Origin of the sequence: Hungatella sp. SL.1.14 (genome assembly GCF_024460495.1) — a bacterium.
GTDB classification, from domain to species: domain Bacteria; phylum Bacillota; class Clostridia; order Lachnospirales; family Lachnospiraceae; genus Hungatella; species Hungatella hathewayi.
This window is the reverse complement of record NZ_JANFYJ010000007.1, coordinates 173,014-230,684: the sequence shown is the minus strand read 5'-3', so window position 1 is coordinate 230,684 and position 57,671 is coordinate 173,014. Positions and strand designations below refer to the sequence as shown.

Annotated in this window: 45 protein-coding genes (1 of these 45 running past the window's edge); 14 read left to right on the top strand and 31 right to left on the bottom strand. The window is 49.3% G+C overall.

Annotated elements, in window-relative coordinates:
• The first annotated feature begins 44 nt into the window (after positions 1-44).
• From NE473_RS10240 to NE473_RS10215, 6 genes are all read left to right on the top strand, one after another.
• Positions 45-1,151: an ABC transporter substrate-binding protein gene (locus tag NE473_RS10240; RefSeq protein WP_022032175.1), complete on the top strand. Its 1,107-nt coding sequence runs from the start codon at positions 45-47 to the stop codon at positions 1,149-1,151.
• A 27-nt stretch (positions 1,152-1,178) separates the two neighbouring features.
• Entirely contained in the window at positions 1,179-2,267 is a 1,089-nt protein-coding gene (locus NE473_RS10235) for an ABC transporter ATP-binding protein (RefSeq protein ID WP_055650558.1), read from the top strand.
• Positions 2,257-3,912, top strand: a complete 1,656-nt coding sequence (locus tag NE473_RS10230) for an ABC transporter permease (protein WP_006772205.1) — start codon at positions 2,257-2,259, stop codon at positions 3,910-3,912. Before NE473_RS10235 ends, NE473_RS10230 begins: the two co-directional genes overlap by 11 nt.
• Before the next feature lie 260 nt (positions 3,913-4,172).
• Entirely contained in the window at positions 4,173-4,532 is a 360-nt protein-coding gene (locus tag NE473_RS10225) for a GntR family transcriptional regulator (protein ID WP_055650557.1), read from the top strand.
• Positions 4,529-5,227, top strand: coding sequence for an ATP-binding cassette domain-containing protein (locus NE473_RS10220; RefSeq protein WP_055650556.1), 699 nt, complete (start codon positions 4,529-4,531; stop codon positions 5,225-5,227). The genes NE473_RS10225 and NE473_RS10220 overlap by 4 nt, the downstream gene beginning before the upstream one ends.
• Positions 5,220-5,891, top strand: a complete 672-nt coding sequence (locus NE473_RS10215; RefSeq protein WP_055650555.1) for a hypothetical protein — start codon at positions 5,220-5,222, stop codon at positions 5,889-5,891. The genes NE473_RS10220 and NE473_RS10215 overlap by 8 nt, the downstream gene beginning before the upstream one ends.
• Positions 5,892-5,954: 63 nt before the next feature.
• Here NE473_RS10215 and NE473_RS10210 read toward each other — a convergent pair whose 3' ends face one another.
• From NE473_RS10210 to NE473_RS10195, 4 genes are all read right to left on the bottom strand, one after another.
• The gene (locus tag NE473_RS10210) at positions 5,955-6,959 is read right to left on the bottom strand and encodes an AraC family transcriptional regulator (protein ID WP_022032170.1); all 1,005 of its coding nucleotides are present in this window, start codon (positions 6,957-6,959) and stop codon (positions 5,955-5,957) included.
• A 57-nt stretch (positions 6,960-7,016) separates the two neighbouring features.
• Entirely contained in the window at positions 7,017-7,934 is a 918-nt protein-coding gene (locus NE473_RS10205; protein ID WP_055650554.1) for an MORN repeat-containing protein, read from the bottom strand.
• A 2-nt stretch (positions 7,935-7,936) separates the two neighbouring features.
• Positions 7,937-9,397, bottom strand: a complete 1,461-nt coding sequence (pdxR, locus tag NE473_RS10200; protein WP_022032169.1) for a MocR-like pyridoxine biosynthesis transcription factor PdxR — start codon at positions 9,395-9,397, stop codon at positions 7,937-7,939.
• Positions 9,398-9,666: 269 nt separating this feature from the next.
• Complete coding sequence (locus NE473_RS10195) at positions 9,667-11,364, bottom strand: glutamine--tRNA ligase/YqeY domain fusion protein (protein WP_006772197.1); 1,698 nt, start codon at positions 11,362-11,364, stop codon at positions 9,667-9,669.
• Positions 11,365-11,534: 170 nt separating this feature from the next.
• On the opposite strand from NE473_RS10195, the gene NE473_RS10190 reads away from it, so the two are divergent.
• The 4 genes from NE473_RS10190 to NE473_RS10175 all read left to right on the top strand — a co-directional run bounded on the left by NE473_RS10190 (position 11,535) and on the right by NE473_RS10175 (position 18,709).
• On the top strand, positions 11,535-14,003 hold the full coding sequence (locus tag NE473_RS10190) for a GH39 family glycosyl hydrolase (protein ID WP_055650553.1): 2,469 nt from the start codon (positions 11,535-11,537) through the stop codon (positions 14,001-14,003).
• Positions 14,004-14,244: 241 nt separating this feature from the next.
• Positions 14,245-15,651, top strand: coding sequence for an MATE family efflux transporter (locus NE473_RS10185; RefSeq protein WP_055650552.1), 1,407 nt, complete (start codon positions 14,245-14,247; stop codon positions 15,649-15,651).
• A complete protein-coding gene (locus NE473_RS10180; protein WP_055650551.1) occupies positions 15,651-17,051 on the top strand; it encodes an MFS transporter in 1,401 nt (466 codons plus the stop codon). The genes NE473_RS10185 and NE473_RS10180 overlap by 1 nt, the downstream gene beginning before the upstream one ends.
• 29 nt (positions 17,052-17,080) lie before the next feature.
• On the top strand, positions 17,081-18,709 hold the full coding sequence (locus NE473_RS10175) for a carboxylesterase/lipase family protein (protein WP_055650550.1): 1,629 nt from the start codon (positions 17,081-17,083) through the stop codon (positions 18,707-18,709).
• Between the two features lie 84 nt (positions 18,710-18,793).
• Here the strand turns inward: NE473_RS10175 and NE473_RS10170 are convergent, their stop codons facing one another.
• From NE473_RS10170 to NE473_RS10155, 4 genes are all read right to left on the bottom strand, one after another.
• The gene (locus tag NE473_RS10170) at positions 18,794-19,075 is read right to left on the bottom strand and encodes a hypothetical protein (RefSeq protein ID WP_055650549.1); all 282 of its coding nucleotides are present in this window, start codon (positions 19,073-19,075) and stop codon (positions 18,794-18,796) included.
• Between the two features lie 68 nt (positions 19,076-19,143).
• The gene (locus NE473_RS10165) at positions 19,144-19,599 is read right to left on the bottom strand and encodes a MarR family winged helix-turn-helix transcriptional regulator (RefSeq protein WP_022032949.1); all 456 of its coding nucleotides are present in this window, start codon (positions 19,597-19,599) and stop codon (positions 19,144-19,146) included.
• A gap of 81 nt (positions 19,600-19,680) precedes the next feature.
• Positions 19,681-21,543 (bottom strand): ABC transporter ATP-binding protein, encoded by a 1,863-nt coding sequence (locus NE473_RS10160; RefSeq protein ID WP_055650548.1) that lies wholly within the window; start codon positions 21,541-21,543, stop codon positions 19,681-19,683.
• Entirely contained in the window at positions 21,543-23,306 is a 1,764-nt protein-coding gene (locus NE473_RS10155; protein WP_055650547.1) for an ABC transporter ATP-binding protein, read from the bottom strand. The genes NE473_RS10160 and NE473_RS10155 overlap by 1 nt, the downstream gene beginning before the upstream one ends.
• Before the next feature lie 217 nt (positions 23,307-23,523).
• Here NE473_RS10155 and guaA point away from each other — a divergent pair, with 217 nt between their 5' ends.
• Positions 23,524-24,831, top strand: a complete 1,308-nt coding sequence (gene guaA / locus NE473_RS10150) for a glutamine-hydrolyzing GMP synthase (protein WP_022032952.1) — start codon at positions 23,524-23,526, stop codon at positions 24,829-24,831.
• A gap of 103 nt (positions 24,832-24,934) precedes the next feature.
• Here the strand turns inward: guaA and NE473_RS10145 are convergent, their stop codons facing one another.
• The 5 genes from NE473_RS10145 to NE473_RS10125 all read right to left on the bottom strand — a co-directional run bounded on the left by NE473_RS10145 (position 24,935) and on the right by NE473_RS10125 (position 32,771).
• The gene (locus NE473_RS10145; protein WP_055650546.1) at positions 24,935-26,671 is read right to left on the bottom strand and encodes a L,D-transpeptidase family protein; all 1,737 of its coding nucleotides are present in this window, start codon (positions 26,669-26,671) and stop codon (positions 24,935-24,937) included.
• A gap of 432 nt (positions 26,672-27,103) precedes the next feature.
• Positions 27,104-29,623 carry an HD domain-containing phosphohydrolase gene (locus NE473_RS10140; RefSeq protein WP_055650545.1) on the bottom strand — a complete coding sequence of 840 codons (2,520 nt, stop codon included), beginning with the start codon at positions 29,621-29,623 and terminating at the stop codon, positions 27,104-27,106.
• Positions 29,616-31,274 (bottom strand): GH3 family acyl-acid amido synthetase, encoded by a 1,659-nt coding sequence (locus tag NE473_RS10135; RefSeq protein ID WP_055650544.1) that lies wholly within the window; start codon positions 31,272-31,274, stop codon positions 29,616-29,618. Before NE473_RS10135 ends, NE473_RS10140 begins: the two co-directional genes overlap by 8 nt.
• Positions 31,264-31,854, bottom strand: a complete 591-nt coding sequence (locus NE473_RS10130; RefSeq protein WP_055650543.1) for a hypothetical protein — start codon at positions 31,852-31,854, stop codon at positions 31,264-31,266. Before NE473_RS10130 ends, NE473_RS10135 begins: the two co-directional genes overlap by 11 nt.
• Complete coding sequence (locus NE473_RS10125) at positions 31,851-32,771, bottom strand: DegV family protein (RefSeq protein WP_006772328.1); 921 nt, start codon at positions 32,769-32,771, stop codon at positions 31,851-31,853. The genes NE473_RS10130 and NE473_RS10125 overlap by 4 nt, the downstream gene beginning before the upstream one ends.
• A gap of 269 nt (positions 32,772-33,040) precedes the next feature.
• On the opposite strand from NE473_RS10125, the gene NE473_RS10120 reads away from it, so the two are divergent.
• Positions 33,041-33,538: a hypothetical protein gene (locus NE473_RS10120; RefSeq protein WP_022032957.1), complete on the top strand. Its 498-nt coding sequence runs from the start codon at positions 33,041-33,043 to the stop codon at positions 33,536-33,538.
• Between the two features lie 41 nt (positions 33,539-33,579).
• On the opposite strand, the gene NE473_RS10115 is transcribed toward NE473_RS10120, so the two are convergent.
• From NE473_RS10115 to NE473_RS10060, 12 genes are all read right to left on the bottom strand, one after another.
• The gene (locus tag NE473_RS10115; protein ID WP_055650542.1) at positions 33,580-34,107 is read right to left on the bottom strand and encodes a transcription repressor NadR; all 528 of its coding nucleotides are present in this window, start codon (positions 34,105-34,107) and stop codon (positions 33,580-33,582) included.
• A gap of 8 nt (positions 34,108-34,115) precedes the next feature.
• On the bottom strand, positions 34,116-35,840 hold the full coding sequence (locus tag NE473_RS10110) for an ABC transporter ATP-binding protein (RefSeq protein ID WP_055650541.1): 1,725 nt from the start codon (positions 35,838-35,840) through the stop codon (positions 34,116-34,118).
• The gene (locus NE473_RS10105) at positions 35,831-36,604 is read right to left on the bottom strand and encodes an energy-coupling factor transporter transmembrane component T family protein (RefSeq protein WP_055650575.1); all 774 of its coding nucleotides are present in this window, start codon (positions 36,602-36,604) and stop codon (positions 35,831-35,833) included. The genes NE473_RS10110 and NE473_RS10105 overlap by 10 nt, the downstream gene beginning before the upstream one ends.
• 34 nt (positions 36,605-36,638) lie before the next feature.
• Positions 36,639-37,241, bottom strand: coding sequence for a hypothetical protein (locus NE473_RS10100; RefSeq protein ID WP_006772333.1), 603 nt, complete (start codon positions 37,239-37,241; stop codon positions 36,639-36,641).
• Positions 37,234-37,998 (bottom strand): nucleoside phosphorylase, encoded by a 765-nt coding sequence (locus NE473_RS10095; protein ID WP_006772334.1) that lies wholly within the window; start codon positions 37,996-37,998, stop codon positions 37,234-37,236. The genes NE473_RS10100 and NE473_RS10095 overlap by 8 nt, the downstream gene beginning before the upstream one ends.
• 277 nt (positions 37,999-38,275) lie before the next feature.
• Positions 38,276-39,688, bottom strand: a complete 1,413-nt coding sequence (locus tag NE473_RS10090; RefSeq protein ID WP_055650540.1) for a L,D-transpeptidase — start codon at positions 39,686-39,688, stop codon at positions 38,276-38,278.
• Positions 39,689-39,824: 136 nt separating this feature from the next.
• Complete coding sequence (locus NE473_RS10085) at positions 39,825-41,372, bottom strand: helix-turn-helix domain-containing protein (protein WP_256265222.1); 1,548 nt, start codon at positions 41,370-41,372, stop codon at positions 39,825-39,827.
• A 281-nt stretch (positions 41,373-41,653) separates the two neighbouring features.
• Positions 41,654-42,313 (bottom strand): peptidylprolyl isomerase, encoded by a 660-nt coding sequence (locus NE473_RS10080; RefSeq protein ID WP_022032964.1) that lies wholly within the window; start codon positions 42,311-42,313, stop codon positions 41,654-41,656.
• 92 nt (positions 42,314-42,405) lie between these two features.
• Positions 42,406-43,428, bottom strand: coding sequence for an aldo/keto reductase (locus NE473_RS10075; RefSeq protein ID WP_006772337.1), 1,023 nt, complete (start codon positions 43,426-43,428; stop codon positions 42,406-42,408).
• A 236-nt stretch (positions 43,429-43,664) separates the two neighbouring features.
• Positions 43,665-44,162 (bottom strand): 4Fe-4S binding protein, encoded by a 498-nt coding sequence (locus NE473_RS10070; RefSeq protein ID WP_055650538.1) that lies wholly within the window; start codon positions 44,160-44,162, stop codon positions 43,665-43,667.
• A gap of 4 nt (positions 44,163-44,166) precedes the next feature.
• Complete coding sequence (locus NE473_RS10065; RefSeq protein WP_055650537.1) at positions 44,167-44,844, bottom strand: rubredoxin; 678 nt, start codon at positions 44,842-44,844, stop codon at positions 44,167-44,169.
• Positions 44,845-44,998: 154 nt separating this feature from the next.
• Entirely contained in the window at positions 44,999-45,763 is a 765-nt protein-coding gene (locus NE473_RS10060; RefSeq protein WP_055650536.1) for a Crp/Fnr family transcriptional regulator, read from the bottom strand.
• A gap of 305 nt (positions 45,764-46,068) precedes the next feature.
• Between NE473_RS10060 and NE473_RS10055 the strand changes: the two genes are divergently transcribed.
• Together NE473_RS10055 and NE473_RS10050 are read left to right on the top strand one after the other, a co-directional pair.
• Complete coding sequence (locus tag NE473_RS10055) at positions 46,069-47,427, top strand: MFS transporter (RefSeq protein WP_055650535.1); 1,359 nt, start codon at positions 46,069-46,071, stop codon at positions 47,425-47,427.
• Positions 47,428-47,446: 19 nt separating this feature from the next.
• Entirely contained in the window at positions 47,447-49,015 is a 1,569-nt protein-coding gene (locus NE473_RS10050) for a sulfatase family protein (RefSeq protein WP_242866153.1), read from the top strand.
• Between the two features lie 85 nt (positions 49,016-49,100).
• Here NE473_RS10050 and NE473_RS10045 read toward each other — a convergent pair whose 3' ends face one another.
• The 6 genes from NE473_RS10045 to NE473_RS10020 all read right to left on the bottom strand — a co-directional run.
• Positions 49,101-51,662, bottom strand: a complete 2,562-nt coding sequence (locus NE473_RS10045; protein WP_055650533.1) for an FAD-dependent oxidoreductase — start codon at positions 51,660-51,662, stop codon at positions 49,101-49,103.
• Between the two features lie 98 nt (positions 51,663-51,760).
• Positions 51,761-52,648: a DMT family transporter gene (locus tag NE473_RS10040; RefSeq protein ID WP_055650532.1), complete on the bottom strand. Its 888-nt coding sequence runs from the start codon at positions 52,646-52,648 to the stop codon at positions 51,761-51,763.
• 191 nt (positions 52,649-52,839) lie between these two features.
• The gene (locus NE473_RS10035; RefSeq protein WP_055650531.1) at positions 52,840-53,880 is read right to left on the bottom strand and encodes an NAD(P)H-dependent amine dehydrogenase family protein; all 1,041 of its coding nucleotides are present in this window, start codon (positions 53,878-53,880) and stop codon (positions 52,840-52,842) included.
• 198 nt (positions 53,881-54,078) lie between these two features.
• The gene (locus NE473_RS10030; protein WP_039891150.1) at positions 54,079-54,930 is read right to left on the bottom strand and encodes a MerR family transcriptional regulator; all 852 of its coding nucleotides are present in this window, start codon (positions 54,928-54,930) and stop codon (positions 54,079-54,081) included.
• 407 nt (positions 54,931-55,337) lie between these two features.
• Positions 55,338-56,765 (bottom strand): deoxyguanosinetriphosphate triphosphohydrolase, encoded by a 1,428-nt coding sequence (locus NE473_RS10025; protein ID WP_055650530.1) that lies wholly within the window; start codon positions 56,763-56,765, stop codon positions 55,338-55,340.
• 303 nt (positions 56,766-57,068) lie between these two features.
• A protein-coding gene (locus NE473_RS10020; RefSeq protein WP_055650529.1) for a sensor domain-containing diguanylate cyclase crosses the window boundary here: on the bottom strand, positions 57,069-57,671 show its 3' end. It continues 1,089 nt past the right edge of the window; 603 of the gene's 1,692 nt are visible here — the last part of the coding sequence; its start codon lies off the right edge, out of view — the gene reads right to left on this strand; it ends in the stop codon at positions 57,069-57,071.

The window sequence follows — 57,671 nt, the reverse complement described above, 5'->3', positions numbered from 1 at the left end:
TTACTAAGATAGTGGTATCAACATCAATCAAAGGAGGATTTACTATGAAAAAAACAATTGCAGTGACAATGGCACTCACCATGACGGCAGCCGCTCTGGCCGGCTGTTCTTCTTCCTCTTCCGCACCGGCAACAACAGCGGCACCGAAGACGGAAGCCGGCAGCGAGGCGTCAGGGGATACCCAGGCAGCCGGGTCTGAGGAAAAAAAGGGCGGCGGAAAGTTAGTGGTTTACTCTCCCAACTCTGAAGGACTGATGAACGCGACGATCCCGCTGTTTGAAGAAAAATACGGCGTTGACGTGGAAGTGATCCAGGCCGGCACCGGAGAACTGGTCAAACGAATCCAGTCTGAGAAAAATGATCCGTATGCCGACGTACTCTTCGGCGGTTCCTGGTCTCTGGCCTTTGACAATGAAGACCTCTGGGAACCATACGTATCTCCCAACGACGCCGGTGTGCTGGATGCCTATAAGAACACCTGCGGTTTCATCACCGGCAACGTCCTCGACGGCAGCTGCTTAATCGTTAACACCGATTTAATCGGCGATATCAAGATCGAAGGCTATGCCGATCTGCTGAATCCGGAATTAAAAGGCAAAATCGCTACGGCCGATCCGGCCAACTCCTCTTCCGCCTTTGCGCAGCTGACCAACATTCTGCTGGCTATGGGCGGATATGAAGATGACGCGGCATGGAAATATGTAGAAGATTTATTTACCAACATCGACGGCAAGATCATCGAGAGCTCTTCAGGCGTTTACAAGGGAGTCGCTGACGGCGAGTATCTGGTAGGCCTTTCCTACGAGGATCCCTGTGCACAGCTTGTAAAAGACGGCGCTCCCGTGAAGATCATCTATCCGAAGGAAGGCAGCGTTTATCTTCCGGCTTCCGCAACCATCGTAAAGGGTGCCAAGAACATGGATAATGCAAAGCTGTTCATCGACTTCATCATCAGCGAGGAAGTTCAGAATATCTGGGGAACGACCCTGACCAACCGTCCGGTATTAAAAGACGCAAAAACCAGTGATTTCATGACGCCAATGTCTGACATCTACGTAATTGAAGAAGATATTCCATACGTAAGTTCTCATAAAAAAGAACTGGTAAACAAGTATACCGATATCTTCACAAGCATTGAATCAGCCAAATAAAGAGAATGAGAGGGCCGGAGGATAAAGATGAGTAAGATAATGATTAAGGACGCAGTTAAGAAGTATGGAAATAACACAGTCATCCCGGACTTAAATGCTACCATCAGGGACGGGGAACTCTTTACCCTCCTTGGGCCTTCGGGCTGCGGCAAGACCACACTTCTTCGTATGATCGCGGGATTCAATTCCATTGAGGGCGGCGATATCTATTTCAACGACACCCGCATCAATGATATGGACCCCAGCAGGCGGAATATCGGCATGGTTTTTCAGAACTATGCCATATTCCCCAACATGACGGTACGTGACAACGTTGCTTTTGGGTTGAAAAACAGGAAGATCGAAAAAGAAAAGATTAAGACTGAGACAGATAAATACTTAAATCTGATGCAGATTATGCAGTACGCGGAGCGCATGCCCAACCAGCTCTCCGGCGGCCAGCAGCAGCGTGTTGCGCTGGCCAGGGCGTTAGTCATCACGCCGGATGTTCTGCTGATGGATGAACCGTTATCGAATCTGGACGCCAAGCTCCGTCTGGAGATGAGAAGCGTGATCCGCCACACCCAGAAGGATGTGGGGATCACCACCGTCTACGTTACCCATGATCAGGAAGAGGCGATGGCCATCAGCGATACCATCGCAGTCATGAAGGACGGCGTCATTCAGCACGTCGGCACTCCCAAGGATATTTACCAGAGACCAAAGAATGTCTTTGTAGCCACCTTTATCGGCAGAACCAACATCATCCCCGCCCGTGTAGAAAACGGCGCCATCATTTTCAGCAGCGGGTACCGGGTGGAACTGGAGTGCTTAAAACAGGCGGGAAGCCAGGAGGTCCTATGTTCCGTACGTCCGGAGGAATTTGTCATCTCGCCGGAGGGAACGGAAGGAATCGCCGGTGTCGTAAAAGAATATACGTATCTCGGTTTAAATACCCACTACTTTGTGGAGACGGACGACGGACACGGAGTCGTGGAAATTGTGGAGGAATCTTCCATCGAAGATGAGCTGAAGCCGGGTCAGAGGGTACTTCTTCAGGTGAAGAAGCATAAGATCAATGTCTTTAACAAAGAAGGCAGCTTAAATCTTGTAAGGAGTGAGGCATATGAAGGATAATAGCAAATTCCGGCTGGACATATGGGGAATCATCACGCTGTGTACAATTGCAGTCTACGCCCTGTTTCTGATTTATCCTATGGCCCACTTAATCCAGCAGTCCGTCATAGACGGTGAGACAGGCCAGTTCTCCATGGCCAACTTTACCAAGTTTTTTTCTAAAAGTTACTATTTTAATACCCTGTTCAACAGCTTTAAGGTCTCCATCGCGGCAACGGTGCTGTCTATCGCAATCGGAACCCCTCTGGCCTATATCTTTTCCGTTTATAAGATTAAAGGAAAATCCCTGCTGAACATATTAATCATCGTGGCATCCATGTCCGCTCCGTTTATCGGTGCCTACTCCTGGATCCTTCTGTTAGGCAGAAGCGGCGTAATTACTACATTTTTCAGGAATATTGGAATCAACATACCGGATATCTACGGCTTCGGCGGCATCGTACTTGTCATGACGCTGCAGCTGTTCCCGCTGGTATTTCTGTACGCGAAGGGTGCTCTCAAAAACATCGATAATTCACTGGTGGAGGCGGCTAACAACCTGGGCTGTTCCGGATTAAAATGCTTTTTCAAGGTTGTAATTCCGTTGATCATGCCGACGCTTCTGGCCGCGGCCCTGCTGGTATTCATGCGTTCCTTCGCAGACTTCGGAACCCCCATGTTAATCGGCGAAGGCTACCGTACGTTCCCGGTCGTCCTCTATACGGAATTCATCAACGAGGTGGGAGGCAACGACGGATTTGCTGCTGCGATTGCGGTGATCGCCATCGTCGTCACGACCGTGGTCTTCCTGGCACAGAAATACGTATCCAATAAAAATGCATTTTCCTTAAATGCCCTGCATCCCATTGAGGAGAAGACGCCGAAAGGTCTTACCGGATTTCTGGCTCACGCTGCCTCCTACCTCATCGTGGGAATCGCAATACTGCCCCAGGTATACGTCAGCTATACGTCCTTTAAGAAGACGGAAGGAAAGATTTTCGTTTCCGGGTACTCTCTGGAAAGTTATGCCTCCGCGTTTGGAAAGCTGGGACGCAGCATTCAGAACACCATCATAATCCCCCTCTGCGCCCTCGTCATCATTGTACTTCTGGCGATCATGATCGCCTACCTGGTGGTCCGCAGAAAGAACGCGCTCACCAGCACGGTGGATATCATCTCCATGATCCCCTATATCGTGCCAGGCACCGTTCTCGGTATCGCACTGCTTACCGGCTTTAACAAAAAGCCTGTTATGTTAAGCGGAACCATGCTGATTATGGTGGTTGCCCTCGTAATCCGGCGTCTGCCCTACACCATCCGCTCCTCGGTGGCCATCCTGCAGCAGATCCCCATGAGTATCGAGGAAGCAGCCATCTCCCTCGGAGCCTCAAAAATGAAGTCATTTTTCAAAGTCACCGTACCCATGATGACGGCCGGAATCGTCTCCGGCGCAATCTTAAGCTGGGTTACCATGATCAGCGAACTGTCAACTGCCATCATCCTGTATACAGGCAGGACAAAGACCCTGACGGTCGCCGTTTACACGGAGGTCGTACGAGGCAACTACGGCATAGCAGCGGCGCTGTCCACCATACTGACTGTCCTGACGGTCATTTCACTCTTGATCTTCAACAGGGTAAATGGAGGGAAGGATCTGAGTCTGTAGCTAATAAAATCGTCTGCAGGATGTTATGCCAGATATGAGAAATCTTCTTATGCCCGGTCCGTTCATGTGAAAATCATGATAAGGCCGGGCATGATTTATGCTTTGCGGCAGCTTTTATCGTTGTTTTTCTGTTTTATTTCTGTTTTACTTCTGCTTTTCCTCGTTTCCTGCCTCCCTGTCTGTTCTCTCCACTTGACAATCCCGGCATTTTTCGTTATACTGTTATACATATATATAACAGTATAACAGGAGGCCTCTCCATGGATTTTCAGAATGACCAGCCGATCTATATCCAGATCGGAACCTTCATAAAAGAGCAAATCATAATCGGAACCATACGTCCCGGAGAGAAGCTGCCTTCCGTGAGGGAATACGCGGTCTTTTTCGAGGTCTCCCCGCTTACGATTCACCGGACCGTCCAGTATCTGGAGTCGGAGGGAATCATTGAGACCAGAAAAGGCATCGGCAGCTTTGTCCGAACCGAGATACAGGAAAGACTTTCGGAAGACATGGTAACAGGAATCATTCAGGACTTTATAGTCCGGATGCATCACTGCGGGCTGACAGATGCCCAGATCAAAGCCGCAGTTTCACAGGAACTGGAAGGAGGTCTGAAATGAGAATGGAACAGATGACAGCAGATACCGTTCTGCTGAAGCTGCAGAATGTCACCAAAACGCGAAATGGCTGGAAGGTCTTAAACCACGTTACTGCCGAGGTCCGCGAAAACCGGATCATTGGAGTCATAGGCGACAACGGAATTGGAAAGTCCACGCTTTTAAAACTGATGGCCGGGCTGCTGAAGCCGGACGAAGGCCGGATTATCCGTGGAGAGGCGGCCATCTCCTATATTCTTTCAGGAAGCCACTTTTACGACTGGATGAACGCAGACGACTGTGTAAGATTCTATGAGGATTTTTACTCCGACTTTGACCGGGAACACGCCCTGATGCTTCTGGAGCAGTCGAAGATCGACCGCAGGACGCGGCTCTGCCGTCTTTCCAGGGGGAAGCAGGAACGGCTCTGCATGATTCTTGGACTGTGCAGATACAGCCGCCTCTATCTTTTCGACGAACCCTTCGACGGAATTGATCCCTATTTTAAAAAGGATATGAAACGCTTTCTTCTGGAAAATATGGCAGACAACAGTTCCATCGTTATGGCGACTCACCTTTTGAAAGATTTGGAGTCCCTGTTTGACGAGGTCATATTTCTCGCTGACGGACGAGTCTGGCAGATGGAGACAGAAGAAATCAGAACGAAGCACCACAAATCCGTAGAACAGTATTATCTGGAGGAGATATGCCATGATTAGAGTATGGAAAGCCATAAAATGGCAGATTCAGGCGGTATTTCATGAGATTCGGACAGCGGCGGCATTTTTCCTGGTCCTGAATGCAGTGTTATTGCTTCTTCCGCTTTCCGTCTGCCAAATCATCGATAACATGGCAGGATTCGCCGTCGTGTTCATAAGTGTCTGTTATGCCGCCTCCCTGCTTATGGCGCTCTTTTACGGAATGAACTGCATGCCGGAAAAACCGGATGCCCGCCAGAATGAGCTCTGGCGCCTGGCTGAGCCCAATCCGTGGCTGCGTATCTTCTCTCGGCTGACCGCAGTCGCCGTTTTGATGGCTGTCTCCTTTTTGAATGGTCAGGCCGGTACCATCCTGATGCAAAAATTTGCGGACGCCAACCACTCCTACTTTAGAATGGAGATGAATGGCAGCATCCCCCGCGCGTTCCTGCAGTTCGCTGTTTTCCTTCCGCTGCTGTATCTTTTTTTGACGCTGTTTTCCCGCCGAAGACAGAACGGTCATGGTACGGCCCTTACACTGATCGCGGCACTGATCCTTGGACAGATAGTATACGACATGTTAAAAAGCCTTTCCCTCATAGCCGCCATTCCGGCAGGGATCCTGCTTGTTATCTTCCTGTTCTGGCAGACCGGTAAACTGGAGGCTCAGAGAGATGTCATTTAGCTTTATTGATAAAAAACTGCCTCCAGGTCCTGGTACCTGGTTTTTCAACGATCCGCCTTTTCGCTACAGCGCCCGGTTATTCTTCCGGTACTCCTTCGGCGACATCTGATACCGCTCCTTAAAGATCCGATAAAAATAACTCGTGTTGTCGTATCCCACTGCCAGCGCCACATCCGCCACTGCCAGCCGCGTATTTAAAAGAAGAAACGCGGCCTGATTCAGCCGTTTGATCTGGAGAAGTTCCTTATACGTTCTTCCTGTCAGCCGCTTTACCATCCGGCTCAGCCAGTAGATGTCGTATCCCAGCATCGAGGACAGCTCGGTCAGTTCACCATCCCGGTAATTCTCGTCGATATATCCCAGCACCTGAAAAATCAGCCTCTGGTCGAAGCCCTCCGAGGTGTGACTGATCTTATCGGTATAGTGCATCAGCTGAAGGAACAGGAGCCCCATGGTAATCTGATTGATGCTCCGCTTGTTGGGCTGGTCGTTGAGCAGCGTCCATACCATATTTTCCACCAGATTCTGCACCGGAAGCACATCCGCCACCTTAAAATGCAGAAAACTGGCATACCGGGTGTCGTTGCACAAGCATCCCACCAGAAAATCCCGCAGCAGATTTTCTTCCTCCCCCATCATCTCAAAGGCAGTATCGAAAAATTCCGGCAATATAATGAAGTTCACGGCAACATCGCCCTCACCGGCAGGCAGAATCTCCTGGGTGGCGTGCTGATTTAAAAAGAGCAGCTCGCCGGTACGGAGAACGACAGTCTCCCCGTCGATCACATGGGTGGTTTCCCCTTTGCACATATAGATCACTTCGATATAGTTGTGTTTATGTTTTGGAAAATGAACAAACCGGGTGTGCGGCCGGATGCGGATCAGTTTTCCGTGCTCCAGCATCTTCCCGCTGTCAATATGAAAAGCACCTCTCACTTCCATTTGGCGGGATGTAACGAGTTCGTCTCCCTTTGTGTACCGTGTCCTGTCAATCTCCGTGCGACCGTTTAAAATCTCCCGCTCTTCTTCCGTAATCACACTGAGCCGCTCCAGCATTTCCTGATTCACTGCACCGCCCCCTCTTCTCTGCCGATTCTCAACGCCTCATCTCCGGCTGCTCTTCCGTTACTCTCCCCACTCAATCATGTTCTTCCAGCGCGCTTCCTTCATGGCATCGGCCTCCACCACATAGGCATGGCCATCATCCGTATCAGCCATCAGCCGAAAGACGGGAGTTCCGTCGTCGGACGTATCGGAAATCCACCTTGCATCCGGAACAATCACTCCTTTTTCCACCGTCATAGTCCAGGTAGTCGATTCTCCGCTCCCGCTGTCATCAGGGAAAGTCCCTCTCTCCGGTGTCTGGCGGGAAGAGGTATAGGTGATCTCCCCCTCCATCAGATCGTTTGAAAAGGTCCCTTTCTTCACCGTTTTTTTTGCCCCGTCCCCGGTTACACCCTCATAATAATCGTAACCGCACTCTCCGGGGCCTTCCATGACGCCATCCACCCATGTTCCGTCGGAGTAATCGTAACGGACTCCTTCATCCAGTGTAATCGCCTGAAGGGCCACACACTGCCCCGACGGCTTTCCGTCTTTAAACGTACCGTAGAAGACAGTTCCCGCACGCTGGAACACGAGGCCGAAGCCATCCGCCTCGTCCTTCATCACACTTCCATCATACAGACAAATCTCATCCGCCAGTTTTCCAAAAAATAAATCCTGAAATGCAGACTCATTCTCGTTCAGCACTCTCGCTGCTCCCTCTAAGTCATTGGCGCGCAGTTTTTCCTCCAGCAGCTTCAAAAGCTGTTCTTCCGTATAAGTAAGCGCAATCTCATGTACCGCGGTCTCTTCTATTTTTGACTCCTCGATGGATTCCTGCACCTCTTTACTGGCAATCTCCCTCTCGACCTGATGAATGGATTCCTCCATGCTGGCCCTTAAATATCCCGATATCCGAACGTTTCCAAGAATACCTACAACAAGCAGTAAAACCACAATTACAGCGGCTGCTCCGGCAGCCCTTAACGGAATCTTCACTATTACTCCTCCTGTTCTCCATCCGATGACCAGGCCGCACGAAGCAGCCGGATTCCCTCTTTAATCGCATCTTCACTGAGCATCGCATACCCCAGGATTACAGTAGGCGCCACCACCGCCTTCCCCTCCCGGATCAAATAGGAAGACAGACCGTAAACCTTTACCCCCGCACGTTTCGCAGACTCCACCAGCCACTTCTCCGTTCTGTTCTTCTTATCGGTCAGAAGCAGATGGAGGCCCGCATACTCTCCTTTTACTGCAAATTGATGTTCAAACGGCTTTAAAGCTCCGATCAGCGCGTCGTGTTTTGCCTTATACACGGCCCGCATCCGGTTTAAATGGCGCTCATAGCAGCCGCTCACCATAAACTGGTACAGGATATTCTGATCGATCCTGGACACCGTAGATGTATAAAAATTCACCCGCTCCTTATAGACCGCCAGAAGCGGCTTCGGAAGCACCAGGTAGCTTACCCGGATCGCCGGCGCTATGGATTTTGAAAATGTTCCGCTGTAGATAACCCGTTCCCTTCCATCCATTCCCTGAAGCGCAGGGATTGGTTTTCCTTTATACCGGAACTCACTGTCATAGTCATCCTCGATCAGATAGCGTCCCTCTTTTTTATAGGCCCAGGAAAGCAGTTCCTGCCGCCTTTTGACCGGCATCACAATTCCTGTCGGATACTGATGGGACGGCATCACATAGGCGATATCCGCCCCGCTTCCCTCAAGCAGGGAAGTCTCCAGACCGGAGCCGTCCATCTCCACAGGCACCACCGGGTATCCCAGACTCTCGAAGACGCGGTACGCCTGTTTGTAGGTGGGATTTTCCATGGCTATGGTATGATCCGGCCCCAGAATACGGGAAAGCAGCATCAGTAAGTATTCTGTTCCTGCGCCGACTACAATCTGCTCCGCTGTGCAGTTCACACCTCTGGCTGAATGGAGGTATCCCCGGATCGCCTCACGAAATGCGGGTTCCCCCTGTGGATCCCCTGTGGCAAACATCTCCTTGTTGTCGTCCACCAGCGTAATCTTCGTGATCTTTCTCCACGTATTAAAGGGAAAACTGTCCAGATCAACGCCGCGCGGCGAAAAATCCACCCGGTATTCCCCCTCTCCGGCTGCTGCCGGCTGGCTGTCTCCCGGCACTTCCCACGGATACATTCCAAAAAACGGGCTTTCTCCCCCGTTCTCCTGCCCCGTGTCCACCAGTTCCTCGATACGCGACACAAAGTATCCTTTACACGGCACCGATTCAATATATCCTTCCGACAGCAGCTGTTCGTACGCCATCTGCGTCGTGCTCCTGCTGACCTTCAAATGCTCCGCGAGCAGACGGGTCGACGGAAGACGGGTGGGGGACTTTAAATTTCCCTTCTTAATCTCTTCTCTGATATATTCGTAAATCTGTTCATAATAAGGCATCCCTGAATGACTGTCCAGAGGGATCATAAGTTCCACTGCTCCACCTCCTTAAGACTGAAGTGTAAACGCACGTTGCCGCCGCAGCCTCCACGGTGTATCACAGTACCTGCCGCCTGCATGTATAAAAAGTGCCGCGGGATCAGTCCTTCCGGCCCGTCACCGCAGTACGGTCCGGCCAGGTCAACAACATATCCCCCGCGGCATCTTTCATTGCCTGTTTATCAATTCAGTATCGTCTTTTCAAACATTCTGTTCTATCTTATTCGCTTCTCTGCCGCATAATTCCGCAGCTTCGGGCGAAACTTCTATTTCGTAATCTTAAAGGAGCTCTTTAAGGACACGATCCGGTTAAATACCAGATGCTCCGGCGTGCTGTCCTTACAGTCGGCGCAGAAAAAGCCATTTCTCACAAACTGGTAGCTGTCATACGGCTTCGCCTCGGCAAGCGCCGGTTCCACATAGCAATTCTTGATAATGGTAAGGGAATTCGGATTTAAATTCAGGCTTCCATCCTCATTTAACTTACCCTTCTCCTCATCCACAATGTTCTCATAAAGGCGGCATTCTACGGATACCGCAGTCTTAGCGGCTACCCAATGGATGGTTCCCTTTACCTTTCTGGCCGTAAATCCGGAACCGCTCTTCGTCTCCGGGTCGTACGTACAGTGAACCACAGTTACATTGCCGTTCTCGTCCTTCTCGCATCCGGTACAGGTCACGAAATAGGCATTCATCAGGCGGACCTCATTACCCGGGAAGAGACGGAAATACTTCTTAACCGGTTCTTCCATAAAATCTTCCCGCTCGATGTAGAGTTCCTTTCCAAAGGGAAGTTTTCTCTCTCCCAGCTCCGGATTCTCCAAATTATTAGGAGCGTCTAAATATTCAATCGTATCTTCCGGATAGTTGTCAATCACCAGCTTCACCGGATCTAAAACAGCCATCATTCTCGGCTTCTTTAACTTTAAGTCCTCGCGGATACAGTACTCCAGCATGGCGTAATCCACGGAGCTGTTCGCCTTGGACACACCTACCAGATCCACAAACATGCGGATGGCTTCCGGCGTATAGCCTCTTCTTCTCAGCGCTGCGATGGATACGAGACGCGGATCATCCCAGCCGTCCACAATTCCGTCTTCCACCAGCTTCTTGATATAACGCTTTCCGGTTACCACGTTCGTTAAGTACAGCTTGGCGAACTCGATCTGACGCGGCGGGTTCTCAAATTCACATTCTCTCACCACCCAGTCATACAGCGGCCTGTGATCCTCGAACTCCAGAGTACAGATTGAATGCGTGATATGCTCCACAGCATCCTCAATCGGATGGGCAAAGTCATACATCGGATAGATGCACCACTTGTCTCCGGTATTGTGATGGCTCATGCGGGCCACACGGTAAATGACCGGATCGCGCATGTTGATATTCGGGGAGGCCATATCGATCTTGGCGCGGAGCACTTTTTCTCCGTCCTGATACTTTCCTTCCTTCATCTCCTCGAAAAGCCTTAAGTTCTCTTCGATGCTCCGGTTCCGGTACGGACTCTCTTTTCCGGGAGTCTTAAAATCGCCGCGGTACTCGCGGATCTCCTCCGCGGATAAATCACAGACAAATGCTTTGCCCTTCTTGATTAAGAAGACCGCGCACTCATACATCTGCTCAAAGTAATTGGACGCAAAAAACAGCCTGTCCTCAAAATCGGCGCCCAGCCACTTTACATCCTCTATAATGGATTCTACAAATTCCGTCTTCTCTTTTGTCGGATTCGTATCATCAAAACGAAGGTTAAACTGTCCGCCGTACTTCTTAGCCAGTCCGTAGTTTAACAAAATGGACTTAGCATGTCCAATGTGTAAATATCCGTTGGGTTCCGGCGGGAATCTGGTCTGCACGTGGGAATAAACCCCTTCTGCCAGATCCTTATCTATCTCCTGCTCGATAAAGTTTTTAGAAACAACCTCTTCTTTTTCCGCAGTTTCTAATACTTCTCTGTTTTCTTCCATCCTGTTTCCTCCATATAAATAGTCCCAATAATATGGTATCATATCATATTTGGGAGAAATAGGAAAGGGGGAATGAGAATTTCTCGCGGAAACAATGATACTTGCATTCCTATGATCCTTGCAATAAAATAGTGATATTAGAGTACATGGACTATCAGAGAGGAAAAGTTATGAAAAATTACGGAGAAGAGAATAAGGATTTTTGGTTTACAATACTGAGGGCTGAAGATCCAGGGGCATTCTGGCATCTGGAACTGGAAATTATTTTTATTCTGAAGGGAACCGGACGGGTCTGTTTTGAAAACACCCAATCGGCTTATGAGTTAAACGAAGGGGATATTTTCACAGTCAACAGTTTTCAGCTGCGTATACTGGAACTGGATAAGGAAGCGCAGGCCATCTCTCTGATGATTTCTCCGCACCTTCTGTTCTCTATAAGCTCAGAAACCATGCAGGGGTACATTGACTGCCGGTCTTTTCTCTACGGGGATGACAGACAGGAAAACTTTGATATTTTAAGAAGAGACTTTGCGAATGTTTTCAGTCAGCAGAATAAAAGTGAATATGGCCGTTCCATATATTTAAAAAGTAAGATTGCCGTTCTTCTGGAAAACTTAACACGTCTCTTTCTGGATGATTCAAAATCCTCCTTTAATGGAAGCGGAAGGGAACGGCTCAAGTCAGCTGTTGATTATATTCAGCACCATTATAAAGAAAATATTAAATTATCTGATCTGGAAGATCAGACTTATTTAAGCAGTTCTTATATTTCTCACAGCTTTCAGAAGTATCTGGGTATGTCTTTCAAAACGTATCTCACTCAGATACGTCTTGCTCAGGCGACACTGCTGCTGCATGGAGACCGTACAATTACGGAGGTTGCTTCAGAAAGCGGGTTTTCCACAATAAACTCACTGATTAAGGCGTTCAACCAATACAAGGGCATGTCCCCTGGCGAATACAGGAGGCGTTTAAAAAAAGAAGGGCGGGGAGATATTCATTTTGACAACGGAGCGGAATATGGTATTTCTGATGTATTTTCAACGTTGATGAGGTATGCAGATGACAGTGATACACATACCGGAGAGAACTCCCCACAGGAAACAGTATTGGCGGTTTCTGTTGATATGAACAGCAAAAAACAGCGGCTTTCCATGCACTGGAAACGTTTAATTAACGCCGGATATTCTAAAAATCTTGTTAACGGGACCCTTCAGGAGGAAATCCGCAGAATACAACTGGATATAGGATTTGAATATATCCGATGTAAGGGGATCCTGGATGATGACATGTGCCTGTATCGTAAGGACTTAATTGGAAATCCTGTCGTTAATTATCATTATATTGATGAGGTTATCGACTTTATTCTGTCCGTCCATGCAAAACCTATGCTGGAATTAAGCCATATGCCAAGTATTATGGCAAAGCATAAAACCATGCTGTCCATGCGATCACTCATTATATCAATTCCTGAGGATATGGACCTGTGGGAAACTCTGATTTATAATTTAGTCAGCCATTTAAATCAGAGATATGGAACCGCAAACGTAAAAAAATGGCTTTTTTCTTTGTGGGCTCTTTTGGATTATGAAAATCTTAACTATATAACGATGGAAGAATATTCGTTAACTTATCAGGCTGCGTACAGAGCAGTCAAATCTGTATGCTCTGACTTTCTTATTTGCGGTCCCGGCTGTGAAAATTACAAGAAATATCTGCCATGGTACATTAAAATGTGCAGGGAAAACCACTGTATGCCTGATGTACTGACTTTTCGCTCCTTCGCAACAGTTGCTCCGGAAGAAGAAAAAGACGAATTAAAGCTTTGGGGAAATGGAGAAAGCCTTTTTATGTCGGTCAGCGACGATGAGGATATCCTTTTTCATTCCGTTCAGAATATACGCCGCATACTTAAGCAGGAACATTTAGAGAATATGCCCGTCATTGTGGAAGAATGGAGCAATAATATATGGCAGAAAGATTACTGTAATGATACGTGCTACAAATCAGCGTTTATTTTTAAGGGAATCCTTGAAAATAACGAGCATCTCAATGGCATCGGCTATTTTTCAATTAACGACAGGCTGGAGGAAGCACCTCCTTCCGGAGAGTTATACCATGGAGGTTTCGGCCTGTTTACAAGAAACAACATCCCAAAAAGCGGATACAGCGCAATGAAGCTTCTCTCACAGATGGGGGAATATCTCATTCAGAAGGGCAAGGGCTATTATATTACAGAATCTGATCATGAAATTCAGGTGTTTTTATACAATTATTGTCATTATGATATGCTTTATCGCTACAGGCATACTGTAAATATGAGTAAAACAGACAGATACCAGGTATTTAACCGTAAAGATTCCTGTGTTATCAATATTCAGTTGGACCATATGGATCCTGGAACCTATGTGTTTAAACATTACAGTATCAGCCCTGCCGGAGGAAGCAGCTATGATGCATGGATCCAGATGGGAGCACCGGATACGCCGGACAGTGAAGAACTTCTCCTGCTAAACAATCTGTCTCAGCCCAGTTATAAGACGTGGCAGACAGAACTGTTGCCTGGAAAATCGTCATTAAATATTAAAGCCGGTCTTCTGCCCCATGAGGTTCAGCTTTTTAAAATCTTTAAAAAATAAAAACAACCGGGAGAGGATACACCGTGATTGTCAGAGCGGTGTATCCTCTTTTTTCTGTCTGTACAAATATTCTGCTTTTTTATTGTCAAAATCTGCTGTCTTCATCAAATTATTTTCGTATCACCCCAAAACACGACATGAAATTGCGACAAAACAGCAAAAACGATATAGAAGCCGTTTGTCTATTTTTGTATAATTGTGTTAAACCAATTGGTAACAAACTGATACTTGGAGTATAAATATGACTAATCATAATTTTCCATCACAGCCCGCCGCGGATACTCATGATTTTGGACAGGGAAGTATCTCAAAAACCATACTGCACCTTGCTCTTCCCATGACGCTGGCACAGCTGATTAATATTTTGTACAGCGTCATTGACCGCATGTATATCGGCCGTCTTACATCGGCAGCGACGCTTGCACTTACAGGAATTGGCCTGACTCTTCCTGTTGTATCATTGATTATGGCTTTTTCTTCCCTATTCTCCACAGGCGGCGCGCCTCTATGCTCGATCGCACGCGGCAGGGGGGATATACAGGAAGCAGAAAAAATAATGGGAACTTCAATGTCTATGCTCATTGTCATCGGGATTCTTCTTACCGTTATTCTTTATTTATTCAAGAAGCCCGTTCTCTATTTATTGGGCGCCAGCAGCCAGACATTTTCTTATGCTGACCAGTATCTCAGCATTTACTTAATCGGAACTGTTTTTGTTATGATTTCTCTTGGCATGAACAGTTTTATCAATACACAGGGCTTTGCCCGTACAGGTATGCTTACAATTCTTATAGGGGCGGTTTTAAATATAATTTTAGATCCGATTTTCATTTTTTTACTTAATATGGGAGTTCAAGGTGCCGCCCTGGCTACAATTATCTCCCAGGGTGTATCCGCTGTATGGATTGTCTGTTTTTTAACAGGAAAGAAAACAATTCTCAGACTAACTTTAGCATCCATGATCCCCGATTTCAGACTGACATGTAAAATATGCACACTGGGGCTCTCCGGTTTCATCATGTCCGCGACTACAAGTGCGGTCCAGATGGCGGCAAATACAAGCCTTCAAGCCTGGGGCGGTGATATCTATGTAGCCATTATGACTGTTTTAAACTCCGTACGTGAGATAATCACCATGCCTGTAAGCGGATTGTCTAATGGTGCACAGCCGGTGATTGGTTTTAATTATGGGGCTAATAAATATCAACGTGTCCGTGATGGTATTAAATTTATGGGGCTGTCTGGGGTTCTCTATACTTTGGCCGCATGGGGTATCATTTTTACCTTCCCAGAATTTTTTATCCGGCTTTTTAATAACGACCCGGTGCTGCTGGCAAAAGGGATTCCTGCCCTGCGTATCTATATCTTCGGATTTTTTATGATGTCCCTTCAATTTTGTGGACAATCTACGTTTGTAGCTCTGGGCAAAGCCCGCTATGCGGTGTTTTTCTCACTGCTGCGCAAGATTATCATTGTTATTCCGCTGACATTCATTCTTCCCCATGTGGGAGGTCTTGGCGTTAACGGTATCTTCCTTGCCGAGCCAATTTCAAATTTTATTGGCGGCCTGACCTGCTTTGGCACAATGTATTTCACTGTTTATAAAAAGTTAAAAAAGAAAGAACAGATAAAAGGGGGAAATCTGTAATGACTGAAAAAACAAAAAAAGTAACTGTAGACCATGTAGAAAAGATAAGTACCTTCGAAAAAACCGCTTATGGCTGCGGTGATCTGGCCAGCAACCTGATTCTTATCCTAGTCACTTCCTACGTAACTTTCTTTTACACAGATGCACTGGGGCTAAACGCTGCTATTATCGGCAGTATTATGATGTTCTCGCGTTTTGCTGACGGTTTTTCAGATATGCTTATGGGGTACATTATGGACCGTGTGCGCACCAAATACGGTAAGGCGCGGCCGTGGCTGCTCTGGCTGGCCATTCCAATCTCAGTAGCCACCGTGCTTATCTTTCTCGTACCTAACACAGGAATAGTCGGAAAGTACGTATATGTGACAATTACCTACAACCTTGTAACCACTGTTCTCTATACGATGATCAATATTCCTTACGGAACATTGACCTCCTTAATGACCCGGGATCAAAATCAACGGACAGTAATTAATGTTTTCCGTATGCTGATGGCCCAGATCGGCTCTCTGATTATAAATGCATGTACTCTTCCTCTGGTAAATGCCATGGGCGGAAGCAGCAATCAGAAAAGCTGGGTTATCGTTTCTATCATTTATGGTCTGTTGGCGGCTGCTCTGTTCCTGCTCTGCTTTGGAAAAACAAAGGAAAGAGTCACTGTCTCTATGGAACGGAAAGAAAAACTTAAATTCACAACCGCATTTAAACTGATTATGAAAAACAATTACTGGCTTATGCTTGTGGCCGCCTGGGTAAGTTCAGCACTCAGTCTGGCCTTCAGCGGAGCTGTTGGGGCCTACTATGCAAAGTATATTCTTAACAACGAGAACCTTGTCGGGATTTTGAACGCAGCCACAATCCTGCCTTCACTCGTCTGCATCTCCCTGGTCGCTCCATTAAGTAAAAAATATGGAAAAACAAGTGTGGCTATCTGGGGAAGCGTGATTAATCTTGCTGGCCAGGTACTTATGATTCTCTATCCGGAAAATACAACATGGCTGATTATCTGTTCCCTGCTAAAAGGCGTTGGAAACGGTTTCCGCTCTGGTACAATCTTTGCAATGGTAGCAGATACAATCGAATACGGAGAATGGAAAACTGGCATTCGTGTCGAAGGCATGCTTTATTCCAGCACAACTTTTGGTTCAAAGATCGGATTTGGTATTGCAAGTGCTATTGCTCTCGGTATTGTAGGAGCTGCGGGGTATGACGGTCTTGCTGCAGTGCAGACTGAAAGCGCTGTCGCAGCAATTAAAGCAATTTACCTCTATGTCCCGATTCCATTCCTCATATTAATTCCGATTATCTATATCTTCTATAAGCTGGATAAAATTTATCCTCAGGTAATGGCGGATCTTCAGGAACGCGAGGCAGCTTTAAAAAAAGCCAACAACAATTAATAAAATATAATTAACAGGAGGAAATTTATATGGCTAAAAATTTTCGTTACGATGATGTTCCGATTGTGAACACAACAAGTGGAAAACTAAAAGGATATTTTTGGGAGGGCGAATACATTTTCAAAGGAATTCCCTATGCGCAGGCAAAGAGGTTTCAGATGCCGGAAGACGTAACGCCCTGGGAAGGAATTAAAGAGGTGACATCTTACGGATTTGTATGTCCTCTCTTAACTTCTGAAACACCTAACGGGGAACTTCTTGTTCCCCACCGCTACTGGCCGACAAATGAGAATTGCCAGAATTTGAATATCTGGACAGAGTCTTTATCACCCGAAGCCAGAAAACCTGTTGTTGTGTGGCTTCATGGAGGCGGTTATTCAGCAGGGTCAGCCATAGAACAGGTTGCTTATGATGGTTTTAACCTGTGTATGGAGGGGAATATCGTGGTTATCACGTTAAATCACCGATTAAATATTCTTGGATATCTTGATCTCTCTCCATTCGGTGAGAAATACGCAAACTCCGGAAATGCCGGACATGCAGATATCGTGGCAGCTTTAAAATGGATTCATCATAATATTACGGCTTTTGGCGGTGATCCTGATAATATAACTGTATTCGGACAGTCCGGCGGTTCGATGAAAGTTGCCGATTTGATGCAGATTCCTGCTGCAGACGGATTGTTCCACAAGGGGCTGATGATGAGCGGTTCTGCCGCGGAATATATACAGCCGGAATGTCACACAATGCCTCTGTGGAAGCTTTTGGGTATGCGCCATGACGAAAACGGCAGATTCCTTGCCGGTGGCCATGGAGACGGAACATCAATTGTTACGGCACTTCTTAAAGAACTGAATATAGACAATGTGGAACAGCTTGAAACCCTGCCATACGATGAACTTGCGAAAGCCTATATCAAAGTCAGTCCGACAGTTATTCAGGAAGGCGGCTATATCGGCGGTGGACCTCAGAGGAGTGACTATTATTACGGTGCTCCTTTGGATGTGGGGTTCCGGGAACATGCATATGAAATTCCTCTTATGATTGGTACCGTATTCGGTGAAGTTACCTTTAATCCGCCTGAATTCAACAAATATGAATTGACAAATGAAGAAATCCGAGAAATCATTGCAAAAACATACGGGGAATATACCGATGAAGTAATTGAAGCCTTTTCTAAGGCTTATCCAGGAAAGAATCCAACAGATGTTCTTTCTCTTGACAGATTTTTACGTCAGCCTTCCAAGAAGATAGCAAAAATGCATGCAGATGGTAAACAGGCTCCTACCTATATTTATAATTTCACACTGGATTTCCCATTCCAAAACGGCAAGACAGCATGGCACTGTTCAGACCTCCCGTTTATATTCAATAATACAGATAAAGTAGAAGTCTGCAATATTCCAGGCATTTCTGATAAACTGGAAAAGCAGATATCCGGCGCATTAATTGCTTTTGCAAGAACAGGCTGTCCGGAACATGAAGACTTACCAGCATGGCCGCCTGTAACTCCGGAAAATATTCCAACCATGATCTATGACCGGACATGTGAAGTCCGTTATAATTATGATGATGAATTACATGCATTAATCGATCGTATTCTACAGCCGTTTAATTTAATTAATCTGGTATTTCAGGATCAGAATTTCCAGCATTAATGTTTCTTCTTTATTTCAAAACAGCCGGGCAGAAAGGGTGGGGTAACCGCCCTTTCTGCCCGGTTGTTTTTGGTATGGTAATATTTAACACCGTGCTACAGCATCCCACTCACTCCTGCGCGTATCATACTGTTCATTTAACCAGTCCACCACGGCCAGCCTTCCCTCTTCTGTAAATGGAAAAGAATTTTTCACCTTAGCGGTCTCAGGGGTCGCTTCGAAGCAATACGGTTCCGGATAGACAACTGCTTCAAACTGGTCTTCGGATTTTATCACGCGGTAGCGCATTCCCTTAAAGCTGCCTGTATAGGCTTCTTTCTTGAAAAATGCCATCGGCACAAATGACTCTTTTTTTACTGCTTCCATGCGTTAAATACCTCCCTTTTCTCTACACTTTATTTCCTGCCCGGAGTCCCGTGTCCGCTTCTCCCGGCTTATTCCTGATCACCGGCCGGATCTTTTCCGTCTGCCTTCCTCAGGTTTTCATAGATTCTGGAAACAAGGCTGATGACTGTATCCATCTCCTCATCTGAAAAACCGTCCATCATCTCTTCTTCCAGACCCTCAAATGTATCCTTCACCTTTACCGCCATCTTTTTTCCCTCTTCCGTCAGAGAGATTAAGAAGGAACGGCGGCACTGAGGATTGTCGTTTCTGATAATATATCCCATGGCTTCCAGACGGTCCAGCGCACGCGACAGCGTGGCCGGTTCGATACAGCATGCCTCTGCAAGCTCTTTCTGCGTTATATGATCTTTGATGAACAGCTGGCTTAATACCCTGGGCTGCCCTGCAATCAGCCCCATATCGGTCCATACCGGATGGATCCGCCTCTTTCTGGCCATCTCAGTACGGAACATTAAGTCTCTGACCTCCTGTTTTCGGTCCATTCTTTTGATACCGCCTTTCTTATCTCTAACGATCCAACGTCACTTATTATGCCCTTTTTTTTAACAGATTTCAAGTGTTTTTCACTCCAATTCAAACTGCCCCGTATAGAGCCGGTAATACCGCCCTTTTTGCTCCAGCAGTTCCTCGTGGCTGCCACGCTCCATGATCCTTCCGTGCTCCAGGACCATGATGGCCTTAGAATTGCGCACCGTAGAAAGACGGTGGGCGATGACGAACACCGTACGCCCCTCCATCAACGCATCCATGCCGTTTTCGATCAGACGCTCCGTCCTCGTATCGATGGAGCTGGTCGCCTCATCCAGCACCAGAACCGGCGGGGAGGCCACTGCGGCCCGTGCGATTGCCAGAAGCTGCCTCTGTCCCTGGGACAGATTTGCACCATCACTTTCCAATACGGTCTCGTATCCCTCTGGAAGACGCCGGATAAAGGAATGCGCGTTGGCAATCTTTGCAGCACGAATCACGTCCTCCTCTGAAGCTTCCAGATTTCCGTACCGTATGTTCTCCGCGATGGTACCGGTAAACAAGTGGGTATCCTGTAGGACAAATCCCAGTGAACGCCGCAAGTCTGCCTTCCTGATCTTTGTGATGTCGATTCCGTCATAGGTGATCACCCCGCCCTGAATCTCATAGAACCGGTTGATCAGGTTGATGATGGTCGTCTTCCCGGCGCCCGTGGATCCTACAAATGCAATCTTCTGTCCCGGCTTTGCAAAGAGGCTGATGTCGTCGAGAATCTTTTTCTTCTCATTGTAGCCGAATACCACATGTTCAAAACGAACATCACCCGTTAACGGAACGAGAGTACTTTTTCCTCCCTCCTCATCCGTGATTTTCCACGCCCACAGTCCGCTCTTCCGGCTGCATTCGCCCAGAGTTCCATCCGGCTTTTCCTCCACCCGGCACAGAGTTACGGTGCCCTCATCCACCTCCGGCTCCTCATCCATCATTTCAAAGATGCGCTCCGCACCGGACAGAGCCGCCAGAATGAAATTGACCTGCTGGGTGCATTGATTGATCGGCATGGCACTCTGACGGACGTAGACCAGATAGGAAGCCAGACTTCCGATGTCCATAAGGCCGGCCAGTGCAAACAGTCCGCCCACACAGGCGGAAACCGCATAATTAAAATAGGAAATACTGACGACGACAGGCACCATTAAGCCGGAATAGGCCATTGCGTTGGTCGACGCCTGGCGAAGACGCTCATTTTTCCTGCAAAATTCCTCATAATCCTTCTTCTCGTGGTTAAAGACCTTTTCCACCTTCTGTCCGCCCACCATCTCCTCAATGAAACCATTGATCTCCCCCAAATACTTCTGCTGTTCCATGAAATATTTCCGGCTCCGTTTACTATTGAACCGGATAAACAGAAACATGAGCGCCATACAGCCCAGTACGATAAGTGACAGCCGGAAACTCAGAATCACAATCATCACCATCGTGCCAACAGTTGTGATAAAGCTCTGGATCAGCAGTGTAAAGCTGTTGTTCAGCGCCTCCGCGATCGTATCCACATCGTTCGTAAAATGACTCATCAGCTCCCCATGGGTATGGGAGTCGAAATACGCCAGTGGAAGCGTCTGCGTATGATTAAAGAGATCTTTTCGTATTTCCTTTACAATCTTCTGCGACGTTTTCACCATCAGCCGGTTATACCCCAGCGTGGCCGTTGCTCCCACCGCATACATCACCCCCATAAAGACCAATGCCTTTACGAGTCCCGGAATATCCTTCGGAATGATGTAATTGTTAATGACCGGCTTCAGCATATACGTTCCAAATACACTGGCAAGGCTGCTGACAATCACCAGAATTCCCACGGCAAACATGGAAAATTTATGTCTCCCCATATAGGAAATGAGCCGCAGCAGCGTCTTTTTTGTATTCTTCGGTTTCTTATAGCCAATATATTTTGCCATTATAAGCTCACTCCCTTCTGCGGAAGTTCTCCCTCACTGCCGTCTGGCAGGAAATGCTGGGAAGAATAGATTTCCTGGTAGATGGGATCAGAGGCCAGCAGGCTCTTGTGAGTGCCTGCCGCATGAACCTTTCCGTCTTCCATGATAATGATCTGATCTGCTTCCTGCACAGAGGTGATCCGCTGGGCAATGATGATCTTCGTCATATCCGGAAGGCTCTCCCTTAACCCTCTTCGGATTCCTGTCTCAGTGGCCGTATCCACAGCGCTGGTAGAATCATCGAGAATCAAAATCCTGGGCCGCTTTAAGACAGCCCTTGCGATGCAGAGCCGCTGCTTCTGGCCGCCCGATAAGTTCACCCCGCCCTGATCGAGATACGTATCGTACCCATCCGGGAAACGCTCCACGAATTCAGCCGCCCCGGCGATTTTACACGCCCACTCCATTTCCTCCCTCGAGGCATCCTCTTTTCCCCATCGCAGATTATCTTCGATCGTTCCGGAAAACAGCGTGTTTTTCTGAAGAACAACGGCTACCGCATCGCGCAGGTGCTCCAGCGGATACGATTTCACCGGTTTTCCGTCGATGCGCACCTCCCCCTCCGTGGCTTCATAAAGTCTTGGAATCAGCTGGACCAGCGTCGTCTTCGCCGAGCCGGTACCGCCGATAATTCCCACCGTCTGCCCCGGCTTTATGTCGAGACTGACATCGGACAGGACGTATTCCTTTGCATTCTTCTTATATTTAAATGATACGTGGTCGAAGGTGATTCCGCCCTTCTCCACGACCAACGGTTCACTGCTCTCATCCTTAATCTCAATCTCCTCATCCAGGACTTCCAGAATACGTTTTCCCGAGGCCATGGAACGGGTCACCATCATAAACACATTGGAAATCATCATCAGAGAGTTGAGAACCTGAAGGACATAGCTTAAGAAACCGGTGAGCTCTCCCACCTGCATTCCTCCGGTAAAAATCAAGCTGCCGCCAAACCACAGAATAGACACGATGGTGGCATACATCACGTACTGCATGGCGGGCATGTTCATACAGGCCAGGCCGAACGCTCTCTCCGACACCGTCTGCAGTTCCGAGTTGACCGCATCAAATTTTTCCATCTCATAGCCTTCCCGGACATACGCCTTGACCGCCCGGACCGCAGTTAAATTCTCCTGTACAATGCGGTTTACCAGATCAACGCTCCTCTGCATCCTGGAATACAGCGGCCTCACATGGCTGATGATGGTAAACAGGATAATCCCGAGAAGCGGAGCCGCCACCAGGAAAATCAGTGCCAGCCTGGCATTGATGGAAAATGAAAGGCAGAGCGCTGTCACCATCATCACAGGAGCACGCACGACGGGTCTGAGGCCAGTGGTCACAGCGTTCTGAATCACCGTCACATCGCTGGTAAGCCTCGTAACGAGGGAGGAAGTGGTAAAATGATCTGTATTGGAAAAAGAAAAGCTCTGGATCTTCTGATATTCCGCCTTCCTGAGCTCCGCTCCCAGCCCCTGGCCGCACAGCGCCGCGAATCTGGAATATGCAGCTCCAAGCCCCAGCGCCATAAGCGCCAGTATGCACATCTCGATTCCCTTCGTGATAATGTAACTCCTGTCTCCGTTTGCCACGCCCACATCGATAATATCCGCCATAACCAGCGGAATCACCAGTTCGAACATAACCTCCAAAGCCACGCACGCACAGCTGAAAAGCCCGTATTTCCGGTAATCCTTCATATAACCGTAGAATCTTCGAAACATGTCTGCCTCCATCTCTTCACTTGCAGTTTCAACTGTTGCAATCGCAACAATTTCTCATATACTATACGTCTAATTTCTGCATTTGTCTACTGAAAGTCTGTTAAAATCATGAAAATTTCATTTACCTTCGATTCATTTTCTGCTACACTAGATATTACAGCAAAATAATTACAGCTTTACATTAGAATCACAGAAGAGAAGGTCAAAGGAGGCACTTATGAAACAGGATATGATAGTCATTCTGGACTTGGGAAGTACAGAAAATACAAGGCTGGCCCGGGAAATCCGTGCAGTCGGCGTTTACAGCGAAATTTATCCCCATGACATTACCGCGGAAGAGCTCAAAAAGCTTCCCAACGTAAAGGGCGTGATCATAAACGGAGGTCCCAACCATATCGTGGACGGCGTACGAATCGATGTTCTGCCGGAAATCTACGAAGCAGGCTATCCCGTCATGGCCGCCGGACACGAGCCGGCATCCTGCGAAAACCGCGCAGCAGAATGGCCTGAGGACGAGGACACAAGAGTCTCTCTGATAAGGGAATTTGTATTTGACACCTGCCATGCGCAGGCCAACTGGAACATGACGAATTTCATTGCCGACCAGGTAGAGCTGATCCGCAGCCAGGTAGGCGATAAGAAGGTTCTGCTCGCCCTCTCCGGCGGTGTGGACAGTTCCGTCGTAGCCGCCCTTTTGATTAAGGCCATCGGCAAACAGCTCACCTGTGTCCATGTCAATCACGGCCTGATGCGCAAGGGAGAATCTGAATCAGTCATCGACGTATTCAAGCATCAGCTCGATGCCAATTTAGTATACGTGGACGCAACCGAGCGTTTCCTTGGCAAGCTTGCAGGGGTTGCCGATCCGGAGCAGAAGAGAAAAATTATCGGTGCGGAATTTATTCGTGTATTTGAAGAAGAAGCCAGAAAACTGGAGGGAATCGAATTCCTGGCACAGGGAACGATCTATCCCGACATTGTAGAAAGCGGAACAAAGACTGCCAAGATGGTCAAATCCCATCATAATGTAGGCGGCCTTCCGGAAGATTTACAGTTCCAGCTGGTAGAGCCTCTGCGTCAGCTGTTCAAGGACGAGGTCCGTGCCTGCGGCGTAGAACTGGGACTTCCGGCAGAGATGGTATACCGTCAGCCGTTCCCGGGCCCGGGTCTGGGCGTGCGCTGTCTCGGCGCCATCACCAGAGAACGCCTGGAAGCAGTCCGTGAGTCCGACGCCATCCTGCGTGAAGAATTTGCCAAAGCCGGTCTGGACAAGACTGTATGGCAGTACTTCACCATCGTACCCGATTTCAAATCCGTCGGTGTCCGCGATAACGCCAGATGCTTCGATTATCCGGTCATCCTCCGCGCGGTCAACACCATCGACGCCATGAGTGCCTCTATCGAGCAGATCGATTACTCCGTGCTGTTAAAGATTACAGACCGTATTTTAAAAGAAGTGAAGAATGTAAACCGTGTGTGCTACGATTTGAGTCCGAAGCCTACGGCTACGATTGAGTGGGAATAACCCTCAATCCGGCGCAGGCTCCAAAATTCAGCAGAAACCATGAGAGGAATCAGCATATGCCGATTCCTCTTTTCTTAAAACTAATCTTTTCCCGGTCCCACCGTCATGAGATCCCCGGTCCAATCTCTTTATTCCCCGAACTCCCCGTTGGAATTCCAGGCCCCTTCTCTCCGCTCTCTGAAGAAGCCGTCGTCGAGGCTTCCGTCTCCGGAGCCTTCGTCGGAGCTGCAGTCTGGCTCTCCGTTGGCTTCGGCACAGGTGCCTCAGACGGTGCCGTGCTCTCAGGAGAGGCCGTCGTCGCTGCCGTAGTGGGAGCCGCAGGAGTTGTCGCTGCCGTTGTCTCCGGCGCCGCAGTCGTCGGCTGTATCGGCTTTCCCGCCGGTGTTGAAGTAGTCTTCGACTCCGTTCCCTCCAGATGGTAACAGAGTACCGGAGTACCCGCCGAGATATTCTCAAAAATCTTCTGCGCTACGGAATGTGGCAGATTAACACAGCCGTGGGATCCGCCGTTTTTATACAGCGTACCTCCAAAGCTGGACCGCCATGTCGCATCGTGCAGACCGATTCCGCCGTTAAACGGCATCCAGTAATCCACCGGCGTCTTATAATCTTCGCCCTTTAAAACCGCGTCCTTCTGCTTATACGTCAGCGGATAGACTCCCGCCGGAGTAGCCCAGCCTTTGGCTTCATTGCCCGACACAAAATCAGATTCCACCACAAGACTGCCGTCTTTATAATAGAACAGGTGCTGCGCCGTCAAGTTAATCTCCACATAGGTGCTGCCATAGTCATTCGCACCATGGCTGACCGCCTTCTGCTTATAGACCGGTTCTCTCGTCTGGCTCTCGCCGGAACGGATAATAGCCGCCAGTTCATCTGCCTCTGCGGCCTGGTCGATCCTCCAGCCATAGCTGCCTCCCGTAATCCTGACCGTCTTTCCGTACGAAGTATTCAGGGTTTTCGCCTTATTATAAGTGTCATATTTAGAAGCCAGACTCTTCACATACTCCGTAACTGCACTGCTGCTGACATAGGCATTCCCATCGTCACCAATGCCGACCCAATCCTTAATCGTATCACCGCTCAGCACTTCCCGGCTGTCTCCAAAAGTATAAGTCACCCTGACATTCACAAATCTGTTCAGCGCCTGCACACGGGCAAGAAGTTCCGCATCATCACTGGCGATTCCCGGCTTCACATATGCATCCAGCTCCTCCAGAGACAGCTCTCTCTGTAGCCCGCTAACCGCTTCTTGAGCACCGGCCGCCACCTTCTCCTTATCCAGTTCATTCCCCTCCACAGCCGGAATCACACTGTATCCCTGTCCGGACACATACTCCGACATGGCCGCATCCTGTGGTTTCACCACCTGTGCCTCATCAAAACACTTAAGCGCACCGATCACTTCCCCAAGCTTCTCCTCATTAAACTGGATCATCGTATCGATCTCAAAAGACTGAGGCGTCTTTCTGTGACGGAACCAGTCATTAGGCTCCTGTTCCTCCAGAAGCTTCTCGAGGCTGCCGTCAAAGACAGATTCCAGGCCAATATCATCGCCCGATATCACTTCCTCCGCTCCGCCTCTCTCCTTTATGGTCAGCGTATATCCATCGATGCCAGAAGCAATCAGCTGCTTCACTTCATCCACAGTCTTCTTCGACGCATCAACCCCATTAATTGTCGTATTCGGAAAAAACACAGTGCGATACTGCTTCCCCGTCTGTATGTACATCACTGTAACCGCCGCGGCCCCCGCCACTGCGATCCCACCTAAAACAGCGGCCCAACCCTTTATGCCCAGCGACTTCTTCTTTCTGCTGCGTGGTTTCTCTCTCTCCATCCAATTCCTACCTCTTCACTAGTAATTAATCAATACGTTTATTATAACGCACTGCCATGATTGATGTCCAACCCTTTTCTGATAAGATTTTATGACATTTTTATTACGATCAAAATTTATATCTCAGTCCCCCCTCCCCAATCCCACTCCCCCGTTTTTCGTTCTTTCTAAATTCAAAGCTTCGCGCTCAGAAAGTTTCTTCCCCGCCTCGGGGTGCGTCCCGGAGCAGGGGGAGTGGATATCCCAGTGTGCCGCCATCTGGATACGAGTCATAAAAATGAACGTGACCGGCGAACACACGCATTATGTGTCCGTCAGTCACGTTCATTTTTATGGCGAGTAGGAAGCAAGGCGGACACGGGATATCCACTCCCCCTGCTCCGGGACGCACCCCGAGGCGGGGAAGAAACTTTCTGAGCGCGAAGCCACCTTCTATTCCTTCTCCGGTTTAATTTTCCCCTCCCTAACCGCCTCCACAAACAGCGGCGCCAGCTGCGGATCAAACTGCATTCCGGCCTGTTTTAAAATCTCTTCCATGGCAAACTCCAGGGAACAGCGATCCTTATAGGACCGTTTGGAAACCATGGCATCAAAGGAATCCGCAATACAGAGAATTCTTGCAGAAAGCGGAATGTCCTCCCCTGCAATTCCCCTCGGATATCCCTTACCGTCATATCTCTCATGATGGCCGATCACGGCCGGGATAACGTAGTCTAAAGACGGCAGGTTCCTGATAATGCTGACCGCCGCTTCCACATGCCCCTTCATGATCTCATACTCCTCCGGTTCCAGCTTCCCCGGTTTGTTCAGAATATGTTCCGGAATCCCAATCTTTCCAATATCGTGGAGGAGCCCGGCCTCTCTCACCAGCTCAATGAAATCCTCACTCATGCCGTACTCTTCCGCCAGAATCCCCGCGTACTCCGCCACATGTCTGGAATGGCTGAAGGTGTAGTGATCCTTGGCATCGATCGCCGCCGTCAGCGCATAGATGGTGGACTGGTACGAAGTGTACACATCCTCTCTGACAAGCGGCTCTCCGTCTCTTGTACTTCCGTCGATATGAGATCCGATGTCAAAGACCATCACGCCGTTTTTCCCTTTCCGTTTCACGGAAAATACGGCCATGTCCGCATTCTCCACCAGCTGCTTGATATTGCTGGCGGAATACGGGATGGTACAGATCCCGCAGCTCACGGTCAGCACCTTTAAGGCATAATCCGTGGCTCTCTTATTCATATTTAAAATCTGCATCCGGATGGATTCTGCGATGTTTCTGGCCGCCAGAACATCGAAATCAGGCAGCGCAGCCGCAAATTCCTTTCCGCTGTAGCGGGCCACAAATCCCCGTTCTCCCACCGTGGCACTGATGATCTTCGCCACATTCTGCAGGGCCGTGTCCCCCTCCTTCATGCCGTAAAGCTGGTTATACAGCTTAAAATCATCGATGTTGATGATAATCAGAGCCAGTTCCCGGTTCGGTTTCTTTTCATACTGCTGATTTAACAGCTCATAGAAATACTTTCGGTTCAGCAGTCCGGTCAGTTCATCCGTTCTTGCCTCAACACAGGCCTTCTCATAAAGTCTGGAATTGCGGACCGCGATGGAAGCGATGGAACTGACTGACTCCAGAAAATTCAAATCGTCATATCCATAGGACTTCCCCTTCTTTTTCGAGGCCAGAAGCACGATCCCCGCCAGGTTTTCCTCATCCTGCAGCGGCAGCATACACTGAATCCCCAGTTCCCGGATCAGCCGCTTCTCCTCCTCCCACATGGACTTAAAGAGCACGGTCCTGCGGAATTCCGAGATCTGGATACACCGTCTGTTCTGGCGCATCCACTCCACCATGGGATTATCTTTCCTTATGGTAACATTCACACCGCTGATCGGCCGGGACCGGTGAGCCGTCTCAAAGCTTTCTCCCGCCTGGTCAGCCAGACAGATATAGATGGATTCTACTGCCAGCGTATCCTGGATCACCGAGGATATCTCTTCCACGATATCTCCTACCTCCAGGCTTTTTGAGACCGCTGTGCTGAATTTCTTTAAATTTTCCGTCTGAACCAGTTCCCCCTTAGTAAACAGAATATCGATAAACGTCTTCACCACTGAGGACAGCAGAAACGTGACAAGTGTAAAACAGACTGCCACAATCAGAAGACTGCTGTCTGCAAATACAGGCATTTTCCTCTGGATAAACTCCTGGAGCGGATTGATGTAATTGGCAAACAGCAATGCCACCAACAGCGTACTGATTCCATAGACCACCCCCCGTGAAACAAGGAGTGTCAGCCGGAATAAATGTTTTTTGTATAACGCATAGAACATGAATCCCGCATTAATAATGCCTGAAAGCACATCTGTCGGGAATCCGTGGAATGCAGGCACTAACGTTCCGGCATGTCCGATAAACAGAATTACGATTCCTGCAAAAATCGGCTTCAGCTGGTTTCGTTCCACCGTATTCTTTCTGTACGACTTGTGTACCAGATAGAACATATGGATAATGGGGAACGACATGGTAATAAACAGAATGGCGATGGGCCATCCGATATGGTACACAAAGCCGGCCGATCCGTTAGCCAGTCTTACCACTTCCGGGCAGGGAATGTAAAAGCCCCATTTGATATTGGCTGCATTATTGACCACTGCCAGTATCAGCCACGCCCACCAGAGGATAGTATCATCCGAATCCACCAGAGCATAAATAAAGTTAAAAAATGTGAAGGGCAGAATAATCAGGCCCACAATGGAGAAATGGAACCAGAATTCCACTCCCGGCCACAGCTCCATCCGCATGGCAAGGGAACCGCCGGTCCACAGTAAAAACGCGGCCAGCACTACCAGGAATGAATGGATGATTTTCGTCTTCTGCGCGGCCATGAACGCCACAAATAAGATCATGTAGCAAAACAGAGCCGTGACAGAGATAAATGAGTAATTATACACTTCTCTGAGGCCTCCTTCCAAAAGCGGAAACCAGTTCCTGACTCTTTAAAAGCTCTCCGATCTCATACTGGGTGGGATTGATCCGCCGCATCTTCTCCTTACCCCCGCGGTAATACGCGTCAAATGTTCCGCACCGCAGGATCGTAATCTCCAGGGGATCAATCCCCAGGATTTTCTTTAAGTCCTTGTAATCCTCATCGACGTATTTGAAATAGACGCCCATGTGTTCCTTCAGGATGTTGACGGTTACTGCAGAAGAAAACAGGCACTCCGGCTCCATCTCCACATACATGTGCAGAAACGGCCGCTTATTCTCCGTAACCTCCTTGGCTGCCGTCCATTCCTTCACATTCAGTCCCGACAGTCCGATGACGCGGCTGATGGAATTCTCCGTGATTCTTGTAAATCCGGCGATATCGATCACCGTTGGTATCCGGTCTATGTACTCAAATCTGGGAAATCGAACGTGATCCCGCTCATTTTCCAGGGCGATGCATCGATAGACATCCCCTACACGGTAACGCATGAAGACGCCGCCCTTCAGAACAGATATCACAAGTTCGTATTTCTCCCCCTCCTCCACCTCGTTCATAAGGCAGGTGCGCGGTTCATAGGAGGAATCCGCCAGGCTCCGTTCCATCTCCTTTTCCGGGATAAATTCATAAAAACAGGCATCCGGGAAAAAGTACATGCCATCCCGGCTCCAGATCTCGGTTCCGATACAGGTTGGCTCCGTCCCCGCAAAAATCTCCATGGGGCGAACGCCCCACAGCTTCTCTAAGTCGTCGCGGTAAAGGCGGTTATCCGTTCCGGCACACATAAATCCCTTCAGCCGGAACAAATCCTTTGGAAGCAGATCTCTTCCCTCTTTCCTGCAGATATGCTTCGCCTTCAGCAGCCGGATCACCATGGCCGGGCTGATGGAAATCTTCTTTTTGCCGTCGCCGCTTCCCGAACCGCCTCCGCTTTTATGCCCGGAACCGAGAGACGCAATACTGAGACTGACGTAATATGTAACGCTTCCGACGCCAAAGAAGAAGTCAATCCCCTTCTTTAAGCCCATTTTAAAGCCCTTTTTATTCCGTTCACTAAAGGACATCTTCTGGGCTTCCTTGACCGGCGGAAGAAATTCGATACTGATCGCATCGTTTAAAAGCAGAGGAAAAATTCCCGTCGCATAGGGAAGCGGTGCCAGCGCATAAAGAATAGTATCCTTTGGGTTGACATCGAAGTCTCCACGCCCGCTGCTGGTGGACAGCATCAGGCAGCCAAGCATGTTATTCTGGTACGTCTCCAGCATGCTTCTCGTGTAAGGAGCCAGCTTGATCGCATGCCGTCCGCCCTCCCACGTCGTCTGGATCCAGATCACCGGATCATCCGGGAGTATGGATTTATCCTTTAAGGATAAGCTGTCCGCATAATCCTCATAAGAGGTCAGCGGCACCATCTTCCGAAACTCTTCAATCGTCTCCGGATTCCGTCCCTTTAAGATCGCCTTTCCGATACCGCTGGCCTTCCATTTACTGATCTGTTCCAGCATAAGCCGGTTCTGAATCGCCATAAATTCTTCTATGGTTAAATCCAAAAAACCGCAGTATTCCTTCCAGAGCTCCCAATCCTTTCGCTCCTTCAGTTTATCTTCAAATTTCATCCCCGTCCTCCTCCACTGTCCGGAAGTACCCGGCACATTTACGTATGCTCTTTCCGTTGGGTATCAGAAATGGTGTTTCTCTCTGATACGCCTCATAACCGGAAAGCGTCCTCCGAAATGTAACCCGGTCCTGAAACCAGACATATAAAACATTGAGCCCACTGTAACAGATACACACAGCCATCATCAGCCTCTGCCCGGTTAACAGGGCGAGAAACAGATACAGAAAGAAAAACCACACCACCCCCGGGTGTCTGCAGAGGGAATAAACGCCCTCTGTGTACACTGGCGGGTTTTCTTCCAGCCTGGTATACGTTTTTTCAAACGGCAATGCGAAAAACAGTGTATAGACAAGCAGCGCAGCCTGACTCACAGCCAGGGCACCAAATATCACAATTCGCCAGACCGGCGGTCCGTACGCCTTCACCAGCGTCATGAAACATACCACGGTAGAAACCGCCAGAATCACGCTGCCGATCAGGAAAAAGGTGTGCAGAATGCGGTTTTTCCAGGTAAAGCTGTTCAGATCATAGAGTAAATACATACCAAAAGCAATCACGCCTGCTGCAAGATAACTCATTCTCCCTGCCTTTCTTTATGATGACGTCTGATAATTCCGACTCCCAGCGGATACGGCCCCGTATGAACGGCGATCGTCGCACCAATCTGGTTGATCCAGGCATCCTCCATCTCATACCCCCCGGTTCTGAGAGCTGCAAGCACCTGGTTCTTAAATAAAACCGCCTCTTCACGGTCATAGCCAAAGCCAATGGTAAAACGGTAGCTGCTCATGGGCTCCCCGTTTTCCTTCAGATAATCGAGCAGAAGCGCAATCACCTTATCGATCGATTTTCTTCTGCTCCTCGATATTCCGCTCGGAAATATCTCCCCCTGCTTCAGGGTAATAATGGGCCTGATTCCCAGCACGGAAGCCGCAGCTCCGGCCACTTTTCCGATTCTTCCGCCATGCTGTAAGTAATCCATGCTTCCAATCGTAAAGAATATCCGGCCGCTCTCTTTCATCTCATCGAGTGCCGCCACAGCCTCCGAGAGGGTCATCCCTTCCTCCCTCATGGAGACAGCCTCCAGCACGAAAAGCCCCTGAAGCACAGTATTCACGGTTGCGTCTATCACTTCAATCTGCGCATCCTCATACTGGCTCAGCACCATCTCTCTCGCATTCAGCGCGGACTGCATGGAACCGCTGAATTTCGTCGTGATGCAGATACACAGAACAGGAGTATGCGCCTGCGCAAATGGCTGAAATACATCGACATAATCTTGAATCGACGGCATGGAGGACTTGGGATATACACCGGGCTGCTCTACCATCTCCCTGTAAAACTCGCGGATGCCGATTTCCGTTCCCTCCTTTTTATAGGTCTCTCCATCAAAAGAAACATAGAACGGCACCACCGTGATCTCCTTCGCTGCAGCCAGTTCTTCCGGTAAATCACAGGAACTGTCACTGATGACTGCAAATTTGCTGTTTTCCATGTCTGATTCTCCTCTCCTCCGTATACAGCTGTGCGCGCATCTCCTGAAAAGACTGAAAATATTTACGCGACACCTCCATTATACTAAACCTGCCACAACCTGTCCATTGTAATTTAAACGATATCTGACAAAACTTTAGTTATATTTTAAAATTTTTAGCTATTTACCATTCATTTTTGTAACCTTATCTGTTTCATATTTCCTTCCTTTTCACAGATTGCCATTCTCCTCATATGATAAAAAGAAAGTGTACACATAAGGAACATCACATGGCACAGTTCACACCCGTTTATGGAACCATCACCTCCATCACTCCCCTGCAGGCAGCAGACGGTACTCAGGACTGCACACTACTGTTTTTCATTATGACGCAGGATATGGGACCTGTAACCTTTACTGTCACCCCTCTCACCTATGTGGAAGGCCAGGAAACCCTGAAACCGGGAGATCCTATTGTCGCATTCTATGACAATTCGGTACCTGCTCCTTTAATCTATCCGCCCCGCTATCACGCAGTGCTTATGGCAGAGGCGGATGACGGCCTCTTTGCCGCCTTCGATTACTTCGACGAAAACCTGGTGAATACCGACGCAACGCTGAAATTAAACCTGATGGAAAAGGGCGGTACGGAAGTAGTCATGGCTAACGGCCAGATCTACTACGGCACCCCCGCGAATCACTACCTGCTGGTGCTCTACAGCACCACCACACGCAGTATTCCGGCCATGACCACACCGGAGAAAATCGTTGTATTCTGCAGTGAATAGAGCGAACACATCATCCGATCCGCAGAAAGGGATATCCGGCTCTAAGCCAGATATCCCTTTCGCTGAAGCTCCATCTCTATCATATCCAGGTTTTTTTCCGACTCTGCAGCTACCGTATGGTAATGGCAGCCGCCGGTCAGAGCCTTCAACGGCTCATCCCGGCTCATAGCCATCTGATTCACAAATTCCTGCGCATCCAGACGGTTATTGATGATCAGATCCACACTGATCTGGCCATAGAGCGTATGTTCAATGGATACATCGAGAATTCTTCCTCCATAATCCACAATCGTCTGAAGCTCATCCAGCATGTGCTCCGTGTCGTGATTCACCCGGAACACACGGACGTGAGCCTTCGGCCTTCCCGGCTGCGGTTTAAAGAGAACATACCCCTTGTTTGTGGACATGATCTCTTTATTCTCGGCCCTTAAGAGCGCAATGTCCTGAACCACAACCTGACGGCTGACCCCTGCCCGCTTTGCCAGTTCCGTCCCGGATACAGGCGCCGTCTCCTGATTCAGAATCTCCATGATCTGCTGTCTTCTCTTCTCTCCGTCCACTCGTTCCATCACTCCTGTTATACTGTCCTGTCTTTTATGTCATTCACCGTCATAAACGCCCCCTCATACCCCAGTTTCCGGCAGAGAGCCGCCGTATGGGGCTGTTCCAGCTTTGCGGCCGCCAGGGCGTCCTCCTCATAGAATACGGTTTCCTTCGGTCCGTCGGCCAGCACCTTTCCATGCGCCATCACAATGACCCGTTCAAAGTACTCTGCCACAAAATCCATATCATGGAGAATCGCCAGCACAAACTTACCGGAATCGCTGAGTTTCCGTACAATCGATCCGATCACCCGGCGTCCTCTGGCATCCTGTGCAATGGTCGGTTCGTCCAGAATCAGGACCTGTGTGTCCATGGCGACGACAGAGGCGATTGCCACCATCTTCCGCTCTGATAAATCCAGATCATAGGGATTTTCTTCCGCCGCATCGAGGAGCCCCACCATGGAAAGGGCCTCTCTGGCCCTCCTCTCCGCCTCCTCCCGGCCCATGCCGATATTGAGAGGACCGACCATAACTTCGTCCATCACTCGATTTTTGAAGATCTGGTCATCCGGATTCTGGAATACATATCCCACACTGCCGGCCAGCTGTGCCACCGTCCGCTCTGAAATATCATTCCCGCCAAACAGAATCGTCCCGGAAACCGGCTTAAGCAGTCCCTTTAACAGCTTGACCAGCGTCGTCTTCCCGGCTCCGTTCTGACCGATCACCGCAGCAGGTCTGGTATCCAGCGTCAGGGTGAGGTCTTCCATAATCGGCACATGCTCCAGATAGTGGAACGACAGATCTTTGATACGGAATATTTCCCCTGGCGTACGGTCGGAGGCGCCGGTGGTTCTTTCTGTTTCACCGCCCGGCTGCTCCGCTTCTTTATATTTTCCGCCTAATTCCGGCGGGAACTGATCTTTTAAAGCCATGGTCTGCTCCATCGTCACCGGATAGAGGCGTTTTCCATCCTCCTCCCTGTATACGGAAAGCTTCCGGCAGACCCGGGTAAACACAGGTGCTTCCACCCCCAGTTCTTCCAGATCATCTCTGGAAAATATCTTCTCCGGCGTATCGTATGCAATCTGCTTCCCGTCGTGAAGAAGGAGAATCTTGTCACAGTAGGACGCCAGTTTTTCCATCTTGTGCTCCACCATAATAATGGTGATTCCGGTTTTGGAAAGCGTATCCACTACCCGGAACACCTCCTCGCTTCCCTGGGGATCCAGCTGGGAAGTCGGTTCATCGAGCACGATAATCTCCGGCTGCATGGCAAGAATACTGGCTATGGCCACTCTCTGCGTCTGGCCCCCCGATAAATCAAAGGGATTCCGGTCTCGGTACTGTTCGATGTCGAGAAGCCGTAAATTCTCTTCCACCCGCCGCACGATCTCCTCCCGCGGCACCCCCAGATTCTGCAGACCAAAAGCAATCTCCCCAAACACCGTGTCCTTCGCACCGGAAAGCTGGTTAAATGGATTCTGAAAGATCAGTCCCACCTTCTGGCAGAGCATCGCCACCGGCGTTTTGCCCGCCTCCAGTCCGTCGATCATGATCTTTCCGCCGTAGGCCCCCTTAAACATCGTGGGCACCAGACCGACGAGAGCCTGGCAGAGTGTGCTCTTACCGGCCTTATTTTCACCGGCTATCCCGATAAAGCTTCCCTTTTCCACCTGAAAATGGAGGCCATCTAACGCCAGCTTTTCCGTATGGGGATAACGGTACTTCAAATTCGTCACTTCTATCAGAGCCATCTCATCACCCTCCATACCACAGCGCCCGCTATCAGAAGGACCATCACAATCATAAACGCCCTGTCGCGCCCCTTGATCTTGTGGTCATTTAAAAAGGTCTTCTTCGTCTTTGAATCAAAGCCCCGCACTTCCAGCGCGATGGCCCTCTCCCTGGTGTTGATAAGGGAGCTGCTCACCACCGGTGAAATCAGCGGGATAAATGCCTTCGCCCTCACAAAAAGGCTTCCTTCCGTCTCCATCCCTCTGCTCCGCTGTGCATCCATGATGGTGTTCATCGTCCCCATCATCTGTGGAATGATCTGGAACACGGAGCTGATCATATACCCGAAGCGGGGAGAAAAGCCTGCCTGCTCCAGATCTTCCACCAGGGCAGCCGGCTTCGTAGTCAGCACAAACATGGCGAAAGCCAGAAGCATGTTTAAGATGTTAAGCCCGATCCGGGAGGCGTAGAGAAGTCCTTCCTTATAGAACTTAAGCGGCCCCAAAGCCGCCAGGACATTCTGATTCTCCCGGTTGAACAGGCCGTGGATCAGGAAGACCGTGATGATGATGGTAAACGAAAATGCAATCAGCGGAAAGACCTTTTTCATGATTTTTCCGCTGATGAGCAGTCCCAGGCTGACGGCGATAAACACGCCGAACATCCACAGTGTGCCCATGATGACGGGCACACTGATGGCCGCCGCAATATAAAGCATCTTGGCGAAGGGATGCAGCCTGGTCAAATATGTATCTTTGTCCACATAAAGGCTGATACTTTTCATAAAACGCTCCATCCTTCATTAAAAAGTTTCGTGGTTAATCGAGACTCTCCACCTCATCGCCCATCTCGTAAAGGGAGGTCAGCTTCTTCGGCAGTCCCTTGATAATGGCAAATACGATGAACAGGGTAATCAGCTTATCCGGGACATCGACAATTACTTCATCCAGGAAGGACCCCAGCGCTACCGGAAGTCCGGAAGCCTGTGACCATGCAAACACGGCGTCTCCCCAGAGATTTCCTGTCGTACCGCCCCAGAATATGATGTTGAGCGGTGTGGAAATAAGGACTGCCACAAAGCCGGCCACACACGCCGTCAAGACAGCACCCGAAAACTTCTCCATGCGTCCGAGCCTTGCCATAATTCCGACAGCCACACCGATGCCAAGACTGGTCAGTGCATAGACCAGAGTGATGGAATCGCCTGTTGTAAAGCCGTAGATTAAGTTGTTGGCCGCGCCGCAGATGCCACCGATGATGGGCCCGCCCAGCACAGCGCCGATGCAGGTTCCGATGGAATCCAGCCACAATGGCAGCTTTAAGACTGACGCAAACAACTTGCCTAAGTAATTGATTCCGATACATGCCGGAATCAGCACGATACATGCTGCATTTAATTTGGTTTTAAAAATGTTACTCATACGAATTGCCTCCCTGTTTGTTTTTATCTATTCGTACAAACGCTTCAAGCGCTGTAAGAATCTCCATCCGTTCCCCCTGCATCATGGCGGACTCTCCGCCGGTATAGCTGTTAATGTTCTCCTCCAGGGAATCTTCCCATTCCACGACCGTGTTCAGGATCGAGGCCGTCTTCACTCCCCGCAGTCTCCCGATGACAAACAGCGCCGCCGTCTCCATATCGGAGCCCAGAACGCCCCTCTCCCTCCAGTAGGTGCTGACCGCCTCTTCGTCATCGATGTAGAAGCTGTCATGGCTCCTGGCGATTCCCACATGGAACTTTGCTCCCAGCTCCTCCGCACTCATCATGCATGCCGCCAGCAGCTCCGTGTCCGGTATGGCGGGATAAATGCTGTCCACATAAGTGACTGAGGCACCGTCATCCCGCACGGCCCCATTCACCAGGATTAAGTCCCCCAGCCGGATTCCCTTTTGTAAAGCGCCGCAGCTTCCGATCCGTATCATGTTCCTGACGCCGATTCTCACCAGCTCTTCCACCGCGATGGCGGCAGAGGCACCGCCGATTCCCGTGGATACCGCCATGACCGGAACGCCCTTATAGACGCCTCTTAGGCTCCGGTATTCCCTGTTATAAGCCAGTTCTTTCACATCCTCCAGGCATTCCGCAATCCGGTCCAGCCGCTGCGGGTCCCCGGGCAGAAGCACATGGGGCGCCGCCTGCTCCTTCGACAGCCTGATATGAGGCATGAATTCTTCCATCTTCCCATCTCCTTTCCTCTCATTCCTGCGTTCACGTTCAGAAAGGGCTGTACCTGCTGCAACTCACTGACACTTTCGCCAAAAACAGTACTGCCCTTTTGTTTAAATTTACCATAAATCACCTGTCTTGTCAATCAAAAGACAGGTGACAAGACAGGTTTCCTTTTCGCCCGGTAACGTTCACGCCCTGTCCGGTGCCCCGCAGCGGGCCCTATACAAAAATCCCGAAAGACGTTTTTTCACAAAATGTCTTCCGGGATCTGATCTTTTCCCTTATTTAATTATAGCAGATAACCGGAATCCCGGTGTAAACCATATCGTAGAGGGTCTTTGCCTTGGCCGGCGGCAGGTTAATACAGCCATGGCTTCCGCCGTACTGGTAAATGGTTCCGCCGAATTTACTTCTCCAGCTGGCATCATGGAGTCCGATGCCTCCGTTAAACGGCATCCAGTAATCCACGTGACTCTCATATTCGTATGTGCCGTCCGCCTTCTTCTCCCCGCGGAGTATCCGGTCCGTCTGTTTATAGGTCAGGCTGTAGATGCCCTCCGGTGTCGTGTAATTCTTTGATACATTTCCTGTAACACAGGGCGCATCCCATGCAAGATTCCCGTCCTGATACATATATACGTGCTGGCTGGTCAAATCAATCTCCACATAAGTATTTCCCCAGTCCACGGTCCTGTCCTGGCCCTTTTTGCTGTATAAGGGTTCCCTTGCCTGGCTCTGTCCGGTCCGGATCATGGCGATCAGCGATGCGGTCTCTCCCGCCTGGTCAATCTGCCAGCCGTAGGGGCCCGTCAGATTCAAATCTTTTCCCGTCGTCGTATGGAACACCCTTGTCTTTCCGGCTGTATCAAACTGATCCGCCATGGATTTCACAAATGCCGCAGCCTTGTCGTAATTCACATCTACAAGTCCGTCCTGAGTGCTTCCGAGAATCCAGGTACAGATGGTTTCCCCTTCCAGCGTTACCGTCTGGTCGCCAAACTGATAGGTAATCACCATGTCCCTGCACCGGTTCATGGTATCGCACAGATCCTTTAACGCCACATCCTCCGCGGTTACTCGGACAGTCGCGTAACAGCCGGATGCTGCCAGATCCACTTCGCTGCTGCCTGCCTTCACCGCTTCCTTTACGAGAGCCAGAACCTTATCCTGATCCACGTTGTTTCCCTGTACCTCGGGAATAATCGTGAAGGGGCTTCCCTCCTGATATGCCGTAATATGGGCATCCTGAGTCACTACAATGTCCGCACCGCTGATGCAGCCCAATCCGCTCACCGCATTGGTCAGGGCTCCCTCATCGTACTGCACGCTCATACTCATGGTGTGGGAATTATCCGTCGAAGGCCCCGACACGCGGCCCGAGGCATTCTGTGCGTCGAGGATGGCCGAAAGCCCGTCCGGAGCCGCTGCCTTATATCCCACATCTCCCCCCTTTAACGTCTCGGTCTTTCCGTCTCTCTCCTTTATCGTCAGCTTGTATTCTGCGCTGTAAAAGCCTTCTATCTGTGCTTTCGCTTCATCCACCGTAAGTCCGCCGATTCCGATGCCGTTCACCTTTGTTCCCGGTACAAATCTGGTCGTGTCATCTGCCAGTACAGCCTGTGCCGGCAATAAGATCAATACTGCCGCCATCAGGGCAATTCTTACAAGCATTCCTGTTTTCTTCATTCTGATACTCATTCACCTTACCTTTAAAACCTTTTAAGAATTGAGCGCCGCCTGGTCCGCAGACTCCCGCGTCCGCTCTCCCTATACCTTAACACCATATCAGCCAAAAGTACAACCCCTTTTTTAAATGTAAGAATTACTTAATACTTTATTCCTCTTTTATTCTCTTTTTCGTGCCCGACAGACAGTATTCCCCATAGTCATCTAAATAGACCCACTGGATGGTACTCTCCTCCAGCGCGTCCGTGCGGTACTGACTTCTCTGCTGCCAGGAAGTTCCATAAAGACTGCTCACCAGTTCCCCGCGCCCGGCCCGGACCGCCTCCTGCCCTGTCATGGTCTTAAGGTCTGCAAGCACACTCCGGAACTCATCTCCTCCGTCAGAAATCATAACGCTGGTTTTCCCCCATTCCACGCCGGAGGCATACAGCGGCAGTTCCAGCGTTCCCACCGGTTCAAACTTCTCATCGAACCCCAGAATTACCGTCCTCCATTCCTGCGGATACCCGTATTCATCTGCCGTTTCCGCCATGGAAAATACAGCCGCCCATTCAGGACCTCCCGGCAGTGCTGTCTTCTTAAGCTCCGCACGGCCGCAGCGCAGCAAATCCATGGTTTTCACCAGTTCCATGGTTCCCGACTCTAAGTCCAGCTTCCGAATTCCGTCTGGGGCGGCAATATAATAGGAGTCTCCGTCGAGACAGCCTCTCGTCCTCATTCCGCCATCCTTCGTCATATTTTCAAAATACCTGCTCCACTGTACAGCAGCTTCTCTTTTCCCATCTGCAGCATCAATTCCCGATATACAGAGCCGGTCCCCCTGGTAAAATCCCAGATTGAGGCCGAACAGCAGTCCTTTAAAACCCTGAGTCACAGCCGCCGTCTGTCCGTGACAGGAAAACGCATCGATGAGGAGTGAGTGCTTCTCATCGGGCAGGGGCACCTCCTCTGCCTGACCCGACTGAAAATCGTACCGGAACAGCCTCGGTAGAAATCCCTGGGGATCCGCCCCAATGGCCCCCCGGTAGATCCGCTCCGTCCGGTCCTCGTTATCCATGCCGTCGAACAGGACGTACAGGCAGTCATCTTCCATGTTCAGCAGCGGGGCCCGGTCTAACTCCATTCCCGTTTCCTCCAGTGCAAACAGCTCCCGGACGCTTCCATCGTATGCAATCTCCATCACATGATAGTTGCTCTGAAACTGCCCGGCCGGTTCTTTATAGATAAAACAGCCCTCAGGCTTCTGCTCCCGTTTCACTACAATCTGAAATTCACTGGTATGGTACGCAGTCTCACTGCTCTCAGAAAAACGGTCCAGCGCAAAATTAATCGCGGTTTTTCCATATAAAACAGTCAGGACTGCCAGACATATGACCGTGCCCAAAAGAATCAACCAGCGCTTTCGCTCCTTTTTTTCTTTTTTCAGGGAATCACTCATAGTGTCCACCAGAAGCTCTTCCACAGTTTCTTTCCCGATCCTGTCCTCCTTCTTCTCCCCGCAGAGAAGCTCCACAACACTGACATCAAGCTCCTTTGCCAGCTGCTCCAGCATCGATATATCAGGAAGACTCAGCCCCCTCTCCCATTTGGATACCGCTTTATCCGTCAGATGAAGACGATCCGCCAGCTGCTGCTGTGTCATCTGTTTTTCTTTCCGCATGGACCGCACGAACTGCCCGAATTTCTCATTATCCATAGGTTCCCTCTTTTCCTGTTGTATCCGGGCGTGTCTGAAACACCTTCCGGTATGTACAGTGTACAAAATATGATAAACTGTGGCAATCGACTGTCAGTAGAATCGCGGTTCTGTGCGGGAAAACACTCTGATTTGCGGTCATTGATCCGAAAAACAACAGGGAAACCGATAGAAGAAGTTATTCTGCTTCCAACGGCTCCCCTGTTGTTTTCACTGTTGTTTTCACTGCTCTTTTCGTCCATAATCCCGAATCACATATCACCGGCAGAGATTCACCCGTGTCAGTCCACCACTTCAACGCTCTCTATCACCGGCTGATTTTCTTTTGCCACTGTTCCGTTGCGGTCTGTCACTTTCGTGTCCTCACAGATTTTATCAACCACATCCATCCCGTCCGTCACATAACCGAACACTGCATAATCACCGTCGAGATGAGGGCTGTCCTGATGTACGATAAAGAACTGAGAGCTTGCGCTGTCCTTATCCTGGGAACGGGCCATGGAAATTGCCCCGCGTGTATGGGAAAGCGGGTTCTCCACACCGTTGCTGGAAAATTCGCCCTTAATGGTGGTATCGGAACCGCCCAGCCCTGTTCCTAACGGATCTCCGCCCTGAATCATAAAGCCGTCGATGATGCGGTGAAATGTGAGTCCGTCATAGAAGCCGGATTCCGCCAGCGAGAGAAAATTCTCTACGGTAATCGGGGCGTATGTTGGATCCAGCTCCACTGAGATGGTGCCGTAGTCCTTCACATTGATTTTCACATGATGTTTCACTGCTTCCGCCGTCTCTCCCGCAGTGCCGGCGTCTGTTTTGGTCTCTTCTGCAGCCGTCTCTGCGGCGGAAGAGGAAGTCGTCTGGTCTGCCGCGCCCGCCTTACCAGAGCAGCCGGCCAGCACGGCCGCTGTCAAAACCATGAGCAGCATGATACGTTTCTTCATAATCAATCTCTCCTGTCATAAAATCGTATTCTCTGATAACGTATCATATTATAAGGCCGCGCCTGGAAAAGATCAAATGAATTTATTGTGTCTTAGTAAGCCTTTCCGCCCAGAATCTCCTCGTAATCCTTTAAATTCCGTTCCAGGAGGGCTGGCGTATCCAGACCATATGGACATTTGCTGCTGCACTGGCCGCAGTGCAGGCAATCCTTAATCTTCATCATCATATTCTGTGACGCCTCCGTCAAATGACCCGCAGATGGGGAACGGCGGATCAAAAGCGACATCCGGGCACAGGTGTTGATCTCAATCTCCGCCGGACACGGCATACAGTATCCGCAGCCCCGGCAGAACTCTCCCAACAGCTCCTTTCTGTCGTGTTCGATGACTGCCTCCAGCTCCTCTGTCATGACCGGAGGATTGTCAATGTAGGACAGAAATTCATCGAGTTCATGTTCGCGCTGGATTCCCCAGATGGGAAGCACATTGTCGAACTTAGCCAGGTAGGCATAGGCCGCGGCAGAATTGGTGATGAGTCCTCCTGACAGAGCCTTCATTGCAATAAATCCCATGTCCGCCGCTTTGCAAGCTTCCACCAGCTCCAGTTCTTTTTCAGACGCCAGATAGGAAAAAGGAAACTGCAGCGTCTCATAAAGGCCTGACTCGACCGCCTCGGCTGCCACATGCAGCCTGTGATTGGTAATGCCGATGTGGCGGACCGTTCCGCGCTCCCTTGCCTCCAGCATCGCCTCATAGAGGCCGCTCCCGTCTCCCGGCTTCGGACAGACCGCCGGATTGTGGAACTGGTAAAGATCGATGTAATCCGTCTTTAAAAGGCGCAGACTTTCCTCTAAATCCCGCCGGAATCCCTCCGCCGTATCTGCCGCCGTCTTGGTGGCAATGTAAATCTTCTCACGAATCCCTTCAAAAGCCAGGCCCAGTTTTTCCTCACTGTCACTGTAGGCCCTGGCCGTATCGAAAAAGGTGATTCCATGATTAAACGCCTTTTTTAACAGCGTTCCCGCCTCTTCCACCGAAACTCTCTGAACCGGCAGCGCACCGAAGCCGTTCTTGTTCACCGTAATCTTTGTTTTCCCCAATGTCACATCAGCCATTTCCACTCTCTCCTTTGTATATAGAAGTATTCCATACTGTTGTTCTAAATTGTATCACACTGCAGTGGTCAAGTCACTCCCTTTATTTCCATAATTTTACTGCCATAATGTTTACCGTCCTGAGCAGTAAAAATACAAAAACGGAATACAGGTGAAACTACAATTTGATCGGTCTTCAAATTGTCTTTCCCCTGTATTCCGGCTTTACTTCAGCGTTATTTCGTATTCATCTTTCTTCACTCATTCACTTCCAGCAGATCCAGCAGCCTCCTGGCCGACTCCTTCGGAAAATCCTCCGGAAGTTTATCGTCATCGGACACCATGGACATAAGCAGTTCATGGGTATTCCGGCTCTGAGGAAGCATATATCCCGCCTCGCGGTATAAATCCTCCGCCATCAGACGGTTGGACCGCTCCAGGGCTGCCGCAAACTGCTTTACCACCGGATCTGCCGTTCCACGGCCGATGGCCGCGGCCATGGCTTCCTGCTTTACCTTACTGGCAGCCAGTTTATTTAAGCGTTCTGTTGTCTTCTCTTCTTTCTTCTGCTGAGGGGGATATTTCTCCGGCACCATGGAGATGGCTCCTGAGGGACAGGCATTGGCACAGATTCCGCATCCGATGCATTTGGAGGCATCCACCTGGCCGGTCTCCGTATCGGTTGCACCGGTAGGACAGACATAAAGGCAGAGACAGTCTTTCGTACATAATCTGATATTTCTTACTGCATGCATATTCTTACCTCCTTTGAACTTCCATAATTTTTAAACTGGGAACCTTGCACACGGGACATATGGCCGGGGCCTCGTCGCCGATATAGATGAATCCGCAGATATCACAGACGAAAACCTTTGTGTGCTCCAGAAAGGCTCCCTGCTCATTTTCATAACGCTCCAGCAGAGCTTCCAGCATCCTGGTAACCTTCCCGCTCCAGACCAGAGCCCGCCTGGCGCCGCGGTCCCCGCTCTCCTCTGCGGCCGCTTCCGCCTGAGGATATTCCGTCTCCAGATCCTTTGAAACCATTGCCAGCAGTTCTCCCGTATTCTCCCGGTCTGCCGGTGCTGCCTTCGCCTTAAAATAGCCGGCCAGCTGTAAAAAGAGCTCCATTTCCTCTGCGAGGTACTGCTTCTCACAGCCTTTTGCCAGATTCGAACACACCGCGCTCAGTTCCCCAAAGGAAAGTTCTCTGAGTTCCTCACCGCCGCCTTCGCCGGATTTCCCTGCCGGTTCCTGAGAAACAGCCTTTGCCCCTTCCTCCTTCTTTTCACGAAAGGCAGATTTTGGAGCGCCGCATAACGGACAGACCCAGTCCGGAGGCAGTTCCTCCCATTTGGTCCCCGGCTCGATCCCCCGGTCGGGAATACCGGCGGCTTCGTCGTAGATGTAGCCGCAAACACTGCATATGAATTTCTTCATTCGTATAACCCCCTTTTCTTTTCAGGCTTTGCTGTCTGCCTTGTATGGGGAAAGTATAGCATTTATTTACGGCCCGGTATGTGACTTCATCACAATATTAGTAACTATTACTATTTATTCTAATTCCTCCTTTTTTGTCCTCGCTGCACAGGGATTACATCAGCGTACTGTTTTCCAGAAAGGCAGGCAGCGCTGTGACAGCTTTGGAATTTTGAAGATACGACTTTATATGGTGAATCTGCTCGTATGTAACGCAGATATTACCGGAAACAACAGAAATGAAATGATCCGTTTTCAATTTGCTGACTGCACGATAATACGTCCGTATGCTGACGCCGATCTCATCGGCTATACGGGTATTGGGAACCGCTATGGTATACTTTGTCTTCTGTCCGTGATTGGCGATCCAGTGATCCAGGATATAAATCATCAGCTTTGTGCATGGATCGTAAAAGAGCGTATGGTCATAGCGGAACGACGTTTCAAAAAATTTATTGCAGATCGAGTACAAAACCTCATAGCACATCTCCCCATTTTGCCTGATACTCTCTAAAAAGTATTTCTGATTAATTTCAAGCACCAGACAATCCTCCAGTGCAAGATTATCCGCATAGTAGCCGTCGAGAGACAGGACGGTGAAGTCCACGCCCAGGAAGGTGGGGGCCTTTTGAATACGAATTGTGTTTTTTCCGTCAACGGAGCTTCTTATCATGGAGAATGATCCCGACATGACATAGTAAACTTTTTTGATCGGTGTATGAACCGTTGTTATATAATCGTCTTTAAGTACCATTCGTATGGCAAGCATGCGGTTTAAGTATGGACGTATCATATCACTGGTTACCGGATGTTCCAGCCTGTGCTGCTCCTGTACGAACTGCATAATTTGAAACAGCGTATGTTCGCTCGTTTGATTCATGGCTTCTTATCTCCTCGTCAATGGTTTTGTATCAATCCGGAAAAAGAAAGGATACATTTTGGCGGATCAATTATATAATCATTATAACACGTTCCTGCGAAAAGCGTGACCGCAATCAGACATAACGCAGCGTTGGAATTGCTTTACCGTATATGGTAATTTTGCACAAAATCCATTCACAGAATCGCACAATATACACAATATATTCCCAGTGTGCCAAATGGCATCATAACAGTCCGGATAAATCCTATAAAATGAGATTCAGGAAAAGCACATACGAGGAGAGGTAAGAGGAGGATATTTAAATGGGTAAGAGTAAAACAATTGGAAAGCCGGATTATTTCAATTTCGGAAAGTACGCAGTAGGCGGCATCGGATTCAGTATGACGAATCAGTTCATCCTGGTGTATCTCACGTTCTTCTGTACCGACATTTTCGGTATCAGTTCTTTGACGGTGGCAGGTCTCATGCTTGTTACAAAGATCATTGATGCCGTCACAGACCCGCTCATGGGCTTTATTGCGGATCAGACAAGAACGAAGCAGGGGCGGTACCGGCCATACTTAATCTATGGAGCGCCTATTTTGGGAGTGCTGGTCTATCTGCTGTTCAGTGCGCCGGAGCTCTCTTCCACCATGAAAGTGGTATTTATTTATGCAGTCTACATACTGTACTCACTGGCCTTTACAGTAGTAGGGGTTCCGTTTACCTCACTGGTTCCGGTTCTGGCGAAGGATTCCACGGAGAGAACCATGGTTGTATCATGGAAAAATGTCATGATTCAGGTTGGCCGTTTTTTCATTACAACGTTCGCATTGCCGTTAGTCGAAGTGTTTGGCGGCGGAGCCATCGGCTGGGGACGGTTCGGAGCCCTGGTGGGCGTTCTGATTACCCTGTGCTTCTGGTGCGTCGCGTGGGGACTGAAGCCGTATGATACCATCGATTTAAAAATCGAAAGGCCAAAGGTAAATCTGCTGAAAGAAACACAGCTGATAACCCAAAACAAACCACTGCTTATGCTGATGTCGGCTTTTGGTACGGATATGATTGCAAATTCTGCACTTCTGGCAGTCAACATGTACTATTTTAAATACGTCCTGGGAAGAGTGGATTTAGTTCCCATCACTTCCGTGGCACTGACCATGACAGGCGTACTGTCCAACCTGGCGATCCCATTTTTAACGAAGAAGGTTGGAAAAAAGAGATTATACTGGTATGGAAGTCTTTTCTCCATCATCCCGCTGGCGGTACTGTTTGTGAAACCAGTGGTTCCCAGCGCCGCATTGATCGTGCTGATCACCCTGTTTGGACTCATTTCCACGGTTCCGAGTGCGCTGGCCTGGGCCATGCTTCCCGACTGTGTGGATTATGCGGAGTATGTCACCGGAGTCAAAGGAAACGGCGTTGTGTCATCCACGTTTTCATTTATGAATAAATTCTGCGGCGCCATAGGCGCGTTTCTGGCCAGCTATCTGCTTGGTATCTTTGGATTTGCCGCGAATCAGGAACAGACACAGACCGTATTGTTTATCATCGTTGTCTTAAGATTCGGAATTCCGATTTTAGGATATATTGCGTCGCTGCTTTCGATGCATTTCTACGAACTGACAGACGAGAGAAACATGGAAATCAGGCATGCTTTAGATGAACGGGCACAGTTTTAATTTTAAAAGGAGCCAACAGATGAAAAAACCAAATATATTACTGATTACCACAGATCAGCAGAGATACGATACCATCTGCGCCATGGGATATGATTTTATGGAGACCCCGAACCTGGACAGACTGGCCGCGGAAGGCTGCTGCTATCCCAATGCATATTCCAGCAATCCCGTCTGTATGGCGGCCAGGCACCAGATCATTACCGGTCTGACGGCCAGGTATCACGGATTTGACGACAACTATTTTGAAAGTGATCAAAAGACGATCCCTTTCGATCTCCCGACGCTTCCGCAGTTACTGTCCGACGCAGGTTATGATACGATTGCGATAGGAAAGATGCATTTTCAGCCGTGCAGAAGGCATAACGGATTTACAAAAATGGAACTGATGGAAGAAATTCCGCGATACCTGGAGGATGATGAATACGCAAAGTATTTAAAAGAGAACGGATATGGACATTTGCAGAGTCCCCATGGAGTGCGCCATCTGTTATATATGGTGCCTCAGAGGTCCCTGATTCCGGAAGAGCATCACGGCAGCACATGGGTGGCAAAGAGAAGTGTTTACCATCTGAAAGAAAATGCGGGAAAGAGGCCATTCTTCCTGTGGAGCAGCTTTATAGCGCCTCATCCTCCGTTCGATGTTCCGGAAAAATGGGCGGATCTCTACAAAGGAAAAGAGCTTCCTCCGTTAAAGGAGTCGAAAACACCGATATCCGGGATCGCGGAATGGAAAAAATATATTGCAGACTATCCCAATGAGTCATATCTCCGGAGAGCAAGAGAACTCTATTACGCATCCATATCATTTGTAGATTATAATATCGGTACAATCCTTCAGCAGCTGAAGGATATGGGGGAATATGATAACACCCTGATTCTCTTCACAAGCGACCACGGAGAAATGCTGGGGGATCACGGAACCTTCCAGAAGATGCTTCCGTATGACGGTTCCGTAAGAATTCCTTTTATTATGAGGTATCCGGACCAGTTAAAAGCCGGAAGTGAGGATACCAGATTTATAGATATCAATGATATTCTTCCTACTGTTCTGGACGTGGCGGGAGTTCCCTGTCCGAATCCTGAGAGATTGCCGGGCGAATCGATATTTGCAGTGGATGGGCGAAAGGACAGGACGGTGGAATATGTGGAACACAGCCACGGAAAGCTGCGCTGGATAAGCCTTATAACGAAGAGCTATAAATACAATTACTACTATGGCGGCTGTAAAGAAGAAATGTTTGATCTGGAAAATGATCCGGATGAAACGACCAATCTTCTTTATCATGCCCCTGCTCCCGAAGCTCTCGCGGTCAAAGAGAAGCTAAAAGCCCGGCTGACTGCAATTGAGGCACAGTATGGACTGAAAGGCTGCGTCGAAAACGGGCAGTTTGTGGAACAGGAGGAATTCAAGCCGTTTAAGTATCACGAAAATAACCCGCCGCTGTTTCCCAAGAGACAGGAAGGCGACTATATAAGCCTGGAAGAGGAAGTAAAACGGGCGGTGGCTCATGAAGATGTCGTAAAGCTGGAAGAACTGGATATCCCTTATTATGAGGAACGTGGTGTCTTAAGCAGAGAGAAATTATGAAAACCAGAGATCCCGTGAAGGCTGAGAACGTGCTTCACGGGATCTCTGGTTTCGATATGGACACGATTTTGTCCAATCCTTATAATTATATAAAAAGGTTCACATTTGAGTTTTCCGCATCGCCTAAATACGTCGCCACACCGGCAAACTCCACGCCGTCGATGATTTCTTCCTTCCGAATCCCCATCACATCCATGGACATGGTGCACGCCACCAGCTTTACGCCGTTTTTCATTGCCTGGTTCATCAGCGTCTCGAGGGAATCCACACGTTTGTCTGCCATGACCTTCTTCATCATCTTAGTTCCCATACCGCCCATATTCATCTTTGAAAGCTTCAGCTTTCCGGCGCCGCGCGGCATCATGGCTCCGAACATCTTTTCAATCAGAGACTTCTCCACCTTTCGTTTTTCAGGCTTTCTCAAAATATTGAGTCCCCAGAAGGTAAAGAACATGGTCACCGGGCTTCCCATTGCAACCGCGCCGTTGGCTATGATAAAGGCGGCCAGCGCCTTATCCATGTCGCCGTCAAACACTACCATTGTCTTTCCGTTCAGAGTGCGGGGAACAGTGGAAACCGTATCCTGCTCTGCCTCCCGGTTCTCCAGCCCCTTGCGGATCAGCACGATGCTTTCCTGTCCTTTTCGTTCCGTATCCACCAGCGTGTTTCCTGTCTGCCTGCACCAGGAGGCGATATCACGTGAGAATCCCATATCCGTGGCGGAAACCTCCAGAATCTCACCGTCTTCCATCTCACCGATCGCTTCATGAACCTTCATGATCGGCCCCGGGCACTGAAGTCCGCAGCAGTCAACGATTTTAACGGATTTCGCGGCGGCTGTGTGTATCTGCGTTCCTTCCATCTGTGTTCCTTCCATCTGTGTTCCTTTCACCTGCGTTCCTTCCTTCACTTCCCTTTCCTTCACATGCTTTCCCTGCTCCGGCTCACTCCGTTCTTGTTCCGCGAAGTCACGGTGATGCATGGATTTATAGAAGGAAGTTCCGCCTTCCAGCACCTTCACGTCTTTAAATCCATTCTGCGACAGAATTCTCGCCGCATTGTAGGAACGAACTCCAATGGCGCAGTATACGACGATCTGCCTCTCACGATCCAGTTCTCCTAAACGGTTCCGCAGCTGTCCCAGCGGTATGTGGTACGAACCCGGAATATGGTAAACCATGCGTTCCACATCCTCAGTGACATCGAGAACCAGCGGACGGTCACCCTCCCGCTCAGAAGCTAAAAGACGGTCCAGTTCATCAGAGCTCATAAAGGAGACGAGATGATTTAACACATTTTCCGCAGTAAATCCCAGCATATTCACCGGGTCCTTGGCCGAGGAATACGGCGGTGCATAGGCCAGCTCCAATTCCTCCAAATCATAGATGGTACCTTTCATCCCCATAACCGAAGCGATGGTATCAATTCTCTTGTCGGCGCCTTCCTGACCTGCAATCTGTGCTCCGTAGATCTCGCCCTTTCTTCCGAATATCAGCTTAAGGAACAGTGTGACGGCTCCCGGATAGTAACCCGCATGGGATTTCTGGCTGATCAGCACGGTCTCGTAATCCGTTCCTTTCTTCTTCCCCATGGCTTTAAGCGTCTTTTCGTTCACTCCGGTCAGGGCCGCCGTATAATCAAAGACTCTGGCAACTGAGGTTCCCATGGTCCCTTTGTATTCCTTCTCGTCTCCCGCCAGAATATCGGCACAGATCCTCGCTTCCTTGTTGGCAGGCCCCGCTAACGGGATCATCGTCCTGGTTCCGAGAACGGAATGCTCCACCTCAATGACGTCGCCAACCGCATAGACGTGTTCCGCCGAGGTTCTCAAATGAGAATCCACCACAATGCCGCCCCGCTGATTCAAGGTGATCCCGGCCTCTTTTGCAAGGCTGCTGTTAGGCCGCACGCCGATGGATAAAAGCACAAGATCCGCTTCCACAGTTTCTCCGCTCCCCAGTCTGATGACCGTATGACCATTTACCCGTTCAAAGGAGGACACACCGTCTCCCAGGACCAGCCTGACACCGTTTGCAGCCAGATTTTCATGAAGCAGCTCCGCCATCTCCGGGTCAAGAGGCGCCATTACCTGGTTCTGCATCTCGATCAGCGTCACTTCTACGCCTGCATGAACCAGATTTTCCGCCATCTCAAGGCCGATAAATCCACCTCCGATGATAGCCGCGCGCCGGGGCTTCTTTTCCACCAGCACCTCCTTGATCCGATCCGTATCGGGAATCGTCCACAGAGTGTGAATGTCCGGTCCGTCAATCCCCGGAACAGGCGGTATCAGCGGGGATGATCCCGTGGCTATGACAAGATCATCGTATGATTCCTCATAGGTCTCCCCTGTCTTTTTATCCTTGATCGTAACTGATTTTCTGTCTGTATGGATGGCGGTTACTTCACTCGAAGTCCTCACATCGATATCAAACCGGGCCTTCATGACCTCCGGCTTCTGTAAAAGAAGGGAGTCTCTGCTTTTTATCACATCACCTATATAGTAAGGAAGTCCGCAGTTGGCGTAGGAGATATACTCCCCGCGCTCCAGCAGAATAATCTGCCGCTTTTCATCACGCCTTCTTAAGCGGGCCGCCGTCGTGGCTCCGCCCGCTACACCTCCGATAATTACTGTTTTATTTCCCATCGCCTGGTTCACCTCTCGTTTTTTGTCATGAGGCAATTATAACCGGGAAGTAAAATCGTTTCTGTGATAAAGTCACACAATGTTTTTTCTGCTGTACCTTACGATGTGATGGCCCGCTGCTCGCGGGAATAAAGCAGCACGCCGCTAATTGTCACGATTCCGCCGGCCACAGCCAGAAGTGCCGGTATCTCTGCAAATAAAACCGCGGCGAACATGGCCGCCACCACCGGCTCACACAGCTTTGAAGCGGAGACGAAGGATGGAGACAGAAATTTTAAACACCAGCTGAAGATACTGTGTCCGAGAAGCGTGGAAAATACGGCCAGCAGGAATCCCACCACCACGGAGGCCGCACCGTAACCAGTAAAGGAAAGGCCGCTGACCGCTGTGGAGATACAAAGCACCAGCGCGCAGAATACGTATACAATGTATGTATAAACCGTCGTAGACATATGCTTTCTCGCTTCTCTTCCGATCAGCGTGTAGACTGCTGAGAATACGGCCGCCGCCAGAGCCAGTCCGTCACCGGTCAGATGATTTCCGCCTGCGGAATAATCAGACAGTGCAATGAGAAGACTTCCCGCAACCGTGACCGCGATACTTCCCACCGCAGTCTTTGAAAGCCGGCCTTTTAAGAACAGGCAGTACCCGAGTGCCACCCATATCACCTCGGTACAGACGATGGCTGTGGAGCTGGCTACCGACGTCTGATTTAACGACTCGAACCAGGATGTAAAATGCAGTGCCAGAAAAATACCGCTGACCGCACAGAGCGCCACCGTCTTCTTATCGGAGCCCGCCAGTTCCCGCCTGATCTCCTTCTTTCCCAGTACCACCGGCGTCATAAGCGCCACCGTCCAAAGAAGGCGGTAAGCCGCTGTCACGACCGACGGAGCCTCCGAATACTTCACAAATATCGCTGACAGGGATATGCCGATGATCCCGATCACAATCATAATCATGGGGTGCTTCTCTAAAAACGTCATTTTACTCTCCTTTATCAATGGGTCAAACTGTGATGCTTCTTACTACCTTAAACGGAATTGGCGGTTTCGTCAAGCACTCCCTCGATATTCTGCTCATGCCGTGCCATGGCCAGAGATCATAACTGCTGCCGTGCAAAAGGGGCTGAAATCAAGAAAAGATTTCAGCCCCAGATATTCATACAGATTTTTTGTTAATGCTCCAGATACATATGCATCGGATAAGAAAGATACTTAAGCTCTTCCAGCTTCTCCACCGTTATATATCCGGCCGGTGCATTCAATATAGTAGGAATTCTGTTGACAATCGTCGCGCACGTATGCTCTACCGTCGCCGGTTTCGTTACATAAAACGTGGTATCCGGCTCGCCGATGATCTTCCAGTCGCACATATCACCGTCATCCGGACCGTAGACCTTACCGATACACTGTGTCTCGATCACCGGCCCCTGGAAGGTCTCCGTGGTGACAACTGCGCTCATGCCGATGCAGTTCCCCTTCGGGATCGTCTTACCAAGTGTTGCAGAATAGAGGTCGGTATCATAGAAATACGGTACACACTTCTGGCTCTGGGATTTTATTGTCCAGCCCATCTTGTTGCACAGCGCCTCGTTGGAGTTCCATACGTAAGCCGGCTCCAGCGTCGTCGGGTGGGCGATCTGAGCTTCAAATTCTTCTGGTGTCAGTCCTGCTCCGTGAGCTTCCGCCAGCGCCAGACCGTAATCTTCCACGTTGTAGCTTACCGCGCCTTCGATTCTGTCGATGCGGTGCACGCCGCTTGCCACACAGCCGATCATGTTGATCCAGTAGATATCCTGCATACCGGCGCCTACGATGGTGCAGCCGTTTTCCTTTGCCAGCAGGTCCAGTTTATTCGTAATAGCGGAAGAAGTTGTCCATGGGTAGATCGCTTCTTCACACGTAGTTACCACATTAATGCCTCTGGAAACACATTTTTCAAAATGGGAATAACAGTCATCCATGAAACTGAACAGTGTCACTACCGCGATATCAGCGTCGCACTCATCCAGAACTGCATCCGCATCGTCTCTGATTGTAACGCCCAGCTTAAAGCCCAGTTCCGCGAATTCACCGACATCCATTCCGACCACTTCCGGATTCACGTCGATCGCGCCAACAATTTCCGCGCCCTTCTCATATAGATAACGAAGGATGTATTTTGCCATCTTGCCGCAGCCGTACTGTACCACACGAATCTTTTCATAATTCATCATAACAACGCTTCCTTTCTTAGATAAGAATCTCAATTAAAAAGTCGACAGTTTCGGGGCCATGCCCCATATGCTGACTTCATTATAAGGCTTATATGCGGTATCAGGTCAATTGAGCAGTATCACCAAATCGGAATGGCCTTAAAAGCCGCTTTCATGCGCAGTTTTGGTGTGAACAGCGGGTGATGGATGCACAAGAATTTAGGATTCGCCATATTGGTATGCCCCCATCCGAATCGGCACCTGCAGGCGCAGAAACATCCCCCGTTCCGTGTAATCCAGCGGCATTTCCACAATCACCTCGCAGATATAGTCGCCGGTCACGGTATAGTGCTTCTCTTCAATCTCCACCAGCAGCCGGTCGATATACTCCTTTTCCTTCTCAAACCGGTCGCAGTAGATGCAGAGATAGGGACTGGGCGGAATAACCGTTATGAGTTCCTCATCCACATATTCCCGGTCCACGAACACAAACACCTCCGCGGAATAGAGCCGTCCCTTCATGAAATTTTCTCTCCGCAATATGGTTCCCGCATTGGCAAAGTAGAGCGGCGAAATGGCGTGTGCCGCCATATCCTCCTTCAAATCCCGGAGAATCCGCTCATATTCATCGATTTCATAGTCGTAAAAGTTTACATTCGTATTCTTCACATACATCTGACGCTTTGGGATATACTCCAGCACGATGGAGCCGTCCGGAGGAGCCGCTTCATACCGCTCATAGCTGTCCAGCGTCCGTTCAATTGCCCGTTTCTGTAAATTCAGCTCCTCGATTCTGCGGTCGATTGCATCCCGGTTCTCCACCAGAAGCTGTTTTAAACGCCCGGTATCCCATTTTTTCATATGGACACGGATTTCCTTTAACGGCATTCCCAGGGCCTTCATATACTGGATCATGTCCAGCTGGGCACTCTGCCGGATATCATAATAGCGGTAGCCGTTTTTTTCATCCCGTCCCAGAGGCGAAAGCAGGCCCTCCCGGTCATAAAGCCGCAGTGTCTGCTCCGAGATATGGTTCATTCTGGCCATCTGGCCAATCGTCATTTTTTTCACATCCAGATTTGTCAGTTTTATCATTTTTCACAATCCTTATTTAGAAAGCACGCCATGATCTATGTTTATTATACAAAATAAACCTTATACCTGCAATAATGTTTTTGACATTTTTATGACAATCTTTATTATGAAACGTGCATCGGTTATCAGTTAAAACCTGCTTACGGTTTGTCGTTACCATTTCATATATTTTGTAAAACTCCAATCCCAGCCTCCTTAGTATAACAAAACAGGGAGATAAATTGCTTATCCCCCTGTAAATTAACATTCGCATTTAAAGCTGCGAAGCACTTAAATTAAAAGTTTGCATTTAAAGCAGCAACGCACTTAAACTGAGCAAATCTCTTTGCTCTCTATTTGTTATATACAATTTGTCACAAAAAACAACTGATTTTTTAAGTTTATCACGCAATCCCATTCAACTCCTGATACAAATCCTTCGCATAACTGTCCGTCATCCCGCACACATAATCGGTAACCAGCAAAAGTCTTAAATACAGCTTTTCCTCCTCGCTCTTCCCAGCCGAACAGATAAAATACAGCTTCTTGTAATTATCAGAGATAAGCGAGACCAGTTTTTCCTGTACCGCGCTCTGCTTTTTTCCAGTATCAAAGTAAAGAACAGCGTCCACAAACTTATCCAGGAGGAAATTGAAAATAGTCTCCGCTGCGATTTCCAGCTTCAGAATGGGCTTGGACACAAACGCATAGCGGTAGGCGATGTCTCCCAGCGCCTCCATGAGAAGCTCGGCGTCTGTCCCTGAAGTCAGCTCCTTCTTATACGTTCCCTCCATAATTTCCCTGTAATGATTCGTAAAGCCCTCCGTAGCCCCTCCAATCATCTGGCCCTGCATGGTGACCACCCAGTTCTGGACCGCGTATAAATCGGGGCGGCTGTAGCCCTTACTGACGGCCCGGTTGTATTTGTCTGTCAGCCAGGACACCATGTCGCGGTACCGGTCGTTCTGACGCTCTTTCTTATACTCCGTCAGTTCCCGGACCAGCTGTTCAAAGGTCAGGCAGTTCTTCTTTACTGCATCCTCGATATCCGCAGTGGCATAGGCGATATCATCAGCCGCTTCCAGAATAAAGGCCAGCGGGTGTCTGGCTCCATTCGTCCCGCAGGAAGCCTGAATATCGTCAAATGCCTCCCGGTCAGCATAGAAATACCCCATCTTCTTCGTCTTAATATCCCCGCTGTGTTTATCCACCTCAAGAGATGATCCCGGATACTTAATGATGGAGGCAAGGAGCGCCTTCGTCAAATTCATGCCGTGCTCATCCACCAGAAAATGCAGCTTTGTCACCACCCGGAGCGCCTGGGTATTTCCCTCAAAATGATAGAAATCCTCCACCATCTGGCGGTTCAGTACCTCCGTCAGCGGCCGCTCCTCCCTCTCTCCTCTCTTCTGATAACGAAGCTCCGGAAGTCTTCTCTTAAACCAGTCCTGAATGGCGGTCTCTCCAAAGTGGCCGAACGGTGGATTTCCAATATCATGAATCAGCCCTGCACACTGTAAAATATCACATACGGCCAGTGCATGCTCCGGTAGAAACGACTCGTCCTGAATCACAGTCCGGATACTGGCAGAAATGTTCTGGCCCAGCGACTTGGCAAATGATGAAACCTCCAGCGAATGTGTCAGTCTCGTCCTGATAAAATCGCTGCGGTCCAGCGGAAATACCTGAGTCTTATCCTGCAGGCGCCGAAACGATGCGCTTCCAATAATACGGTGGTAATCCTTTTCAAACTCTGTCCTTAAATCCATTCCCGACGGTCTCTTCACCAGACTTCTGATTCTGTCCTCACACAGCAGTGTATTCCAATCCATGGTGTACCTCCTCATATCTGCAGCTCTCTGTCTTACGCTCTGCATCCTCTAACATTATAGAACACCACGGATAAACCTACAAGCCAAATTCTCCCCTCTTAATACAAACCGGAAACCCCCGGATACAGACGCTCTGATCAATCGGTTCACCGTGGCGCGGCTTCAGAGCGTATATCCTCAGTCCGGCTTGTGAGCGCCGCACTCCACTCCGCTGATCCGGTAATTCACCTGCTCTGGTCTTGCTGAGAATTCTTCTTTCTATTGATCTGATATCGTTATCCGGCGCTCCCGGCATTCTTTCTGTCAGTTCTTCTCTGTCGTTATTTCGCCATTTTCTTCTGCTTCCGCCGCAACACGTTTCCGTTTCATGTCCGCCTTATTGTGATACATGGCATCATCGGCCCGTTTAAAAACATTGGAAAAGACAAGATCGGTTACGCTGTTATATACAGCGATTCCCCTTGCAATCGATAAGTGCTTATCCTGCTGGTCACTTCGATTGTACTCCTCAATTGCATCGTGGAAGCTTTCCAGCAAATGCGTACAATTAGCATAATCAGCGCCTTCCAGGATTACTACAAATTCATCCCCGCCAATCCGGTAAACCGGGCTGTGCGGGAAGCTCTTACAGATCAGCCTGCAGGCATCCACAATGAACATATCTCCAAAATCATGACCGTAATGATCATTGATTTTTTTCAGGTTGTTGATATCCAGTACTATAACCGCAAATTCCGGCCGCCCATTCCGCATCTGTTCCTCCAGGCGCCGTTCCGCCTCCTGGTAGGCAGTCTTATTCTTTACGCCCGTCAGCGCATCCCGGTAGGCCAGGCTGTTTATGTAATTAATGTATTTTTGCAGGTGATTGACGGTCTGCTGGAAACTGTCCGCCAGAGTGCCAACCTC

Coding starts and splice junctions, on each gene's coding strand:
- NE473_RS10040 (WP_055650532.1), bottom strand. CDS start 52,648: ATGACGTTTTTAGAGAAGCACCCCATGATTATGATTGTGATCGGGATC.
- NE473_RS10190 (WP_055650553.1), top strand. CDS start 11,535: ATGAAAAATTACGGAGAAGAGAATAAGGATTTTTGGTTTACAATACTG.
- NE473_RS10035 (WP_055650531.1), bottom strand. CDS start 53,880: ATGATGAATTATGAAAAGATTCGTGTGGTACAGTACGGCTGCGGCAAG.
- NE473_RS10160 (WP_055650548.1), bottom strand. CDS start 21,543: ATGGCAAAATATATTGGCTATAAGAAACCGAAGAATACAAAAAAGACG.
- NE473_RS10045 (WP_055650533.1), bottom strand. CDS start 51,662: ATGGGAAATAAAACAGTAATTATCGGAGGTGTAGCGGGCGGAGCCACG.
- NE473_RS10230 (WP_006772205.1), top strand. CDS start 2,257: ATGAAGGATAATAGCAAATTCCGGCTGGACATATGGGGAATCATCACG.
- NE473_RS10225 (WP_055650557.1), top strand. CDS start 4,173: ATGGATTTTCAGAATGACCAGCCGATCTATATCCAGATCGGAACCTTC.
- NE473_RS10095 (WP_006772334.1), bottom strand. CDS start 37,998: ATGGAAGAATTCATGCCTCATATCAGGCTGTCGAAGGAGCAGGCGGCG.
- guaA (WP_022032952.1), top strand. CDS start 23,524: ATGAAACAGGATATGATAGTCATTCTGGACTTGGGAAGTACAGAAAAT.
- NE473_RS10115 (WP_055650542.1), bottom strand. CDS start 34,107: ATGGAACGAGTGGACGGAGAGAAGAGAAGACAGCAGATCATGGAGATT.
- NE473_RS10120 (WP_022032957.1), top strand. CDS start 33,041: ATGGCACAGTTCACACCCGTTTATGGAACCATCACCTCCATCACTCCC.
- NE473_RS10110 (WP_055650541.1), bottom strand. CDS start 35,840: ATGGCTCTGATAGAAGTGACGAATTTGAAGTACCGTTATCCCCATACG.
- NE473_RS10180 (WP_055650551.1), top strand. CDS start 15,651: ATGACTGAAAAAACAAAAAAAGTAACTGTAGACCATGTAGAAAAGATA.
- NE473_RS10145 (WP_055650546.1), bottom strand. CDS start 26,671: ATGGAGAGAGAGAAACCACGCAGCAGAAAGAAGAAGTCGCTGGGCATA.
- NE473_RS10165 (WP_022032949.1), bottom strand. CDS start 19,599: ATGGACCGAAAACAGGAGGTCAGAGACTTAATGTTCCGTACTGAGATG.
- NE473_RS10080 (WP_022032964.1), bottom strand. CDS start 42,313: ATGAAGAAACGTATCATGCTGCTCATGGTTTTGACAGCGGCCGTGCTG.
- NE473_RS10235 (WP_055650558.1), top strand. CDS start 1,179: ATGAGTAAGATAATGATTAAGGACGCAGTTAAGAAGTATGGAAATAAC.
- NE473_RS10215 (WP_055650555.1), top strand. CDS start 5,220: ATGATTAGAGTATGGAAAGCCATAAAATGGCAGATTCAGGCGGTATTT.
- NE473_RS10065 (WP_055650537.1), bottom strand. CDS start 44,844: ATGAAGAAATTCATATGCAGTGTTTGCGGCTACATCTACGACGAAGCC.
- NE473_RS10135 (WP_055650544.1), bottom strand. CDS start 31,274: ATGAAATTTGAAGATAAACTGAAGGAGCGAAAGGATTGGGAGCTCTGG.
- NE473_RS10100 (WP_006772333.1), bottom strand. CDS start 37,241: ATGAGTAACATTTTTAAAACCAAATTAAATGCAGCATGTATCGTGCTG.
- NE473_RS10105 (WP_055650575.1), bottom strand. CDS start 36,604: ATGAAAAGTATCAGCCTTTATGTGGACAAAGATACATATTTGACCAGG.
- NE473_RS10130 (WP_055650543.1), bottom strand. CDS start 31,854: ATGAGTTATCTTGCAGCAGGCGTGATTGCTTTTGGTATGTATTTACTC.
- NE473_RS10025 (WP_055650530.1), bottom strand. CDS start 56,765: ATGGATTGGAATACACTGCTGTGTGAGGACAGAATCAGAAGTCTGGTG.
- NE473_RS10220 (WP_055650556.1), top strand. CDS start 4,529: ATGAGAATGGAACAGATGACAGCAGATACCGTTCTGCTGAAGCTGCAG.
- NE473_RS10085 (WP_256265222.1), bottom strand. CDS start 41,372: ATGGATAATGAGAAATTCGGGCAGTTCGTGCGGTCCATGCGGAAAGAA.
- NE473_RS10070 (WP_055650538.1), bottom strand. CDS start 44,162: ATGCATGCAGTAAGAAATATCAGATTATGTACGAAAGACTGTCTCTGC.
- NE473_RS10055 (WP_055650535.1), top strand. CDS start 46,069: ATGGGTAAGAGTAAAACAATTGGAAAGCCGGATTATTTCAATTTCGGA.
- NE473_RS10155 (WP_055650547.1), bottom strand. CDS start 23,306: ATGTTTCGAAGATTCTACGGTTATATGAAGGATTACCGGAAATACGGG.
- NE473_RS10075 (WP_006772337.1), bottom strand. CDS start 43,428: ATGGCTGATGTGACATTGGGGAAAACAAAGATTACGGTGAACAAGAAC.
- NE473_RS10185 (WP_055650552.1), top strand. CDS start 14,245: ATGACTAATCATAATTTTCCATCACAGCCCGCCGCGGATACTCATGAT.
- NE473_RS10175 (WP_055650550.1), top strand. CDS start 17,081: ATGGCTAAAAATTTTCGTTACGATGATGTTCCGATTGTGAACACAACA.
- NE473_RS10195 (WP_006772197.1), bottom strand. CDS start 11,364: ATGGAAGAAAACAGAGAAGTATTAGAAACTGCGGAAAAAGAAGAGGTT.
- NE473_RS10050 (WP_242866153.1), top strand. CDS start 47,447: ATGAAAAAACCAAATATATTACTGATTACCACAGATCAGCAGAGATAC.
- NE473_RS10060 (WP_055650536.1), bottom strand. CDS start 45,763: ATGAATCAAACGAGCGAACATACGCTGTTTCAAATTATGCAGTTCGTA.
- NE473_RS10125 (WP_006772328.1), bottom strand. CDS start 32,771: ATGGAAAACAGCAAATTTGCAGTCATCAGTGACAGTTCCTGTGATTTA.
- NE473_RS10240 (WP_022032175.1), top strand. CDS start 45: ATGAAAAAAACAATTGCAGTGACAATGGCACTCACCATGACGGCAGCC.
- NE473_RS10090 (WP_055650540.1), bottom strand. CDS start 39,688: ATGAGTATCAGAATGAAGAAAACAGGAATGCTTGTAAGAATTGCCCTG.
- NE473_RS10170 (WP_055650549.1), bottom strand. CDS start 19,075: ATGGAAGCAGTAAAAAAAGAGTCATTTGTGCCGATGGCATTTTTCAAG.